The sequence below is a fragment of the Nocardioides sp. SRI_004 genome, from assembly GCF_057586415.1.
This window is the reverse complement of sequence record NZ_JBYCZV010000004.1, coordinates 331,446-377,041: the sequence shown is the minus strand read 5'-3', so window position 1 is coordinate 377,041 and position 45,596 is coordinate 331,446. Positions and strand designations below refer to the sequence as shown.

45 protein-coding genes and 1 tRNA gene (1 of these 46 only partly in view) are annotated in these 45,596 nt (G+C 71.1%); 33 read left to right on the top strand and 13 right to left on the bottom strand.

What is annotated here, in order from left to right:
* The first annotated feature begins 183 nt into the window (after positions 1-183).
* On the top strand, positions 184-525 hold the full coding sequence (locus AC2YHB_RS07725; RefSeq protein WP_179652563.1) for a single-stranded DNA-binding protein: 342 nt from the start codon (positions 184-186) through the stop codon (positions 523-525).
* Here the strand turns inward: AC2YHB_RS07725 and AC2YHB_RS07720 are convergent.
* Complete coding sequence (locus tag AC2YHB_RS07720) at positions 485-1,636, bottom strand: DUF1015 family protein (protein WP_179651122.1); 1,152 nt, start codon at positions 1,634-1,636, stop codon at positions 485-487. The genes AC2YHB_RS07725 and AC2YHB_RS07720 overlap by 41 nt on opposite strands.
* A gap of 50 nt (positions 1,637-1,686) precedes the next feature.
* Between AC2YHB_RS07720 and AC2YHB_RS07715 the strand changes: the two genes are divergently transcribed.
* The 25 genes from AC2YHB_RS07715 (at position 1,687) to AC2YHB_RS07595 (ending at position 26,048) form a co-directional block, all read left to right on the top strand.
* Entirely contained in the window at positions 1,687-2,709 is a 1,023-nt protein-coding gene (locus AC2YHB_RS07715; protein ID WP_308645665.1) for an HAD-IIA family hydrolase, read from the top strand.
* A gap of 9 nt (positions 2,710-2,718) precedes the next feature.
* Positions 2,719-2,892: a hypothetical protein gene (locus AC2YHB_RS07710; protein WP_179651124.1), complete on the top strand. Its 174-nt coding sequence runs from the start codon at positions 2,719-2,721 to the stop codon at positions 2,890-2,892.
* Positions 2,892-3,725: a TlyA family RNA methyltransferase gene (locus AC2YHB_RS07705; protein ID WP_179651126.1), complete on the top strand. Its 834-nt coding sequence runs from the start codon at positions 2,892-2,894 to the stop codon at positions 3,723-3,725. Before AC2YHB_RS07710 ends, AC2YHB_RS07705 begins: the two co-directional genes overlap by 1 nt.
* The gene (locus AC2YHB_RS07700) at positions 3,722-4,690 is read left to right on the top strand and encodes an NAD kinase (RefSeq protein WP_179651128.1); all 969 of its coding nucleotides are present in this window, start codon (positions 3,722-3,724) and stop codon (positions 4,688-4,690) included. The genes AC2YHB_RS07705 and AC2YHB_RS07700 overlap by 4 nt, the downstream gene beginning before the upstream one ends.
* Positions 4,687-6,435, top strand: coding sequence for a DNA repair protein RecN (gene recN, locus AC2YHB_RS07695; RefSeq protein ID WP_179651130.1), 1,749 nt, complete (start codon positions 4,687-4,689; stop codon positions 6,433-6,435). The genes AC2YHB_RS07700 and recN overlap by 4 nt, the downstream gene beginning before the upstream one ends.
* Before the next feature lie 34 nt (positions 6,436-6,469).
* On the top strand, positions 6,470-8,182 hold the full coding sequence (pyrG, locus tag AC2YHB_RS07690; protein WP_036546109.1) for a CTP synthase: 1,713 nt from the start codon (positions 6,470-6,472) through the stop codon (positions 8,180-8,182).
* Positions 8,183-8,186: 4 nt separating this feature from the next.
* A complete protein-coding gene (locus AC2YHB_RS07685; RefSeq protein WP_036545478.1) occupies positions 8,187-8,777 on the top strand; it encodes an NUDIX hydrolase in 591 nt (196 codons plus the stop codon).
* Positions 8,774-9,262, top strand: a complete 489-nt coding sequence (locus AC2YHB_RS07680) for an Lrp/AsnC family transcriptional regulator (protein WP_179651134.1) — start codon at positions 8,774-8,776, stop codon at positions 9,260-9,262. Before AC2YHB_RS07685 ends, AC2YHB_RS07680 begins: the two co-directional genes overlap by 4 nt.
* Before the next feature lie 140 nt (positions 9,263-9,402).
* Positions 9,403-10,527, top strand: coding sequence for an alanine dehydrogenase (ald, locus tag AC2YHB_RS07675; RefSeq protein ID WP_487353716.1), 1,125 nt, complete (start codon positions 9,403-9,405; stop codon positions 10,525-10,527).
* A gap of 45 nt (positions 10,528-10,572) precedes the next feature.
* Positions 10,573-11,520 (top strand): site-specific tyrosine recombinase XerD, encoded by a 948-nt coding sequence (locus AC2YHB_RS07670; RefSeq protein WP_036545485.1) that lies wholly within the window; start codon positions 10,573-10,575, stop codon positions 11,518-11,520.
* On the top strand, positions 11,513-14,065 hold the full coding sequence (locus AC2YHB_RS07665; protein ID WP_487353715.1) for a DEAD/DEAH box helicase: 2,553 nt from the start codon (positions 11,513-11,515) through the stop codon (positions 14,063-14,065). Before AC2YHB_RS07670 ends, AC2YHB_RS07665 begins: the two co-directional genes overlap by 8 nt.
* 125 nt (positions 14,066-14,190) lie before the next feature.
* Entirely contained in the window at positions 14,191-15,204 is a 1,014-nt protein-coding gene (locus AC2YHB_RS07660) for a ParA family protein (RefSeq protein ID WP_179651140.1), read from the top strand.
* Positions 15,189-15,515 (top strand): hypothetical protein, encoded by a 327-nt coding sequence (locus AC2YHB_RS07655; RefSeq protein WP_036545494.1) that lies wholly within the window; start codon positions 15,189-15,191, stop codon positions 15,513-15,515. The genes AC2YHB_RS07660 and AC2YHB_RS07655 overlap by 16 nt, the downstream gene beginning before the upstream one ends.
* Positions 15,508-16,380 (top strand): segregation and condensation protein A, encoded by an 873-nt coding sequence (locus AC2YHB_RS07650; RefSeq protein ID WP_036545496.1) that lies wholly within the window; start codon positions 15,508-15,510, stop codon positions 16,378-16,380. Before AC2YHB_RS07655 ends, AC2YHB_RS07650 begins: the two co-directional genes overlap by 8 nt.
* Positions 16,373-17,014 carry an SMC-Scp complex subunit ScpB gene (scpB, locus tag AC2YHB_RS07645; RefSeq protein ID WP_179651142.1) on the top strand — a complete coding sequence of 214 codons (642 nt, stop codon included), beginning with the start codon at positions 16,373-16,375 and terminating at the stop codon, positions 17,012-17,014. Before AC2YHB_RS07650 ends, scpB begins: the two co-directional genes overlap by 8 nt.
* The gene (locus tag AC2YHB_RS07640; protein ID WP_036545499.1) at positions 17,004-17,756 is read left to right on the top strand and encodes a pseudouridine synthase; all 753 of its coding nucleotides are present in this window, start codon (positions 17,004-17,006) and stop codon (positions 17,754-17,756) included. Before scpB ends, AC2YHB_RS07640 begins: the two co-directional genes overlap by 11 nt.
* A 25-nt stretch (positions 17,757-17,781) precedes the next feature.
* Positions 17,782-18,501 carry a helix-turn-helix domain-containing protein gene (locus tag AC2YHB_RS07635; RefSeq protein ID WP_487353714.1) on the top strand — a complete coding sequence of 240 codons (720 nt, stop codon included), beginning with the start codon at positions 17,782-17,784 and terminating at the stop codon, positions 18,499-18,501.
* Positions 18,502-18,598: 97 nt separating this feature from the next.
* Positions 18,599-19,009 (top strand): VOC family protein, encoded by a 411-nt coding sequence (locus AC2YHB_RS07630; protein WP_036545501.1) that lies wholly within the window; start codon positions 18,599-18,601, stop codon positions 19,007-19,009.
* A 17-nt stretch (positions 19,010-19,026) separates the two neighbouring features.
* A complete protein-coding gene (locus AC2YHB_RS07625) occupies positions 19,027-20,112 on the top strand; it encodes a prephenate dehydrogenase (RefSeq protein WP_242530646.1) in 1,086 nt (361 codons plus the stop codon).
* 10 nt (positions 20,113-20,122) lie between these two features.
* Positions 20,123-20,788, top strand: a complete 666-nt coding sequence (gene cmk, locus AC2YHB_RS07620; RefSeq protein ID WP_487353713.1) for a (d)CMP kinase — start codon at positions 20,123-20,125, stop codon at positions 20,786-20,788.
* Complete coding sequence (locus tag AC2YHB_RS07615) at positions 20,785-21,504, top strand: lysophospholipid acyltransferase family protein (RefSeq protein ID WP_487353712.1); 720 nt, start codon at positions 20,785-20,787, stop codon at positions 21,502-21,504. Before cmk ends, AC2YHB_RS07615 begins: the two co-directional genes overlap by 4 nt.
* Positions 21,497-22,837: a ribosome biogenesis GTPase Der gene (gene der / locus AC2YHB_RS07610; protein WP_036545507.1), complete on the top strand. Its 1,341-nt coding sequence runs from the start codon at positions 21,497-21,499 to the stop codon at positions 22,835-22,837. Before AC2YHB_RS07615 ends, der begins: the two co-directional genes overlap by 8 nt.
* Before the next feature lie 135 nt (positions 22,838-22,972).
* Positions 22,973-23,674: a hypothetical protein gene (locus tag AC2YHB_RS07605; protein ID WP_487353711.1), complete on the top strand. Its 702-nt coding sequence runs from the start codon at positions 22,973-22,975 to the stop codon at positions 23,672-23,674.
* Between the two features lie 99 nt (positions 23,675-23,773).
* On the top strand, positions 23,774-25,384 hold the full coding sequence (locus AC2YHB_RS07600) for a DNA polymerase Y family protein (protein WP_487353717.1): 1,611 nt from the start codon (positions 23,774-23,776) through the stop codon (positions 25,382-25,384).
* Between the two features lie 94 nt (positions 25,385-25,478).
* Positions 25,479-26,048, top strand: coding sequence for a hypothetical protein (locus AC2YHB_RS07595; RefSeq protein WP_179651150.1), 570 nt, complete (start codon positions 25,479-25,481; stop codon positions 26,046-26,048).
* Positions 26,049-26,104: 56 nt separating this feature from the next.
* Here AC2YHB_RS07595 and AC2YHB_RS07590 read toward each other — a convergent pair whose 3' ends face one another.
* From AC2YHB_RS07590 to serA, 5 genes are all read right to left on the bottom strand, one after another.
* Positions 26,105-26,311: a hypothetical protein gene (locus tag AC2YHB_RS07590; RefSeq protein ID WP_179651151.1), complete on the bottom strand. Its 207-nt coding sequence runs from the start codon at positions 26,309-26,311 to the stop codon at positions 26,105-26,107.
* An 81-nt stretch (positions 26,312-26,392) separates the two neighbouring features.
* Positions 26,393-27,202 (bottom strand): 2-phosphosulfolactate phosphatase, encoded by an 810-nt coding sequence (locus tag AC2YHB_RS07585; protein ID WP_308645668.1) that lies wholly within the window; start codon positions 27,200-27,202, stop codon positions 26,393-26,395.
* 10 nt (positions 27,203-27,212) lie between these two features.
* Positions 27,213-28,505 carry an AAA family ATPase gene (locus AC2YHB_RS07580; protein ID WP_179651152.1) on the bottom strand — a complete coding sequence of 431 codons (1,293 nt, stop codon included), beginning with the start codon at positions 28,503-28,505 and terminating at the stop codon, positions 27,213-27,215.
* A 130-nt stretch (positions 28,506-28,635) separates the two neighbouring features.
* Positions 28,636-28,821, bottom strand: coding sequence for a hypothetical protein (locus tag AC2YHB_RS07575; protein ID WP_179651153.1), 186 nt, complete (start codon positions 28,819-28,821; stop codon positions 28,636-28,638).
* Between the two features lie 80 nt (positions 28,822-28,901).
* Positions 28,902-30,095 carry a phosphoglycerate dehydrogenase gene (gene serA / locus AC2YHB_RS07570; protein WP_179651154.1) on the bottom strand — a complete coding sequence of 398 codons (1,194 nt, stop codon included), beginning with the start codon at positions 30,093-30,095 and terminating at the stop codon, positions 28,902-28,904.
* Positions 30,096-30,231: 136 nt separating this feature from the next.
* Here serA and AC2YHB_RS07565 point away from each other — a divergent pair, with 136 nt between their 5' ends.
* The 3 genes from AC2YHB_RS07565 (at position 30,232) to AC2YHB_RS07555 (ending at position 34,308) form a co-directional block, all read left to right on the top strand.
* A complete protein-coding gene (locus AC2YHB_RS07565; protein WP_179651155.1) occupies positions 30,232-30,798 on the top strand; it encodes a VOC family protein in 567 nt (188 codons plus the stop codon).
* 36 nt (positions 30,799-30,834) lie between these two features.
* Positions 30,835-34,140, top strand: a complete 3,306-nt coding sequence (locus tag AC2YHB_RS07560; protein WP_179651157.1) for an error-prone DNA polymerase — start codon at positions 30,835-30,837, stop codon at positions 34,138-34,140.
* A gap of 94 nt (positions 34,141-34,234) precedes the next feature.
* Positions 34,235-34,308 (top strand) — tRNA-Pro (locus AC2YHB_RS07555).
* Positions 34,309-34,602: 294 nt separating this feature from the next.
* On the opposite strand, the gene AC2YHB_RS07550 is transcribed toward AC2YHB_RS07555, so the two are convergent.
* From AC2YHB_RS07550 to AC2YHB_RS07535, 4 genes are all read right to left on the bottom strand, one after another.
* A complete protein-coding gene (locus tag AC2YHB_RS07550; RefSeq protein WP_487353710.1) occupies positions 34,603-34,956 on the bottom strand; it encodes a hypothetical protein in 354 nt (117 codons plus the stop codon).
* Between the two features lie 216 nt (positions 34,957-35,172).
* Positions 35,173-35,730 (bottom strand): recombinase family protein, encoded by a 558-nt coding sequence (locus tag AC2YHB_RS07545; RefSeq protein WP_487353709.1) that lies wholly within the window; start codon positions 35,728-35,730, stop codon positions 35,173-35,175.
* 2,007 nt (positions 35,731-37,737) lie between these two features.
* Positions 37,738-38,829 (bottom strand): tyrosine-type recombinase/integrase, encoded by a 1,092-nt coding sequence (locus AC2YHB_RS07540; protein WP_487353708.1) that lies wholly within the window; start codon positions 38,827-38,829, stop codon positions 37,738-37,740.
* Positions 38,830-39,122: 293 nt separating this feature from the next.
* Positions 39,123-39,566 (bottom strand): Lrp/AsnC family transcriptional regulator, encoded by a 444-nt coding sequence (locus tag AC2YHB_RS07535; protein ID WP_036545574.1) that lies wholly within the window; start codon positions 39,564-39,566, stop codon positions 39,123-39,125.
* A gap of 132 nt (positions 39,567-39,698) precedes the next feature.
* Between AC2YHB_RS07535 and ddaH the strand changes: the two genes are divergently transcribed.
* Genes ddaH through ctlX form a run of 3 tightly spaced genes read left to right on the top strand, consistent with a single transcriptional unit; the run spans position 39,699 to position 42,525 of the window.
* The gene (gene ddaH, locus AC2YHB_RS07530) at positions 39,699-40,514 is read left to right on the top strand and encodes a dimethylargininase (RefSeq protein WP_179651159.1); all 816 of its coding nucleotides are present in this window, start codon (positions 39,699-39,701) and stop codon (positions 40,512-40,514) included.
* Complete coding sequence (locus tag AC2YHB_RS07525; protein ID WP_179651161.1) at positions 40,511-41,545, top strand: ornithine cyclodeaminase; 1,035 nt, start codon at positions 40,511-40,513, stop codon at positions 41,543-41,545. Before ddaH ends, AC2YHB_RS07525 begins: the two co-directional genes overlap by 4 nt.
* The gene (ctlX, locus tag AC2YHB_RS07520) at positions 41,542-42,525 is read left to right on the top strand and encodes a citrulline utilization hydrolase CtlX (RefSeq protein WP_487353707.1); all 984 of its coding nucleotides are present in this window, start codon (positions 41,542-41,544) and stop codon (positions 42,523-42,525) included. The genes AC2YHB_RS07525 and ctlX overlap by 4 nt, the downstream gene beginning before the upstream one ends.
* Here ctlX and AC2YHB_RS07515 read toward each other — a convergent pair.
* Genes AC2YHB_RS07515 through tdh form a run of 3 tightly spaced genes read right to left on the bottom strand, consistent with a single transcriptional unit; the run spans position 42,513 to position 45,348 of the window.
* Positions 42,513-43,061 (bottom strand): HutD/Ves family protein, encoded by a 549-nt coding sequence (locus AC2YHB_RS07515; protein WP_179651165.1) that lies wholly within the window; start codon positions 43,059-43,061, stop codon positions 42,513-42,515. The genes ctlX and AC2YHB_RS07515 overlap by 13 nt on opposite strands.
* Before the next feature lie 44 nt (positions 43,062-43,105).
* On the bottom strand, positions 43,106-44,314 hold the full coding sequence (locus AC2YHB_RS07510) for a glycine C-acetyltransferase (protein WP_179651167.1): 1,209 nt from the start codon (positions 44,312-44,314) through the stop codon (positions 43,106-43,108).
* Positions 44,314-45,348 carry an L-threonine 3-dehydrogenase gene (gene tdh / locus AC2YHB_RS07505; protein WP_179651169.1) on the bottom strand — a complete coding sequence of 345 codons (1,035 nt, stop codon included), beginning with the start codon at positions 45,346-45,348 and terminating at the stop codon, positions 44,314-44,316. The genes AC2YHB_RS07510 and tdh overlap by 1 nt, the downstream gene beginning before the upstream one ends.
* A 157-nt stretch (positions 45,349-45,505) precedes the next feature.
* Between tdh and AC2YHB_RS07500 the strand changes: the two genes are divergently transcribed.
* On the top strand, positions 45,506-45,596 hold the beginning of the coding sequence (locus AC2YHB_RS07500; protein ID WP_179651171.1) for a serine hydrolase domain-containing protein. 1,286 nt of this gene lie beyond the right edge of the window; 91 of the gene's 1,377 nt are visible here — the first part of the coding sequence; it begins with the start codon at positions 45,506-45,508; its stop codon lies off the right edge, out of view.

Genomic DNA, 45,596 nt, shown 5'->3' with positions numbered 1-45,596 from the left:
TTCTTTCGCCGAAGGGCCAGCAGAAATGCTGGCCCTTCGGTGTTTTTGCGTCCCTTTCCGGTCCGCTTTCCCTCCACAAGCGGCCGGTGGCGAGGCGTTCTCCACAGCCGCGCTCACGGCGGTCGTGCTGCGTCGGTGCGACGGCGCACGCTGGTCGCACCCAGTGATCAGGAGGAACGCAGGATGGAACACAACATCGTGAGGCTGGCCGGCCGACTGGCCGGCGAGCCGGAGCTGCGCACACTACCCAGCGGCGACGAGCTGTGCGTGTGCCGGATATCGGTCGCACGGGACAAGGTGCGGGTGCTTCCCTCGGGACGGCGATCGTCGTCGGTGGACGTCGTCGACCTGGCGGCATGGTCTGCGCGGTCGCGACGAGCGATGGCAGGCTGGCGCACCGGGGACGAGGTGGAGGTCGAGGGAGCGCTGCGGCGTCGGTTCTACCGTGCGGGTGAGCGGACGCTCTCCCGGGTGGAGGTCGAGGTCAGCACGTGCCGGATGGTTCGTCGCGCAGCGACCGGATGAGTACCCCGAGACTCGGCTTGGGCTGGAAGGACGTCGCCTTCTCGGGGAGCAGGCGATCGGCGGCCGCGATCTCGAGCACGAGGTCGACCGAGGGCGCGGGCATGAGGACGGCGACGCTGTCCGGTCGGGCCGCGCCGAGCGCGTCGTCGACGCTGTGGTGGTAGGCGACGGACGACGGGCCATGGGGAAGCGCGGGCACGATCCGACGGTGCAGGGTCTCGACGGCAGCCTCACGGACGGACGCATCGAGGTCGATGACGGCCCAGCGCTCGCCGTCGGTGGCGGCGAGGCGCGTCGCGGAGAGAGCAGCGACGGCCTCGGACTGGGAGTGCTCGGCGTAGCCGAGGCCGACGCTCTGGGTGGCGTCGCGCAGGTCGTCGAGGGAGGTCCCGTGGAGGGTGCGGTGGATCGGGCCGAGGAAGAGGGGCGTGGTGCCCTGGTCGACCAGCATGGCGAGGCCGAAGTCGGTCGCCGCAGGCTCGTCCGTGGAGGTGGCCTGACGACGCTGCAGGCGCAGGTAGGCGGCGTACCGGTGATGGCCGTCGGCGATGAGGGCCCGGCTGTCGGCGAGCTCGGCGGCGATCGCGGCCAGCGTGGCCTCGTCGCGGATGGCCCAGATCCGGTGCTGCTGCTCACCACGGTCGGTGAAGGTGTGCTGCGGCTCCCCGCGGATGACCTCGGCGAGCACGGAGCGGAGCTGGTCCGTGCCACGGTGGACCAGGAGGATGGGCGCGGGGTTGAGCTCCATCTCCGCCATCCGGTCGGCCAGATCGTCGGCCTGGGCGGGGTGGATGCCCTCGTGGGGCAGCACCGCCCGGTCCTCGGCGCGCGTGGCCCGCCGGGAGACGTCGAGGGCGCCCACCAGACCGCGCACCGTCATCCCCGCCGAGGTGTACTCGTGCAGGTAGAGCGCCGGTACGGCGTCCTGGCGGACGTAGCCGCGGGCCTGCCAGCGCAGGAGGCGCGCCGAGACGTCCTTGTAGGGGCGGGCGAAGGCGCGACCCGTGGTGGGGTTGCCGACGCGTGCGGGGCTGAGCATCAGCCCGCGGAACGGGACGAGGCGCAACGGACCCGCGACGTACGGGGGAGTCACCAGTGCTGCTGCGTCCACCCGGGAATCCTACGGAGCCGGGTGAGGAACCGGCTGGCATGGTGGTACCCGTGTTGCTCACATCCCCCGCGCCGCTGACCGCCGCCTACGACCTGGCGATGCTCGACCTCGACGGCGTCGTCTACATCGGCGCCGAGGCGGTGCCGGGCGCAGCGCAGGCGATCGGTGAGGCGCGCGGCGCGGGCATGCGGGTCGCGTTCATCACCAACAACGCATCGCGGCCACCCGCAGTGGTGGCCGAGCACCTCGTGGAGCTGGGCGTCGAGGCCGCTGTGGACGACGTGGTCACCAGCGCCCAGGCGGCCGCGCGGCTGGCCAGGGATTCCTGGGGTGAGGGCGCCCGGGTCGTGTGCCTCGGTGCTGCCGGGCTGGAGACGGCGCTCCTCGAGGCCGGGGTGGTCCCGGTCCGTGCCAACGAGGACGCGGCGGGCGTGGTCACCGGCTACGGCCCCGACGTGCCGTGGCGGTCGATCATGCGGGTCGCGGTGCGGGTGCGGGACGGCCTGCCTTGGATCGCGAGCAACACCGACCTGACCATTCCGACGGCGTTCGGCACCGCGCCCGGCCACGGGGTGCTGGTGGAGATGCTGTCGCGGTTCAGCGGCGTCACGCCCGTGGTGGCCGGCAAGCCCGCCCGGCCGCTGCTCGACGAGACGGTACGACGCGTCGGCGGCGAGCGGCCGTTGATGGTCGGCGACCGGCTCGACACCGACATCGAGGGTGCCCGGAACGCGGGCCTGGACTCGCTGCTCGTGCTCACCGGCGTGACCGGGCTCCCGGAGCTGCTGGCCGCGCCGCCGCAGCTGCGGCCGTCGTACCTCTCCGGCGACCTGGCCGGATTGGCGCGGCGCCACGAGGCGCCGACGCGCGACGGGGAGCACTGGGTCCTGGGCGAGTGGCGGGCGCGGGTGGCGGCGGGTCTCCTGGAGGTCTCGTCGTCCGGCGCGGCCGCTGCCCCCGACGACGCCTGGCGGGTCGCGGCGGCTGCGGCGTGGGCGCACCTGGACGCCTCGGGGACGGTGGCCGACATCACCGCGGCAGGGCTCCCCGCTCCGGGGCGCGCGGCGCGGTAGCCTCGCGCCATGACCGAGGTACCCGTTCCGGCGCCCATGCCGACCGGCATCGATGCCGTCGACCGTGTGCTCGACCTGGTCGCGGGGCTGGACAGCCGGCCCCTCGAGGAGCACGCAGCGGTCTTCGAGGAAGCGCACGCCGGCCTCCGGCACACGCTCGACAACCCTCCGACGTCCCAGTAGTGCCTCCTCGCAGACTGCGCCTGGACGCCGAGCTGGTGCGGCGCGGCCTCGCGCCGTCCCGTGAGCGCGCCGCCCAGCTGATCGCCGACGGCCGGGTCAAGGTGTCCGGTGCGCTCGCGTCGAAGGCGGCCACCGGCGTGACGACGGACGTCGCGATCGTCGTGCTGGAGGGCGAGAACGGCCCCGACTACGTCTCGCGGGGCGCGCACAAGCTGGCCGGTGCCCTCGCTGCCTTCGAGCCGCTGGGCCTGTCCGTCGAGGGACGGCGCTGCCTGGACGCGGGAGCGTCGACGGGCGGCTTCACGGACGTCCTCCTCCGGGCGGGCGCGGCCGAGGTGGTCGCCGTCGACGTGGGCTACGGACAGCTGCACTGGTCGCTGCAGCAGGACGAGCGGGTGCAGGTCCACGACCGGACCAACGTGCGCACGCTCGAGGCCGCCGCGATCGGCGGCCCGGTCGACGTCGTGGTCGGCGACCTGTCGTTCATCTCGCTGACCCTCGTGCTCGACGCGCTGCTCGGCGTCACCCGCGAGGACGGCGACCTGGCGCTCATGGTCAAGCCGCAGTTCGAGGTCGGCAAGGACCGGCTCGGCAAGGGTGGGGTCGTCCGCGACCCCGAGCTCTGGGTCGAGACGGTGCTCGGCGTGGCCCATGCGGCGGGGGAGCGCGGATGGGGCGCGCAGGCGGTGACGGTGAGCCCGCTGCCCGGGCCGTCCGGGAACGTCGAGTTCTTCCTGTGGCTGCGCCACGGCCCGCAGGCGGTGGACGACGAGTCCATCGCGGCGATCGTGCGGCGCGGGACGTCGGGCCCGGATGAGAGGGTGGCCCCATGACGATCCCCGCGACCACGGACACGCCGCGCCGGGTCCTCGTGCTCGCCCACACGCGGCGCCCCGAGGCCCGCGACGTCGCGCGCTCGTTCGTCAAGGAGCTCACCGGCCACGGGATCGTCGTACGTCTCCTGCTGGACGAGGCCGAGGACCTCGGGCTCGACCCGGACGGCTACGACCCGGCCGTGGAGCTGACCGACTCCGAGACCGACGCCAGCCGCGGGTGCGAGCTGACCGTCGTCATCGGCGGCGACGGCAGCATCCTGCGCGCCGCCGAGGTGACGCACTCCCGACTCACGCCGGTGCTCGGCGTCAACCTCGGCCACGTCGGGTTCCTCGCCGAGGCCGAGCACGAGGACGTCGCGGCGACGATCGACGCGATCGTGCACCAGCGGTACACGACCGAGGACCGCCTGACCCTCGACGTCCGGGCCTTCGTCGGTGGCGAGCTGGTCTACGCGACCTTCGCGGTCAACGAGGCCAGCGTCGAGAAGGCCGCGCGCGAGCGGATGCTCGAGGTGGTCGTCGAGATCGACAACCGGCCGCTGTCGCGATGGGGCTGCGACGGCGTCGTCTGCGCGACGCCGACCGGCTCGACGGCGTACAACTTCAGCGCCGGTGGCCCGGTCGTGTGGCCGCAGGTCGAGGCGCTGTGCATCGTCCCGCTGAGTGCCCACGCGCTGTTCGCCCGGCCGATGGTGGTCGCGCCGTCGTCCGTCATCGCGATCGAGGTGCTCGAGGGCAACGAGAGCTCGGGCGTCCTGTGGTGCGACGGCCGGCGCAGCGTCGACCTGCCGCCCGGCGCCCGGATCGAGGTCAGCCGCGGGCTGCGGCCGGTGCGTCTGGTCCGGCTGCACGAGGCGCCGTTCACCGACCGGCTGGTCGCCAAGTTCGGGCTGTCCGTCGAGGGGTGGCGGGGTGCCGCCGAGCTGCGCCGCCAGGCGCGCGCCCAGGAGGAGACGTCGTGATCGAGGAGCTGCGCATCACCTCGCTCGGTGTGATCGACTCGTCCGTGCTCGAGCTCGGACCGGGACTGACGGTGATCACGGGTGAGACCGGCGCCGGCAAGACCATGGTCGTGACCGCGCTGGGGCTGCTGCTCGGCGGGCGGGCCGACAGCGGAGCCGTCCGGGCCGGGGCGCGACAGGCGCGGGTCGAGGGACTCATCGCCGCCGACGCCCTGCCCGCGCTCGCGGCGGCCGTCGAGGACGCCGGGGGCGAGGTCGAGGACGACGGGATCGTGCTCGCGCGCAACGTGAGCGCCGAGGGGCGCTCGCGGGCGTTCGCCGGAGGCGCCGCCGTCCCGGTGTCGACGCTGGCAGCCATTGCCGAGCCGCTCGTCGCCGTCCACGGACAGTCCGACCAGCACCGGCTGTTGAAGCCGCAGACCCAGCGCCAGGCCCTGGACCGCTTCGGCGCGCTCGACTCCCTGCAGGCGTCCTACGCCGCGGTCCACGACGACCTGGTGGCGACCGAGCGGGAGCTCGCCGAGGTCACGGCCTCCGCCCGCGAGCGGGCGCGGGAGGCCGACGTGCTGCGCTTCGGCGTCGACGAGGTCGCCGCCGTCGCGCCGCAGCCGGGCGAGGACGCCGAGCTGGCTGCCGAGGAGGCCCGCCTCGGGCACGCCGACACCCTCCGCGGCGCCGCCGAGCAGGCCCGTGAGGCATTGTCGAGCGAGCACGGCTCCCCGGACGCACTGGGTGCCGTCGCGGCCGCCCGCGGCCTGCTGGAGGGCGTCCGTGACCACGACGCGGAGGCGGGTGCGCTCGCCGACCGGGTGGCGGAGGTGAGCTATCTCCTCTCCGACGTCGCGGCCGACGTGGCGTCGTACGCCTCGGGGGTGGACACCGATCCCGCTCGACTGGCGGCGGTGTCCGAGCGGCGGGCCGCGCTGATCGGACTGACCCGCAAGTACGGCGAGAGCGTCGACGAGGTGCTCGCCTGGGCCGAGACCGCGTCGAAGCGCCTGCTCGACCTGGACTCGACCGACGAGCGGATCCAGGAGCTCACCGCCCGTGCGGGCCGGCTGCGCGAGGAGCTCGCGACGGCGGGCGCCGCGCTGAGCCAGGCTCGCGTCGCCGCCGCGGCGAAGCTGTCCACCGCGGTCAGCGACGAGCTCACTCTGCTCGCGATGCCGCACGCCCGGGTGACGATCCGGGTCGCGCCGCGCACCGTCGACGCCCCCGCCGACCCGGAGCACCCGCCGGCGGACGTGGTCCGGGTGGGGGAGCGCTGGGTGCGCTTCGGCCGCAGCGGCCTGGACGAGGTGGAGTTCCTGCTGGCCGCCAACTCCGGCTCCGAGCCGCGCCCGCTGCACAAGGGCGCCTCCGGCGGTGAGCTGTCGCGGGTCATGCTGGCCGTCGAGGTCTGCCTGGCCGGCACCAGCCCGGTGCCCACGTTCGTCTTCGACGAGGTCGACTCCGGCGTCGGCGGTGCCGCCGCCGTCGAGATCGGCCGCCGCCTCGCGACCCTGGCCGACGACGCCCAGGTGCTGGTCGTGACCCACCTCCCGCAGGTCGCGGCCTTCGCGGACCGCCACGTGCTGGTGGAGAAGTCCAGCGACGGCACCATCACCAGCTCAGGCCTGGTCACCCTCGACGACGAGGGTCGCGAGCGCGAGCTCTCCCGCATGCTCGCGGGCCTCGCGGAGTCCGACACCGCGCTCGCGCACGCGCGCGAACTGCTCGACCTGGCGCGCCGACGTACGGCTTGAGCACGATCTCGTAGTAGGATGGAATCCCGTGAACATGGCTTCCGGTAGCGGCACGAATCGACAGGCAAAGCACCTCTTCGTGACCGGAGGCGTCGCCTCCTCGCTCGGCAAGGGCCTCACGGCGTCCAGCCTGGGCCGACTGCTCCGTTCGCGGGGCCTCCGGGTGACCATGCAGAAGCTGGACCCCTACCTCAACGTCGACCCCGGGACGATGAACCCGTTCCAGCACGGTGAGGTCTTCGTCACCAACGACGGCGCCGAGACCGACCTCGACATCGGGCACTACGAGCGCTTCCTCGACACCGACCTCAACCAGATCGCCAACGTGACGACCGGGCAGGTCTACTCCTCGGTGATCGCCAAGGAGCGCAAGGGCGAGTACCTCGGCGACACGGTCCAGGTGATCCCGCACATCACCAACGAGATCAAGGACCGGATCCTCGCGATGGGTCGCGGCTCGGAGCCGGTCGACGTGGTGATCACCGAGATCGGCGGCACCGTCGGCGACATCGAGTCGCTGCCCTTCCTCGAGGCGGCGCGGCAGGTCCGCCACGACATCGGCCGTGACAACGTCTTCTTCCTGCACGTCTCGCTGGTGCCGTACATCGGTCCGTCGGGCGAGCTGAAGACCAAGCCGACCCAGCACTCCGTCGCCGCGCTGCGCCAGGTCGGCATCCAGCCCGACGCCGTGGTGTGCCGCGCCGACCGCGAGCTGCCGGAGAGCATCAAGCGGAAGATCTCGCTGATGTGCGACGTCGACAGCGACGCCGTCGTCACCGCTGCGGACGCCCCGTCGATCTACGACATCCCCAAGGTCCTGCACCGGCAGGGCCTCGACGCCTACGTCGTACGACGCCTCAACCTGCCCTTCCGCGACGTCGACTGGACGCTGTGGGACGACCTGCTCCGCCGGGTGCACCACCCGAAGGAGGAGGTGACCGTCGCGCTCGTCGGCAAGTACATCGACCTGCACGACGCCTACCTGTCGGTGACCGAGGCGCTGCGCGCCGGCGGCTTCGCCCACGAGGCCAAGGTCAACATCCGCTGGGTCGTCTCCGACGAGTGCGAGACCCCGGCGGGCGCCACCCGGCACCTCTCCGACGTCGACGCGATCTGCGTGCCCGGCGGCTTCGGCATCCGCGGCCTCGAGGGCAAGCTCGGCGCGCTGACCTATGCCCGCGCCCACGGCATCCCGACCCTCGGCCTGTGCCTGGGCCTGCAGTCGATGGTGATCGAGTACGCCCGGACCGAGCTCGGCCTGACCAAGGCCGGCTCGACCGAGTTCGACCCGGACACCCCGGAGCCGGTCATCGCCACGATGGAGGAGCAGAAGTCCATCGTCGAGGGCGCCGGAGACCTGGGCGGCACGATGCGCCTCGGGCTCTACCCCGCGACCCTCACGCCGGGATCGATCGCGGCCGAGGTCTACGGCGCGGAGTCGATCGAGGAGCGCCACCGCCACCGCTACGAGGTCAACAACGCCTACCGGGCGCAGCTCGAGGAGGCCGGCCTGGTCTTCTCCGGCATCAACCCGGACCTCGACCTCGTGGAGTTCGTCGAGCTCCCGCGCGACGTGCACCCCTACTACATCGGCACGCAGGCGCACCCCGAGCTGCGCTCGCGCCCGACCCGCCCGCACCCGCTGTTCGCCGGCCTGGTCGGCGCGGCGATCGCCCGCCAGCGCGAGACCCGCCTCGAGATCGACGAGTCCGGGCTGCACCCCGAGCCCGTCGACGACGACGAGTGACGCGGTGAGCGACGTCAGGGACGTCCCGGAGTCCTGGCCGGTCGAGAGCTCGGCGGACCTGCACCGCGACGCGTGGGTGCTCGCCCTCCGCTCCGACCGTGTACGACGCCCGGGGGACCACGACGAGGCCGCGTTCCGGCGCCTCGTGGTCGAGCATCCCGGCGCTGCCGTCGTCCTCGCCGTCGACGAGCAGGACCGCGTGCTGTGCATCCGCCAGTACCGCCATCCCGCCCAGGCGCGGCTGGTCGAGCTGCCGGCCGGTGTGATCGACCACCCGGGTGAGGACCCGGAGCAGGTCGCGCGCCGCGAGCTGCGCGAGGAGGCCGCGCTGCAGGCCGAGCGCTGGACCCACCTGCTCTCGACCTGGAGCTCGCCCGGCTACTCCGCGGAGAAGATCCACTACTACCTCGCCGAGGGGCTGGCGACGGCCGACCGGGGCGACTTCGTGCTGCAGCACGAGGAGGCCGACCTCGAGGAGGTCTGGGTGCCGTTCGAGGAGCTCGTCGACGCCGTACTCGCGGGGGCCGTGGCCGACGGTCCGGTGGTGCAGGCGGTGCTGGCCCTCCAGGTCCGCCGGGACCGGGCCGGCCGATGACCGAGCTCGACGCGATCGACGCCGCCATCGTCCGCGAGCTGCAGGACGATGCGCGGCTGGCGAACAACGTGCTGGCCGCGCGGGTCGGCATCGCCCCGTCGACCTGCCACGGCCGGGTCCGCTCGCTCTTCGAGCGGGGCGTGATCCGCGGCGCGCACGCCGAGATCGACCAGGCCGCGATCGGCCGGCCGCTGCAGGCGATGATCTCGGTCCGGCTCCGCCCGCACGCCCGGGGCGAGCTGGCGGCCTTCGCCCAGGCCATGGCGCAGCTGCCCGAGGTGCTCAACGTCTACTTCCTCGCCGGCGCCGACGACTTCCTGGTGCACGTGGCGACCGCCGGCTCGGAGGAGCTGCGCGAGTTCGTGGTCAACCACCTCAGCGGCACCAAGGACGTCGCGATGACGGAGACCAGCCTGATCTTCGAGCACCTGCGCGGCCGGCCGGCGGCCGAACCACGTTCGGTGCGACCTGCGCCACACGCCTGATCGCCGACGATCCGATCCGGATTCGCGCGGCGGCAGCGAATAATCGCTGCGGCCACTAGCGGTGCGCTCGACTGATCTTCACAATTTCTGCTCACCGGGGAATCCGCATCGGAACGCCCGTGACCAGGAGGATGCAGTCCATGCGCGTCGGTGTGCCGAAGGAAGTCAAGAACCACGAGTACCGCGTCGCGATCACCCCGATCGGCGTGCACGAGCTGGTCGCGCACGGCCACGAGGTCGTCGTCCAGGCCGGCGCGGGTGTCGGGTCGTCCATCGAGGACGCCGACTACGTCGCCGCGGGCGCCACGATCGTCGCCACCGCCGAGGAGGCGTGGGGCACCGACGGCGGGGTCGACCTGGTCCTGAAGGTCAAGGAGCCGGTCGCGGAGGAGTACCACCGCATCCGCGAGGGCCAGACACTCTTCACCTACCTGCACCTGGCCGCGGACAAGCCGCTCACCGAGGAGCTGCTGGCCCGCAAGGTCACCGGCATCGCCTACGAGACCGTGCAGCTGCCGAGCGGCGCGCTGCCGCTGCTGTACCCGATGTCCGAGGTCGCCGGCTGCCTCGCGCCCCAGGTCGGCGCCCACGCGCTGATGAAGGCCCAGGGCGGCCGGGGCGTCCTGATGGGCGGCGTCGGTGGCGTCGCGAACGCCAAGGTGGTCATCATCGGTGCCGGTGTCTCGGGCCAGAACGCCGCCAACATCGCGCTCGGCATGGGCGCCGACGTCACCCTGCTCGACACCGACCTCGACAAGCTGCGGATGTCCTTCTGGCGCTACAACAACCGCGTCCACGGGCTCGCCTCGTCGAAGCTGACCCTCGAGCAGCAGGTCATGGAGGCCGACCTGGTCATCGGCGCCGTGCTGATCCCCGGTGCCGCCGCGCCGAAGCTGGTCTCCAACGAGCTGGTGTCGCGGATGAAGCCCGGCTCGGTGCTCGTCGACATCGCCGTCGACCAGGGTGGCTGCTTCGAGGACACCCGGCCCACGACGCACGCCGACCCGACGTACCAGGTCCACGGCTCGACGTTCTACTGCGTGGCCAACATGCCCGGCGCCGTCCCGAACACGTCGACCTACGCGCTGACCAACGCCACGCTGCCGTACGTCGTCGCGCTGGCCGACAAGGGCTGGCAGGCCGCGTGCCGCGACGACCACAGCCTCGCGCTCGGGCTCAACACCCACGCCGGGCAGCTCACCAACGCGCCCGTCGGCGAGGCCGTGGGCATCGCGTCGATGCCGCTCGCGGAGGCGCTGGCCTGACCGGCCATCCGCCGGGGACCGACAGGCATGCCCTAGCCTGACCGGGTGAGTGGCGCAGGGGCGGTGGACCGGGCGGTCCGGACCTACCTGGACCACCTGACGGTCGAGAAGGGGCTCGCCGCCAACACGCTGAGCTCCTACCGTCGCGACCTGCGCCGCTACCGCGAGCACCTGGCGGCCGCCGGCATCGACCACCTCGACGGGGTGAGCGAGGCGACGGTCACCGAGTTCCTGATGCGGCTGCGCGAGGGCGACGCCGACCACCCGCCGCTGAGCGCGTCCTCAGCGGCGCGGACGGTGGTGGCCGTCCGCGGCTTCCACAAGTTCGCCGTCGCCGACGGGCTGGCGCAGCTGGACCCGGCCGCGGCGGTCAAGCCGCCGTCGCCGGCCAAGCGGCTGCCGAAGGCGCTGCCGCTCTCGGACGTGGAGGCGATCCTCGAGGCCGCGGGCGCTCCCGGGACGCCGCTCGCGCTGCGCGACCGGGCGTTGCTGGAGGTGCTCTACGGGACGGGCGCCCGGATCTCCGAGGCCGTCGGGCTCGACGTCGACGACGTGTCCGCTCTCGACCTGCGCGACGACGACGACAACACGATCCTGCTGAGCGGCAAGGGCGGCAAGGAGCGGCTGGTGCCGGTCGGCTCGTTCGCCCGGGCGGCGCTGTCGGCCTACCTGGTGCGGGGGCGTCCGGCGTTGGTCGCCAAGGCCACGCCGGCTCTCTTCCTCAACTCACGAGGAGGCCGGCTCTCCCGCCAGTCCGCCTGGGCGGTGCTGGTCAAGGCGGCCGAGCGGGCCGGCGTCACCCGCGACGTCTCGCCGCACACGCTGCGCCACTCGTTCGCGACCCACCTGCTCGACGGCGGCGCCGACGTGCGGGTCGTGCAGGAGCTGCTCGGCCACGCGTCGGTGACGACGACGCAGGTCTACACGCTGGTGACGGTCGACAACCTGCGCGAGGTCTTCGCGACCGCACACCCGAGGGCCCGCGATGCCTGAGCCCGTGTCGTCCGGTGCGCAGGACGCGGCGTACGACCGCATCATCGAGTACGCCGACGGGCGCGGCCTCGCGCTCTACCCGCACCAGGAGGAGGCGATTCTCTCCCTGCTGGCGGGCGACAACGTCGTGCTGGCCACGCCGACCGGGTCCGGGAAGTCGCTGGTCGCGATGGCCGCCGCGATGGCCGCGCTCGCCGACGACCGGGTGACCTTCTACACCGCGCCGATCAAGGCGCTGGTGAGTGAGAAGTTCTTCGACCTCGTCGAGGTCTTCGGCGCCGCCGACGTGGGCATGCTGACCGGTGACGTGGCCGTTAACGCCGACGCCCCGGTGATCTGCTGCACGGCCGAGGTGCTCGCCAACATCGCGCTGCGGGAGGGCTCCGCCGCCGATGTCGGCATGGTGGTGATGGACGAGTTCCACTTCTACGGCGAGCCCGGGCGCGGCTGGGCCTGGCAGGTGCCGCTCATCGAGCTGCCGCAGGCGCAGTTCCTGCTGATGTCGGCGACCCTCGGCGACACGACCGAGCTGGCCGCGGACCTGACCCGGCGCAACGGTCGCGACACCACGACCGTCGACCAGGCCGAGCGCCCGGTCCCGCTGGACTTCTCGTGGTCGCTGGAGCCGATGGGCGACAAGCTCGCCGAGCTGGTCAGCACCGGCCAGGGGCCGGTCTACGTCGTGCACTTCACCCAAGCGGCCGCCGTCGAGCACGCCGTGTCGCTGCTGAGCGGTCCCGGCCGGCTCGACACGGTGCTGCCGAAGGAGCGCAAGGAGCAGATCGCCGAGCGGCTGGCGCCGGTGCGCTTCGCGGCCGGGTTCGGCAAGACCCTGAGCAAGCTGCTGCGCCAGGGGATCGGCGTCCACCACGCGGGGATGCTCCCTCGCTACCGCCGCCTCGTCGAGCAGCTCGCCCAGGCCGGCCTGCTGACCGTCATCTGCGGCACCGACACCCTCGGTGTCGGCATCAACGTGCCGATCCGCACGGTGCTCTTCACCGGCCTCGCCAAGTACGACGGGTCGCGGCAGCGGGTGCTGCGCACGCGTGAGTTCCTGCAGATCGCCGGCCGCGCGGGGCGTGCGGGCTTCGACACGGCGGGCTATGTCGTCGTCCAGGCGCCGGAGCACGTGATCGAGAACGAGAAGGCCAAGGCGAAGGCCGCCGCGAAGAACGCCGCCATGAGCGCGGAGAAGCAGGCCAAGCGGGGGTCGAAGGCGCAGCTGAAGAAGCCGCCGGCCGGCACCGTGGTGTGGACCGAGCAGACCTTCGACAAGCTCGTCGAGGGCCGGCCCGAGCCGCTGAAGTCGCAGATGAAGGTCGACAACGCGATGCTGGTCAACGTCCTCTCCCGCGAGGAGGACGCGTTCCCGGTGATGCGCCGGCTGCTGATGGACAACCACGAGGACCGGCGCAGCCAGCTGCGGCTCGCCAAGCGGGCGGTCCGGCTGGCGCGGAGCCTGGTGACCTCCGAGGTGCTGACCCGGCTCGACGAGCCCGACGGGTTCGGCCGCCGCTACGTCCTCACCGAGGCGCTGCCGGAGGACTTCGCGCTCAACCAGCCGCTGTCGCACTTCGCACTGGCCGTCCTCGACGTGCTCGACCCGGACAGCCCCGACTTCGTACTCGGCGTCGTCTCCGTGGTCGAGGCCACCCTGGAGGCCCCGCGGCCGCTCCTGCTCGCCCAGCGCCATGCCGCCCGCGGCGAGGCGATCGCCGCGCTCAAGGCCGACGGCGTCGAGTACGACGAGCGGATGGCCCTGATCGAGGACGTCACCTGGCCCGAGCCGCTCAGCGACCTGCTCGAGCCCCTGTTCGAGACCTACCGCGAGCGGCACCCGTGGCTGGCGCCCGACGCGCTGGCGCCCAAGTCGGTCGTGCGCGAGATGTGGGAGCAGGGGATGGGCTTCACCGACCTGGTCGCCCGCTATCAGGTGGCCCGCTCCGAGGGGCTGGTGCTGCGCTACCTCACCGACGCCTACCGCGCGCTGCGGCAGACCGTCCCGGCGTCGTACCGGACCGGGGAGCTGGAGCTGCTGGTCGAGTGGCTGGGCGAGACCGTCCGCCAGGTCGACTCCTCGCTGCTCGACGAGTGGGAGGCGCTGGCCGACCCGGAGCACGCGAGCACGCAGGTGAGCCACCACGAGCCGCCGCCTCCGCCGCGGCCGCTCAGCCAGCAGGGCCGGGTCTTCGACGTGATGGTCCGCAACGCGATGTGGCGCCGGGTCGAGCTCGTCGCCCGCGACGACGTGCCCGCGCTCGCCTCCCTGGAGCCGGACGGCTCCGACTGGGGGGAGGGCGACTGGGACCGGGCGATCGAGGACTACTACGCCGAGCACGACCGGCTGCTGACCGACGCCGATGCCCGCGGCCCGGCGCTGCTGTCCGTCGAGAAGGCGCCGGACCGGTGGGTGGCCACGCAGACCCTGCACGACCCGGACGGCAACCACGACTGGGTGGTCCGCGCGGAGGTCGACCTCGCGGCCAGCGACGAGGCCGGCGAGGCCGTCGTCCGCACGCTGGCGATGGAGAGCCTCACCGGCTGACGCGCTGCTGACGTCGTAGCGCGCGGCGCGCCTCCCGAATGTCGTCGTGTCGACATTGTTGGATGGAGAGGTCCCGGGCTCTGGGGAAGGAGCCCGCAACCACTCCACGACAAAAGGTGAGGGCGATGGTCGGTACCTACGGAGGATCCAGTGCACCCGACATGCCGCCGCGGATGCCGATCCCGGCTCCCGCGCGCGAGACGGGCAGCGAGGTCCCGCTCGGCACGGAGGACGCGATGACGCTGCAGTTCCCGACCCCGGAGACCCCCACGGTGCGGGTCCCGATCGAGCCGTCGGGCGACATCGGTCCGACCGGACGGCCGATGCCGTTCCTGCCGGACCCGCGACCGGTCACGGCCCACGGCCAGGCGCGGGTCATCGCGATGTGCAACCAGAAGGGCGGCGTCGGCAAGACCACGACGACCATCAACCTGGGCGCCGCGCTGGCCGAGTACGGCCGCAAGGTGCTGCTGGTCGACTTCGACCCGCAGGGCTCGCTCTCCGTCGGGCTCGGGCTCAACCCGCACGACATGGAGACGACGGTCTACAACCTGCTGATGGACCCGGAGACGACGCTCGACGAGGTCGTCGTGCCCTCCGGCGTGCCCGGCATGGACCTGCTGCCGTCCAACATCGACCTGTCGGCCGCCGAGGTCCAGCTCGTGCACGAGGTCGCCCGCGAGCAGACCCTGCAGCGCGTCCTGGCGCCGGCGATCGCCGAGTACGACGTCATCCTCATCGACTGCCAGCCCTCGCTCGGCCTGCTGACCGTCAACGCGCTCACCGCCTCGCACGGCGTGATCGTGCCGCTGGAGTGCGAGTACTTCGCGCTGCGCGGCGTCGCGCTCCTCAAGGCCACCATCGACAAGGTGAAGCAGCGCCTCAACCCCGGCCTGGAGGTCGACGGCGTCCTCGGCACCATGTACGACGGCCGCACGCTCCACGGCCGCGAGGTGCTCGAGCGCCTCGTGCAGGCCTGGGGCGACAAGGTCTTCCACACGGTCATCCGGCGCACGGTGAAGTTCTCCGACTCGACCGTGGCGGGCGAGCCGATCACGTCGTACGCCTCGGGCTCCAGTGGCGCCGAGGCCTACCGGCAGCTGGCGAAGGAGGTGGCGGTTCGGTGTCTCGACGTGTGAGCCTGCCGGCCGCCGACGACCTCTTCCGTCCCACCTCCGAGCCCGCCGTCCGGGCCGTCCCGGACCCGCCGGCCGAGCAGCCGGAGCAGCAGAAGGGGCCCAGCGGGCGGATCCGGCACGACGAGAAGATCACGGTCTACATCACCTCGCAGGAGCTGATGGACCTCGAGCGTGCCCGGCTGACCCTGCGCGGCGAGCACGGCCTCGCCGTCGACCGCGGCCGCCTGGTGCGCGAGGCGCTGCACCTGGTGCTCGCCGACCTCGAGACGGCCGGAGAGGACTCGCCCCTCGTCAGGCGCCTGCGTGAGTGAGGAGGTCGGGGCGGTCGCGGAGCCCGAGTCATCGGAGCCCAAGGGCGGCTTCGCCGTCCGCCTCGACAACTTCGAGGGTCCGTTCGACCTGCTGCTCAGCCTGATCTCGAAGCACAAGCTCGACGTCACCGAGATCGCGCTGTCGAAGGTCACCGACGAGTTCATCGCGCACGTCAAGGCCCTGCCCCAGACGGGCCTGGCGTCCGACGACCTCGAGGAGACGACCAGCTTCCTGCTCGTCGCGGCGACCCTGCTCGACCTCAAGGCGGCGCGGCTGCTGCCCCAGGGCGACGTGGAGGACGAGGAGGACCTCGCCCTGCTCGAGGCGCGCGACCTGCTGTTCGCGCGGCTGCTGCAGTACAAGGCCTACAAGCAGGTCGCAGCAGTCCTCGACACCCGCCTGCAGGCCGAGTCGCGGCGCTTCCCGCGCGCCGTCGGGCTCGAGGAGCGCTTCGCCGGGCTGCTGCCGGAGGTGCTCATCGGCATCGGCCTCGACCAGTTCGCCGCGCTCGCGGCGAAGGCGATGGAACCCAAGCCGGAGCTCGAGCTCACCCTCCACCACATCCACGCCCCGACGGTCAGCGTGCGCGAGCAGGCGATGGTCGTGGTCGACCGGCTGCGCCGGAGTGGGACGATGACCTTCCGGGCCCTGTGCGGTGACTCGCCCGACACGCTGACCACGGTCGCGCGCTTCCTCTCCCTGCTCGAGCTGTTCCGCGAGGGAGCGGTGGCCTTCGACCAGGTCACGCCGCTCGGCGAGCTGACCGTGCGCTGGACCGGCGACGAGGCGGTCGACGTGGACGACCTGATCACCGACGAGTTCGACGGGGGACCCCCGCCGGCTGAGGAGAAGAACGATGACTGAGCCGACCGACGAGGTCGCGACCGAGGAGGCGCTGGCCGTCCCGCTCGCCCCGCTGCGCCCCGCCCTGGAGGCGGTGCTGATGGTTGCCGACCAGCCGCTCGACCAGATCGCCCTCGCCACCGCCGTCGGGTATCCCGCGCAGGAGGTGGCCGAGGCGCTGGCCGCCCTGGCCGCCGAGTACGACGAGCAGGGCCGCGGCTTCGAGCTGCGCAATGTCGCCGGCGGCTGGCGCTTCTACACCCGCGAGGAGTACGCCGCGGTCGTCGAGGGCTTCGTCCTCGAGGGCCAGCAGGCGCGACTCACCCAGGCCGCGCTGGAGACCCTCGCGGTCGTCGCCTACCAGCAGCCGGTCTCCCGGGCCCGGGTCTCCGCCGTGCGCGGCGTCAACGTCGACGGCGTCATGCGCACGCTGCTCAACCGCGGGCTGGTCGAGGAGGCCGGCCAGGACGGCGAGCACGGCGCGACGCTCTACCGCACGACGTCGTACTTCCTGGAGCGGATCGGGATCGTCTCCCTCGACGAGCTGCCGGACCTGGCCCCGCACCTGCCCGACCTCGCCGAGATGGAGGAGGAGCTCGCCGCCTCCTCTCCCGAGCCCGAGCCCGTCGCCGAGGAGTCCTCCGATGGCGCGTGAGATCGCGGTCGACGAGGACGGCCTGATCCGGCTGCAGAAGCTGCTCGCCCAGTCCGGCGTCGCCTCGCGGCGCCGCTGCGAGGAGCTGATGCTCGACGGCGAGGTCGAGGTCGACGGCGAGGTCGTCACCCGCCTCGGCACGAAGGTCGACCCGCGCACGGCCGTCATCAAGGTCTCCGGCAAGCGCCTGCCGCCGGTCTCCGCCCACGTCTACCTCGTCCTCAACAAGCCACGCGGCGTGGTGTCCACCATGTCCGACCCGGAGGGGCGTCGTACCCTCAGCGACTTCGTCGGCGACCGGCCCGAGCGGCTCTTCCACGTCGGCCGGCTCGACACCGACACCTCCGGGCTGCTGCTGCTCACCAACGACGGCGACTTCGCGCACCGGATGGCGCACCCGTCCTTCGAGGTCGAGAAGACCTATGTCGCCGAGGTGGCCGGCCGGCTGACCAAGGCCACCGTCGCCGACCTCCTCGCCGGGGTGACCCTCGAGGACGGTCCGGTCGACGTGCGCCGGGCCCGGATCATCGCGACCGCCAACGAGAAGTCGATCATCGAGCTGGTCATCCACGAGGGCCGCAACCGGATCGTGCGGCGCCTGCTCGACCACGTCGGCCACCCGGTCCGCCAGCTCAGCCGCACCCGCTTCGGCCCGATCGAGCTCGGCACCCTCGGCAGCGGGACACTGCGCGAGCTCAGCGACGACGAGCTCGGCCAGCTGCTGGAGCTCGTCGGCCTGTAGGAGCCATCTGGCCTACCGTGGACGGGTGATCCCGGTCCCGCCGGTCCCCGTCGCGCTGCGCAGGCATGTCGCCGCGCGGATCCCGTACGACGTCGACTTCGGCGCACCCGGCGTCCACCGTGGCCTGCCGTCCACCACGATCACGCTCGTCCTGCCGCTCGACGACCCGCTCCGCGTCTCGTGGGCGGGACGCCCGGCCACCCTGCACGCCGCGTTCTCGTCGCTCTCGGGACTGCATGCCGCGCCGGCGGCGATCCACCACGACGGCACCCAGCGCGGCGTCCAGCTCGCGCTGACCCTCGAGGGTGCGCGGGTGCTGCTGGGGCGACCCGCCGCGGACCTGTCGGGGGAGCTGACCGACCTGGAGGAGGCCGTCGTACCCACGGCGCTGCGGGAGCTGCCCGAGCGGCTGCACGCGCTCGCGACCTGGCCGGCCCGGGTGGCGCTCGTCGACCGCACCCTCGCCGCGCTCGCCGCTCGCGGGGGAGACGCCGCCCCGCGGGCGGAGGTGGCCCGGGCGCTCGCGCTGCTGACGGCCGGGCGGCGCGTGGCCGAGGTGGCCCACGACGTGGGCTACAGCCGCCGGCGGCTCGGGACGCTGGTCCGCGCCGAGTGCGGGCTGGCGCCGAAGGATCTCCAGCGGATCGCGCGCCTCGAGGTCGCCCGCCGCCTGCTCGGGCGCCGGCCGCTGGCCGAGGTCGCCGCGGTCTGTGGGTACGCCGACCAGGCGCACCTGGCGCGGTAGTGGCGGGCGCTCGCGGGCTGCACGCCCACGGCCTGGCTGCGCGAGGAGTTCCCGTTCGTCCAAGACCACGGGGCGGACGGGGGAGCAGGCTCGGGGCATGAGCACTGACGAGTTGGCCGCCACCGTGCGGCTCTGGCCCGCCCTGCAGTTCCGTGACGTCGACGCGATGACCACCTGGCTGGGGGCCATCGGCTTCGTCGAGCACGCCACCCACCGCGACGGGACCGGGACGGTGGTCCACGCCGAGTGGCTCTGGCCGGGCGGAGGAGGAGTGATGTTCGGCGCCGTCCGCGACGAGAGCCCGCTGCAGCCGGCCGGGTCGGGAGCGGTCTACCTCGTGACGGACGACCCGGACGCGGCGTTCGAGGCGGCCGTGGCAGCCGGCGCCACCGTGGAGCGGGCGATGGTGGACCAGGACTACGGCGGGCGGGGCGGCAGCGTGCGGGATCCGGAGGGCAACCACTGGTCGTTCGGGTCCTACCAGCCCGGCGCTGGGGCGGGGGCGTGATCCCCTAACCTTGCGGGGTGCCTGAGACCAGCGAAGCCGGCATCCTCACCGGGCCCGTCGAGATCGTCGGCACCGGCCTGATCGGCACGTCGATCGCGCTGGCCTGCCGCCGCGCCGGCCTCGAGGTGCTGCTCACCGACACCGCGCCCGACCACCTCCGGACCGCGACCGGGCTGGGCGCCGGACGGGCACGCACGCCGGCCGACGTCCCGCAGCTGGTCGTGGTCGCCGTACCTCCGGACGCGCTGGGACCCGCCATCGTGGCCGCGCTCGACGCCGCCGGCCCGGACACGGTCGTGACCGACGTGGGCAGCGTGAAGGCACCGCCGCTGGATGCCGTCGGGGCGCACCCGTCCCGCAGCCGGTACGTCGGCAGCCACCCGATGGCCGGCACCGAGTACAGCGGTCCGCTGACCGCCAGCGCCTCGCTCTTCGACGGCCGCCCGTGGGCGGTCACGCCGGGACCCGACGCCACGCCGGCCGCCACCCGCACGGTCGAGGCCCTGGTCCGGCTCTGCGGCGCCGTGACCGTCCGGCTGAGCCCGGTCGAGCACGACCGCGCCGTGGCCCGGACCTCCCACGTGCCGCACCTGATGGCCTCCCTCGTGGCCGGCACCCTCGCGGCGGCACCGCCCGAGCACCTCGCACTCTCCGGCACCGGCGTGCGCGACGTCACCCGCGTCGCCGGCGGCGACCCGCGGCTCTACAGCCAGATCATCGCGGGCAACGCCGCCGAGGTGGCCGCGCTGCTCACCGAGGTGCGGGCGCGGCTGGACCTCGTCCTGGAGGCGGTCGCCGACGACGACCGGGTCGGGCTCGAGTCGCTGCTCGGCTACGGCCAGGCCGGGACCCGCGCCATCCCGGGCAAGCACGGAACGGCTCCGCAGGCGATGGAGGCGGTCCGGGTCGCCGTACCCGACCACCCGGGGGAGCTGGCGCGCCTGTTCGCCGACGCCGGCGACAGCGGGGTCAACATCGAGGACGTCCGGATCGACCACGACCCCGGTCGCCCGGTCGGCCTCGTCGAGCTCGACGTGGTGGCCGAGCGCGCCGAGGACCTGCGGGTGGCGCTGGAGTCGAAGGGCTGGACGACTCACCGGTAGTCTGCGGGCCGTGAATGCACCGCTGAACGTCGTTGTGGCCGTGGACGGAACGTCCGGTTCGGGCAAGTCGAGCACCTGTCGCGCTGTCGCCGACCGGCTCGGCCTGCGCTACCTCGACACGGGCGCTCAGTACCGCGCGATGACGTGGTGGATGCTGAGCAACGGCATCGACGTGCACGACCCGGCGGCCGTCGCCGCGCGGGCGCAGGACCCGCAGATCGTGTCCGGCACCGACCCGCTCGCGCCGACGATCACTATCGACGGCACCGACGTGTCGGTCGAGATCCGCAGCGACGAGGTCAACGGCGCGGTCTCGCCCGTCAGCGCCGTGCCCGAGGTGCGCGCCCGGCTGGTCGACCTGCAGCGTTCGATCGTGGGCGACGGGGGAATCGTCGTCGAGGGCCGCGACATCGCCTCCGTCGTGTGCCCCGACGCCGACGTGAAGGTCTACCTGACCGCCGACCCGGCCGCCCGCGCCGCCCGCCGCGCCCTCGAGAACGGTGGCGCCGACGTCGCCGCCACCGAGGCGTCGCTGCTCGCTCGCGACAAGATCGACTCGGGGCGTGCCGTGGCCCCGCTGACCCAGGTCGACGGTGCCGTCCACATCGACTCGACCGACCGGACCCTCGACGAGGTCATCGAGCTGGTGGTGGGCCTGGTGACGGAGCGCGTGTGAACGCAGCCCACCAGGAGGCTCCCCGCTCCGACGGGATCGCTGCGCCCGCACGTCGACTGCTCGTGCGCGGCCGGCCGGCCTCGCGCTGGCTGATCCGGCGCCGGTACGACGTCCGGGTGCACCACCCCGAGCGCTTCCCCGCGCACGGGCCGGCCGTCGTGGCCGGCAACCACGTGGGCTTCGTCGACGGGCCGCTGATGGCGATCTTCGCCCCCCGGCCGGTGCACGCGCTGACCAAGGAGGAGATGTTCAGCGGGCCGCTCGGGTGGTTCCTGCGCCGGGCCGGGCAGGTGCCCCTGGACCGCTTCCACACCGACCCGAGGGCGGTCCGCACGGCGCTGCGGGTGCTGCGCGACGGGCACGCGGTCGGGGTGTTCCCGGAGGGCACGCGGGGCCCGGGCGACCTGACCACGTTCCACACGGGCGCGGCGTACCTGGCGCTGGTGACCGGCGCGCCCGTCGTACCCATGACCTTCCTGGGGACCCGCCTGCCGGGCGGGCGGAGCAGTTCGCTGCCCCCCAAGCGGGCGCAGATCGACATCGTGGTCGGCGAGCCGATGGCCGTCGATGCGGTGTCCTGGCCCCGGACGAGGGATCATGTACGTCTGACGTCGGCCGCCCTGCGCGCGCACATGCGCAGCGGGCTCGCCGACGCGCTCGAGGAGACGGGGCGGAGCCTGCCGGGTCCGCTCCCGCAAGGAGATCGTGATGAGTGAAGCTGCCCCCGCCGGGGTGGTCCCGGTGCTGGCCGTCGTCGGCCGGCCCAACGTCGGCAAGTCGACCCTGGTCAACCGCATCCTGGGCCGCCGCGAGGCGGTCGTCGAGGACATCCCCGGGGTGACCCGCGACCGCGTCTCGTACGACGCCGAGTGGAACGGCCGGGCGTTCACGGTGGTCGACACCGGTGGCTGGGACCCGGACGCCCGCGGCATGGCCGCGATGATCAAGGCGCAGGCCGAGATCGCCGTCGGCCTCGCCGACGCGGTGCTCTTCGTCGTCGACTCGACGGTCGGCATCACCGACGCCGACGAGGCGGTCGTGCGGGTGCTGCGCAAGTCCGGCAAGCCCGTCGTACTGGCCGCCAACAAGGTCGACGACGAGCGAGCCGAGGCCGAGGCCTACGGCCTGTGGAACCTCGGCCTGGGCGAGCCGTTCAGCGTCTCCGCGCTGCACGGGCGCGGCTCCGGCGACCTGCTCGACGCCGTGCTGTCGGTCCTGCCCGAGGCGCCCGAGCACGGCTACGAGGAGCTCGGCGGCCCCCGCCGGATCGCCATCGTCGGCCGTCCCAACGTCGGCAAGTCCTCGCTGCTCAACAAGCTGGCCGGCGAGGAGCGGGTCGTCGTCGACAACGTCGCCGGCACCACCGTCGACCCGGTCGACGAGCTGGTCGAGCTCGGCGGCGAGACCTGGCGCTTCATCGACACCGCGGGCATCCGCAAGCGGGTCAAGGAGGCCTCGGGCCACGAGTACTACGCCTGGCTGCGGACCTCCACCGCCATCGAGCGGGCCGAGGTGTGCGTGCTGGTCCTCGCCGGCGACGAGTCGATCGCCGAGCAGGACATGCGGATCCTGCAGGAGGTGCGCGAGGCCGGCAAGGCGCTCGTCATCGCCTTCAACAAGTGGGACCTCGTCGACGCCGAGCGCCGCTACTACCTCGACCGCGAGATCGAGCGCGACCTGGTGCAGGTGCAGTGGGCGCCGCGGATCAACATCACCGCCAAGACCGGCTGGCACATCGACCGGCTCGTGCCAGCGCTGACCCGCGCGATCGAGGGCTGGGAGACGCGGGTCTCGACCGGCGCCCTCAACTCGTTCCTCGGCCGGATCGTCGCCGAGCACCCGCACCCGGTGCGCGGTGGCAAGCAGCCGCGGATCCTCTTCGGCAGCCAGGTCTCGACCGCGCCGCCGGTGTTCAAGCTGTTCACCACCGGCAAGCTCGACCAGGGCTACGAGCGGTTCATCGAGCGCCGCCTGCGCGAGGAGTTCGGGTTCGTCGGCACGCCGATCGAGATCAAGGTGCAGCCGCGGGAGAAGCGCGGGCGGAAGTAGGTTCGCGGGTCGGCGTGAGTGTTGCGGTTTGGTCCCAAACCGCAACAATTCAGGCCCCCCGGGATGCAGTTCGTGCCCGATCGACGAGGGTGATCAGCACTTGCGTCGTTCGAACAAATGTTCGAACATGGACGGGTGAGCATCCGCGCCGTCGTGACCCCTGAGCTGGTCGACCCACGCGCGGTCGTCGACCAGCTCCGCGGCCGGATCCAGGCCCTCCAGGGTGGCCCGACCCGGCTGAGCGTGCCGACCCTGCCCGTCTTCGACGGTCTGGTGCAGCTGCGCACCGGGGGTGTGTACGGCGTCGACTCGGCCAGCCTCGGCATGGCGCTCGCCGCGGGGGCGTCGCAGGCCGGGGAGTGGGTCGGCTTCGCCGGCTGGGACGACTTCGGCGTCGAGGCGGCCCACCAGTGGGGGATCGACCTCTCCCGCACCGTGCTCGTCCCGTCGCCGGGGGAGCACTGGCTCGAGGTCACCGCGGCGCTGGTCGACGTGCTCAAGGTGGTGGTGCTGCGCCCGCCCGGTCAGGTCGACGCGAAGTCGGCGAGCATCATCGACGCCCGGCTCCGGGCGCGCTCGGGTGTGCTGGTCGTGCAGGGCGACTGGCCGCGCTGCGAGGTGCGGCTGGCGGCCGAGCGGAGCGCCTGGCTGGGCATCGGCGCCGGGCGCGGGCGACTGCGCGAGCGCCGGGTGGAGCTGGTCGCCCGCGGTGGTGGGCGGATGCCGACGCGGTCCGAGGTGGCGCTCGCTGGAGGCGCGGCCCAAGGCCATGCCTCCCCATCCCTGGCGGCGCCCGCGCCGCCCATCACGCACGCTGGCCGCGTTGCCGATGCTTGAAAGACGCCCAGTCTGCCCGCGCATCGGCGCCTTGCCAGCGCACGTGCTGGACGACGTGGGCATCCACCGAGGATGGGGAGGCGCGGCCTAGTGCGCACCATGGTCGTCTGGTGCTCCGACTGGTCGGTGACGGCGGGGCTGCTCGAGCTCGCCGACGGCAGGGGCGAGGACGATCCCGTGCTCGACGTCGGCGCGCCGGCCGTCGTACTCGCGAACAACCGGGTGGTCGTCTGCAATGCCACCGCCCGGGCGGAGGGGGTGCGTCGCGGCCAGCGCCGGCGTGACGCCCAGGCGCGCTGTCCCGAGGTGGTGCTGCTGAGCGCCAACCCCGACCGGGACGCGCGCTGGTTCGAGCCGGTGCTCACGACCGTGGAGGAGGTCCGGCCCGGGGTCGCCCCGCTGCGGCCGGGCCTGCTCGCGCTGCCGGCTCCCGGACGCTACTTCGCGCGGGGCGGTGAGGGTGGCATCGGTGGCGAGGAGGCAGCGGCGGCGCTGCTGGCCGAGCACCTCGTCGGTGCCGGGGTGTGGGACTGCCGGTTCGGTGCGGCCGACGACCTGTACGCCGCCGAGCGGGCCGCTCGCCAGGCCACGCCCCAGGGCTGCCTGGTCGTGCCCGCCGGTGGGTCGGCGGAGTTCCTGCGCAGCCTGCCGGTGACCGCGCTCGCCGACGACGGGCCGGAGGGGGCGGAGCTCGCCGACCTGCTGCGCCGGCTCGGGCTGGTGCTGCTCGGTGACTTCGCCGCGCTCTCGGGGGCCTCGGTGAGCAACCGGTTCGGTGCCTACGGCGTCGAGGTGTGGCGCCGGGTGCAGGGCGAGGAGGTCGTCCGGCTGGCCTCGCGCACACCCCCGCCCGAGCTGGCCTGCGAGATCTCCTTCGAGCCGCCGCTCGACTCCGCCGAGGCGGTCACCTTCAGCGTGCGCACCACGGCCGAGAGGTTCGTCGCCGGGCTCTCCGAGCGACAGCTCGTCGCGACCGGGGTGCGGATCGAGGCGGAGTTCGAGGACGGCGTCTCGGCCCGGACCTGGCTGCACCCGCGCTGCTTCACCTCCCGCGACCTCGTCGACCGGGTGCACTGGCAGCTGCAGGCCGGCATGGCCGGCTCGGGACTGCGCAGCCGCAAGTCGACGGGGGAGTCGATCACCTCCCCGGTCACCCTCGTCCGCTTCCTCCCCGACACCGTCGAGCCCGCCGGCGCCCACGTCGACGGGCTCTGGGGTGGCGGTGCTGACGACCAGGTCGTGCGGGGCGTGGCGCGGGTCCAGGCCATGGTCGGGTACGACGCCGTCCGGGTCCCGGTCCGCCAGGGCGGCCGGAGCGCGGCCGACCGCCAGGCGCTGGTCCCGTGGGGGGAGCGGCCGGTCGGCCTGCGTCCCGTCGACCGGCCGTGGCCGGGCCGGATCCCCGGGCCGGCGCCGAGCAGGGTGTTCGCCGAGGCGCTGGAGGCCGAGGTCGTCGACGAGGCGGGTGTCGACGTCGCCGTCACCAGCCGGGGGCAGGTGACCGGACCGCCGTGGCGGTTCCGGATCGGCCGGCGCTGGCACCCGGTCGCCTCGTGGGCCGGGCCGTGGCCGGTCGACGAGTCCTGGTGGCTGGGGGCGGGCAGCGGCGGCCGCGCCGCCCGCTTCCAGGTGGTCGGTGTCGACGGGCGGGCCTGGCTGCTGTGCTGGCGCAGCCCCGGCTCCTGGGAGGTGGAGGCGGCGTACGACTAGGTGCGACGAGGTGCGACGAGGTCGTGCCCGCCAGGGGATGGGAGACGCGACCCGGGAGGTCTACGCTGCAAGGGATGACACGTGGAGGCTCCCCATGGCACGCAACGGCAGCCCGGCGGACGTGATCCCCCGGAACCTCAGGGCGCTGCACGGCGCCCTCGAGCACAGCGTCACCATCCAGGCGACCAAGCTGCAGGAGCTGATGGACGACCTCGTCGTCCGAGGCTCGCTGACCCGCGCCGAGGCCGACAACCTCCTCGGCCAGCTGGTGAGCGCCAGCAAGGCCTACTCCCAGGCGCTGCTGCAGGTCCTCGACACCGTCACCGAGACCGCGACGGCGCCGGTGCGCGCGACGGCAGGACGCCTCGCCGGGACGGCCGGCGCGATGGCCGGGACCGTGGCGCAGTCGGTCAGGCAGGCGCCGCGCCTCGTGCCCGGACGGGGCAGGTCCACCACGAAGACGGCCTCGCGGTCGGCGAGCGCCGGGCCCGCCCCGGCGCCGGTGGTGGCCGTGCTGCCCGACCTGTCGACGCTGACCGTCCCGCAGGCGAAGTCCCGCCTCGCCGGACTGGACGCGTCCGCGCTGCGTCGGCTGCGCGAGCAGGAGGTCGCGGGCAAGAACCGCAAGGGCGTGCTGGACGAGATCGCCCGCCAGCTGGGCTGAGCAGACGTCCGCATCGCCACGGTCGTGACCCTCGCCCCGGGACTCGTCGCCGAGGGTCAGGGACTGCGCCGCCACTGACGGACGATCCACACCATGCAGACCAGCCAGGCGAGGACCACGGCCACGTCGTCGACGTGCACGCCGTGGGTCGGGCTGAACGTGATGATGACCGGACCGGAGAGCCGGGAGCTTCCCGCCAGCGCCTCGACGGTGATCCCGCTGACGAGGACGGCGCCGGCGGCCAGCTGGAGACGGGGCGACATGATCGCGTCATCGTAGTGGGGCGGATCGGCCCGTCGGACGTGACGTCCGAGCGCGCGCTTCGCGCGGCACCGGCCGGGCCCCTACTGCGGGGCAGGGCCGGACGGGTCCCCGCGGACGAACCCGTCGCTCGTGAGCACCGGGACCACGTCGTCCACGTCGACCTCTGCTGCCGTCGCGACGTCCGCGCCGAACCCGGCGTCGACCAGCTCGCGGCCGCTCGCACAGGCGCGCAGCTCGTCGCCGATCCGGTCGGCGACGGCCCGCCAGGCAGCCAGCGCGACCTGCGCCTCGGCGCTGGTCGGCACCTCGACGTGGGCCCGCAGCGCGTCGAGGACCGCGCCCGCGCCCCACAGGTCCTCCACGGCCGGGCGCAGGGTGTCGTCGGGCCAGCGCTCGCCGGACGCGACGAGCGCCACCGTCGCGCCCGCGGCCACCCGGGGGAGGAGCCACCGGGCCACTGCCGTCCGGTTGCGCAGGGACGCGGCGACCACGGTCGCTCCCGAGCCCGCGTCGCGGACGGCCGCGCAGATGGTGGAGCCGTTGGGCGAGGGCAGGACCAGCCGGTCGACGTACCTGCAGGTGAGGAGCTGGGCAGGGGACAGGCTCGGGGGCGGGTCGTCGAGCTGCCGCGCCTCGAACCGGCCGACGGCCAGCGTGGCGCCCGCCGCCTCGGCGTAGGCCGCGGCCCGGTCGTCCTTCCACGGGAACGGCAGCACGCGCATGCCGCGGAGAGTGGCGATGGAGAGGGTCGTCGTGAACGACAGGACGTCGACCACGACCACGACGTCGGCGTCGGAGGTCAGGGCGGCTGCTCCGGTCGGTCCCCACTCGAGCCGGAGCCTGCTGCCGGGCTGCGTGTGCGCGAGGTCCGGCTCCATGGGATGCGACACCGGGCGTGTCCTAGAGGTACTGGCCCGCGGCCGGCTTGGGCTCCCGCCAGCCGCCGGCGCGGGCCTGGGCCAGCAGCGCGGCGGTGGTCACCGCGTCGGAGGTCTCCAGGACGGTGGCCCGCACGAGCTCCTTGAGGTCCGCCCCGGTGGCGCCGTCGGTGGCGCGGGCGACGGCCGGCAGGTCGAGGTCGGCGTCGCTCCAGGCGAGATAGCGCTGAAGGATCGCCAGGCGGCCCTCGACGCCGGGGGCCTCCATCTTGATGACGGTGTCGAACCGCGACGAGCGCCGCGCGGCCTTGTCGATCTTGCGGTGGTCGTTGGTCGACGCGATCACGACGACACCGCTGCGGTCGGCGAGGCCTCCGTCCATCACGTTGAGGAACTCGCGCAGCCGGTGGGGGTTGGTCTCGCCCCGCTCGCCCACGATCAGGTCGAGGTCGTCCATCAGGACCAGGCTCGGCGACAGGTCGGACGCCAGCTCGAACAGGTCGGTGAGCGAGTGCTCGGTCACCGTGGTGTCCGGCACGAGCACGGTGGCCCGGCCGGCCAGCTCGTGGGCGACGACGGTGCCCAGCTGGGTCTTGCCCGTCCCCGGAGGTCCGACCAGGAGCAGGCCGGTGCTGGTCCCGAGGCCGCGCGCGGCGAGGTCGTCGGCGAGGTCGATCACGCGGTGCACCCGGCGATCGACCGTGTGCCAGACCGAGGGGTCGAGCTTGAGGTGGTCACGGGTCGCGGCCCGGCCGGTCCACCGCTGGAGCAGCAGGCCGGCATCGCTGACCACGACGCGGTAGGCGCCGCGGCGGTAGGGCGACTCCGCGCGGCAGGTGCGCAGGAAGGACTCGAACAGCTCCGGGAGGACGGCGTTGTCGGCGGCGCGACCGATGAGCTGGACGTCCGGCCCGAAGCGGTGCGGCGCGATGCGGGCAACGACGGGGACGGCGCCCAGCGTGCCCGCCGGCAGCAGGACGCTGACGGCGGCGTAGCCCCGGACGTCGCCAGCGGCGCCCGGGATCGACTGGGTCATGGCGGGCCCCGCGGGCACCGAGCCGACGGGGTCGAGGCCCCAGCGCGCCTGCGCCTCGTGGAGCCAGTGCCCGACGGCGTGGGTGACGGCGAGCTCCGGGCACTCCTCCAGCACGACCAGGTCGGTGGGGTCGACGCCCAGCTGCGCGGCGGCGTACTCGAACGGGGTGCTGTCGGCCGGCTGGCGACGCACGAACTCGCGGTCGATGGCCTCGGCCAGCAGCCGGAGGGCAGGCAGCGGCGCCTCCACGAGGAGGTCCGTCACGTCGATGTCGGTCATGTTCACCACCTTCTGGGTACGTCGGGCCGGTCGGGCACAGCTGGACAGTGTGCGCCGACCGGTCCGGCCGGCGCCAATGGTTATCCAGGGGTCCGGCACAACTCCGGCGTCGGTGGTGACGGGCGACCGGTCAGTCCGGGCCCGGCGTCTGGCTGCTCTCGCGGCGGGTCCCCTCGGGGTCGTCGACCCGCTCGTCGGAGTCGTCGAGGATGGCCTCGGCCTGTGCCCGGGGATCCTCGCTGCCGGCCTCGACCTCCTCGGGAAGGAGCTCGGCCCGTTCGGAGATCCGCTCGTCGTCGGCTGGTTCGCGTCCCATGTCGCAGCGCTACCCGTTGGCGGTGCGGGCATGCGACGCCGGACGGCGCCGCTCGCCGGCAGCGCTCAGCGGGAGTGCTCCTAGAAGGTGCGCACCCAGACGCAGTGCTCGGAACCGCGCAGGGTCTCCACGGCCTCGGCCGAGAGCGGCTCGGAGGCGTCCACGACGACGTACCCGAGGCTGTTGCGGGTCGACAGGTGCTGGCCGACCACGTTGTCGCCGGCGTCGGAGAAGGCCGCGTTGAGGCCGGTCAGCACGCCGGGGACGTTGTGGTGGAGGAAGCCGATCCGGTGGCCGGGGGTGAACTCGCCCGGCAGGACGTCGGGCAGGTTGACCGACAGCGCGGTGCTGCCCTCCAGGGCGAAGCGGGCGAGCTTCTCGGCGACGAAGCCACCGATCTCCTCCTGCGCCTCCTGCGTCGAGCCGCCGATGTGGGGCGTGAGGATGACGTTGTCGAGGCCGCGCAGCACGGAGGTGAACGGGTCGCCCTGCGCCTTGGGCTCGGCCGGGAAGACGTCCACGGCGGCGCCGGCGATGTGGCCCGACAGCAGGTTCTCGCGCAGGGCGTCGTAGTCGACGACCATGCCGCGCGAGGCGTTGATGAACATCGCACGACGCTTCATCTGCGCGAACTCGCCGGCGCCGAAGAAGCCGGCGTTGCCGGGACGGCCGTCGACGTGGAGGCTGACGACGTCGGACACGGCGAGCAGCTCGGGCAGCGTGCGGACGCGGCGGGCGTTGCCGTGGGCCGGACGGTCGGCGGTGTCGTAGAAGACGACGCTCATGCCGAGGGCCTCGGCGACGGTCGAGAGCTGCGTGCCGATGTTGCCGTAGCCGACGATGCCGAGGGTGCGGCCACGGACCTCGTGGCTGCCCTTGGCCGACTTGTCCCAGATCCCGTCGTGCATCCGCTGGGTCTTCTCCGGCAGGCGGCGGGCGAGGCTGATGATCTCGGCGATGACGAGCTCGACGACGCTGCGCGTGTTGGAGTACGGCGCGTTGAACACCCCGATGCCGCGCTCGGCGGCGGCGGCCAGGTCGACCTGGTTGGTGCCGATGCAGAAGCAGCCGACGGCGAGCAGCCCGGGGGCGGCGTCGAGGACGCGGGCGGTGACATTGGTGTTGGAGCGGATGCCGAGCAGGTCGACCCCGTCGAGGGAGGCGATCAGCTCGTCCTCGGACAACGACCCCGCGCGGAGCTCCACGTCGTACCCGCGGCCCTCCAGGTACTCGACGGCGGCGGGGTGGATGTTCTCGAGCAGCAGAGCCTTCACGGGACAACGGTAGGGGAGCGCGGGCGCAGGTCCGAACAGCGGCCCCCGCCGTGATACCGCTCGTGCAGCGCCCGGGCTCCTCGTGCACCGGAGATCGGCTCGACACCCGGTCGGTGCACCCGCCTAGGGTGGGCGCGTGTTCCTCGAGAATGTCGTCTTCGACGCCACCGATCCACGCTCCCTGGGCCGCTCCTGGGAGTCCCGGCTCGGCACCACGACCCTGACCGACGTGCCCGAGGGCTTCGAGACGCGGCTCGAGCTCCCGGGCTGGCCCTATCTCGACCTGTGCTTCCAGCGGGTGCCCGAGCCACCCACCGGCCCGGAGCGGCTGCGCCTCGACGTCGACGGCGACACCGGCGCCCTCGCGGCGCTGGTCCTCGAGTCGGCGGACCCGGAGCGGGACCGTGCGTTCTGGGCCTGGCTGACCGGCTGGGTGCCGGTGGAGGGGAGGGGGGCGGTGCTGCGGCACCCGTCCTCGAACGGGCCGGTGCTCGAGCTGGCGCCCGAGCGGGCGCCGAAGGTCGACGGGAAGAACCGGATCCACCTCGACATCCGGCTCGAGGAGGAGGACCCGGACGAGGTGGCCCGGGCGATCGCCGACCACGGCGGACGGGAGCTCGACCTCGGCTACGGCGAGCTGCCGTGGCGCCACTACGCCGACCCCTCGGGCAACGAGCTCTGCGTGCTGGTGGCCCACCACTGACTTCCTGTCGAACACATGTTTGACTAGAGTCGGTCCATGGGATGGAACAACCCACCCGTCCCGTGGCGGGAGCTCGAGCGACGCCTCTCCGGGCGTGCGCCGTCGATGGAGGCGCCCGTCTCCCGGCGCAAGCGCCCGCGCGCCGAGCCGGAGGAGATCGTCCGCCCGGTCGGTACGACGCCCTACGCGGAGCTGCACTGCCACAGCCACTTCAGCTTCCTCGACGGGGCGAGCAGCCCCGGTGACCTGGTCCGTGAGGCCACCCGGCTCGGCCTCGACGCGCTCGCGCTGACCGACCACGACGGGTTCGCCGGGGCGCCGCTGTTCGCCGAGGCCGGCAAGGACTACGCCCTGCCGACCGTCTACGGCGCCGAGCTCTCCCTCGGGCTGACCCGGACCCAGAACGGCATCCCCGACCCCGAGGGCAGCCACCTGCTCGTCCTGGCCCGCGGCGTGGAGGGCTACCACCGGTTGTCCGGGGCGATCACCGAGGCCGGGCTCCGGGCGCCCGAGAAGGGCAGCCCCGTCCACGACCTCGACGAGCTCGCCGAGCGCGGCCACGGCCACTGGGTCGTCCTCACCGGCTGCAGGAAGGGCCTCGTGCGGCAGGCGCTCGCCACGCACGGTCCCCGCGCCGCGGCGGAGGCGCTCGACCTGCTCGTCGACCGGTTCGGCCGGGAGCACGTCGTCGCCGAGCTGATCGCGAGCGACCAGCCGGGCGCCGACGAGACCAACGAGCTGCTCGCCCGGATCGCCGACGACCGCCGGGTCCCGGTCGTGGCGACCGGCAACGTGCACCATGCCGCCCCCGAGGGGCGCCGGCTGGCGGCGGCGATGGCGGCGGTGCGCGCCCGGCGCAGCATCGCCGAGCTGGAGGGGTGGCTGGACCTGTCCGGTGGTGCGCACCTGCGCAGCGGCGAGGAGATGATGCAGCGCTTCGGGCACCGCCCGGACGTGGTGGGGCGGACCGTCGTACTCGCGAAGGAGCTGGCGTTCGACCTCCGCAAGGCATCGCCGAGGCTGCCGAAGCAGGGCATCCCCGAAGGCCGGACGGCTGCCGAGCACCTGCGCGTCCTGGTGGAGCAGGGCTTCGCCCGCCGCTACGCCGGCCGCGACCTCGAGGCGAAGGCGCGCGACCGCGTCGAGGCGGAGATGCAGGTGATCCTGCAGAAGGACTTCGCCGGCTACTTCATCATCGTCCACGACATCGTCGCCTTCGCCCGCAGCAAGCAGATCCTCTGCCAGGGGCGGGGATCCGCGGCCAGCTCGGCGGTCTGCTTCGCCCTCGGGATCACCGCGATCGACTCGGTCTACTTCGACCTGCCCTTCGAGCGGTTCATCTCCCAGCACCGCGAGGAGGAGCCCGACATCGACGTCGACTTCGACTCCGACCGCCGCGAGGAGGTCATCCAGTGGGTCTACGACACCTACGGCCGCCGCAACGCCGCCCAGGTGTGCAACGTGGTCAGCTATCGCCCGCGGATGGCGGTGCGCGACGCCGCCAAGGCGCTGGGCTTCTCGACCGGCCAGCAGGACGCGTGGTCGAAGTCGATCGACGGCTGGGGGAGCTCGGTCGAGGAGGACCAGGGCATCCCTCCCCAGGTCGTCGGACTCGCCGAGGAGCTGATGGGTGCCCCGCGCCACCTCGGCATCCACTCCGGCGGCATGGTGCTCACCGAGCGTCCGATCGGCGAGGTCTGCCCGATCGAGAAGGCCCGGATGCCCAACCGCACCGTCCTGCAGTGGGACAAGGACGGCTGCGAGTCGATGGGGCTGGTGAAGTTCGACCTGCTCGGCCTCGGGATGCTCGGCGCTCTCGACCACATGATGCGGCTGGTCGAGGAGCACACCGGGAAGCGCTGGACGCTCGAGAGCCTGCCGAAGGAGGAGCCCGAGGTCTACGACATGCTCTGCCGGGCCGACTCGATCGGGGTCTTCCAGGTGGAGTCCCGTGCCCAGATCGGGACCCTGCCGCGGCTCAAGCCGCGCTGCTTCTACGACCTGGCCATCGAGATCGCGCTGATCCGCCCGGGGCCGATCCAGGGCGGTGCCGTCCACCCCTACATCCGGCGGGCGATGGGCCGCGAGCCCGTGGTCTACGACCACCCGCTGCTCGAGCCGATCCTCGGGCGGACCCTCGGCGTCCCCCTCTTCCAGGAGCAGCTCATGGCGATGGCCGTGGCGCTGGGCAACTGCACCGCCGACGACGCCGACCTGCTGCGCCGCGCGATGGGCTCCAAGCGCGGCGTCGAGCGGATCGAGAAGGTCAAGGGCAAGCTCTACGAGGGGATGGCCCAGAAGGGCATCACCGGCGACCGGGCCGACGCGATCTACGTCAAGATCCTCTCCTTCGCCGGCTTCGGCTTCGCCGAGTCGCACGCGCTCAGTTTCGCGCTGCTCGTCTACGCGTCGTCCTGGTTCAAGCTGCGCTACCCGGCGGCCTTCCTGGCCGGCCTGCTGCGCAACCAGCCGATGGGCTTCTACTCACCGCAGTCGCTCGTCGCCGACGCCCGCCGCCACGGCGTCGCCGTGCTGCCGCCCGACCTCGCGCGCTCCGGTGCGCAGGCCGGTCTCGAGCCGTGCCCGCCGTACGGCCGGGACCGGCACCGGTACGACGACGGGCTGGCCGTCCGGCTCGGGCTCGACGAGGTCAAGGGGATCGGCAAGGAGGTCGCCGAGCGGATCGTGGCCGAGCGTGCGGTGGCGCCGTACCAGGACCTGCCGGACCTCTCCCGCCGCGCCGGGCTCACCACCGCCCAGCTCGAGGCGCTCGCGACGGCCGGCGCCTTCGCCTCGCTCGGCCTGGACCGGCGCCAGGCGATCTGGATGGCCGGCTACGCCGAGCACGACGGCCAGCTGCCCGGCAGCACGCCCGCCCCGGCGCCCCCGACGCTGCCCGGGATGAGCCCGATGGAGGTGACCCTGGCCGACCTGTGGGCGACCCGGATCTCCACCGACGTACACCCCGTCGAGCACTTCCGCGACCAGCTGGTCGCCGCCGGCATCCGCGCGGTGGGGGACCTGCGCACCGCCGAGCCGGGCCGCCGGGTCCACGTGGCCGGCCTGATCACCCACCGCCAGCGCCCCGGGACGGCCAGCGGGATCACCTTCCTCAACCTCGAGGACGAGACCGGGATGCTCAACGTCGTCTGCTCGCCGGGCGTGATGAAGGCCCACCGGCAGGCGGCGCGCAACAAGGTGGCGGTGGTGATCCGGGGGATCGTGGAGCGCCAGGACGGCGTCACCAACCTGGTCGCCGACCGGGTCGAGACCCTCGACACCGTCCTCCCCGGCACCGGCGAGGCGCTCCAGGTGCGCCAGTCGTCGCGTGACTTCCGGTGATCGCGGGAGGCGGGCCGGGAGGCCGATTCGGGCGAGGCGAACCTGCTGCGGTAGTGTTCCGTTCGCTTCGAACGGCGATCCCGGACGAAGTGTTCGGGCTGTAGCGCAGCTTGGTAGCGCACCTGACTGGGGGTCAGGGGGTCGCAGGTTCAAATCCTGTCAGCCCGACCGAAGTTTATGCAGGTCAGAGCCACTTTGAGAGCCATTCTCAGAGTGGCTCTGGTCGTTTGTGGGCCAGAAATGACACACACATGACACAGGGCACAGGCAGGATTCAGGCGTTATCGCCAACTCGGCCGCTCATGACACCCGCTCAGCGGCTCTCAGAGGCTCTGGCACTGCCTGCGGCACACGGGGCCGCCGATGCCCTGACAGGCGTTCTCAGGGCTCTACGCTGAACGTCAGAGACCCCCGGACACTATGACTGTCCGGGGGTCTCGCTGCTGTTCTCGACTGTGCTGGCTACTGCGCCTTGCGCTCGGGGTCGTAGGACACGTACACGTCCACGAATCGCGTTTCCTTGTCCTTGCCCTCCCGGGTCTTGCCCTTCACGATGTGCGGCTCACCGTTCTTGTTGCGATGAACGGAGGTTCGGACCCTCCATGGACCATCGTTCTGCTTGTCGTTCTCGTCAGTCCCATTCGTTCGCTTGGCCCAACTGGCGTACTTCTGCGGCTTGTCCGTGTCCTCTGCGACAAGTGCCCACAGTGCTGGGTGGTCCTGCAACTCCTTAATCTCGGCATCGGTGAACGTGGGCTTGCCTGCTCCGGGGCCTCGGGTGACCTCAGGGGTTTTCTCAACAAACTTGAACGCCATTTTTCTTCTCCTAATTAGTGAGGTTCAGTACATGAATCCTACTATCTATGTCAACACGACACCCAAAAACCTCCAAAGATTCAAAATGTATAAATTTGTGTCAGGTGTATGAACCGCGTAAAAAACGCACCATCCCGTTTGGGATAGTGCGCACGTGTTTCTAACGCTGGTTGCTGCTGCGGGTGCTTTCCTCCGTTCCCTGTCTGCCGTTCCTGCCTACGCGCTGAGAGCCGTGTAGAGCGTCTGTCGGCTCACTCCCAGGTCTCGGGCCACCTTGGCCTTGGGAATGCCCTGAGAGACCTGCTGACGGGCCTGTGCGACCTGCTCAGCGTTGAGCGACGGCTTGCGACCCTTGTAAACCCCGTTGGCCTTGGCAATGGCGATGCCCTCAGCCTGCCGCTCACGAATCAGGGAGCGCTCAAACTCGGCAACTGCACCGAGCATCGAGAGCAGCAACGTGCTCATTGCTCCATCCTCGCCCGTGAACGTGAGCCCTTCCTTGATGAAGTGCACCCGCACACCCTTGTCAGTGAGACCCCGGACAATGGAGCGCAAGTCATCGAGATTCCTCGCAAGCCTGTCCATGCTGGGGATGGTGAGCGTGTCTCCCTCCCGGACGTAGCCGAGCGCGGCAATCAGCTCGGGCCTATCAGCGTTCTTGCCACTGGCCTTGTCGATGAACACGCGGTCACACTCGCTCAGGGCCTCAACCTGTCGGGCCTCGTTCTGCGACGTGCTCGACACTCGCCCGTAGCCAACAACCTGTCCACTCATCCCTAGACCTTCTAACACTTGTGTCCAACAAGTTCTGATTGAACTCTAGTTAGACATTAATCGTTGCTTCCATCCATGTCTAGATGATGTGTAATCCAGATTGACGTTTCTCCATTGGCTTCCCCAAGCCGAGCAGGTTGCTTTGATTGCTTCCGTACCCGGCTCGGGGGAGTGGCCCCAATCATTACGAGGCGGCATCTGATTTGCGGGGATTTGCGATGCTCCCATTTACGATTGGCGGTCTAGGTCGCTGGAATATTTCTAGAGCCCTACCTGCCTCACATGGTCGCTCAGAGCAGCATTCTCGGCTCTCTTTAAACCAAACGTTGCCACGACAGAATCTTTCGTTGCTCGGAAATTAGCCACATAGCCTGTCAATTGGATTCCCGACATGACGGCATCCGGCTTGCCAACGAATGGAATCAGGTTCAATTCAACAGTGAGGAACGTGACTTCATTCTTGTCATTCTTTGTTCCGTATACCTCAGCGCTCTCGACCTGCTGGCATAGACACTCATATTCGTTCCTGATACACGAGTGACCAAGCAGGATTCTCGGGCATACCGTTTGTGTTCCTGCATGCGGGTCGAATGCCAAACCCGTGCTGCTCACTACCCCGGTGAACTCAGTCACGTGCACCACGGCCTACCTGATTCTCAACACCCGGCAGGTATCGCATTACCTTAGCGGCATCCATTGGGTCCGTAATATCCAATCCCATTGCCTGCGCTAGTAGCAGTGCATTCGTGACTCTGATTGCAGCGGCCAATTCTTCAACTTCATTATTGTTACTCATAGTTTCTCCTTGATTATTTAGTTCCACAGCGCATCCACCCATTCCTGAGCGGCCTTTGTGGTGTTCCTATCTACCGGCCCGGTGTGCTGTACCTCTACAGGTGCTACGGCGGGCTCTTTGGTGACTCCTGTTAGGTCTACTCGATAAGACCCGGCAAGTTCCCCATTAGAACAGGATGAGACATCCTTGATTGTATAGGTGAACTCTTCGTCTAATTCAATCTTGCACAATGTGACGTCGGAAGCGCTAGCGGACGACGGCACATCTGTTGTTGTCTTACTTGTAAGATTAGTTGGAGTATTGTTTGTAGTATTACTAGCACCTGTGGTGCTATGGCTTCCCCCATATGTGCTATGGCTCTTCCCAGAGGTGCTACGGCTCTCCCCCAGAGGTGCTACGGCTCCATCCCAATCAAGACATAAGGTGTATTCATAGTTCTTGTTTGTGGCCCTAGCCGTGTGATAGTCCAACTCTGCCGACAGTGCTCCACAGTTGACGAGTGCGCGGCGGTACTCGGTGAAGTGACCAGACGAAGTAAACCCTCCATCGGCCAGAATATCGTCAGTCATTGGGTGTGACGTGACCTTTGTTCCGTACATCCTCTTAAAGATGCAGTACGCAAACGTCTTTGTTGCATGGGACAGATTGCTAGCCATGATGTTGTCTAGCCACTCTTGCTTCTGTCTGTAGGTTTCTTCTTTCATTGCTTCTCCTTAGGTAGTAAATGCAAAGAGACCCCGTGCTGTCAGACACGGGGCCTCTTCGTTTGTATTCATCTACTACCAATAGAGAAAACTAAGATGGAACCTTCCTTGCTGACAGTCTCGGAACTATTCGCTTCATCAAGTATACCACACATTCCACGTGAGATAAACTATGCACACCAAAATTCTATCGGTCCCAATGAGTTGTACGTCTTAAACTCATTGGGACCATGAAGATGGTTTGAGGATAAGCGCTAACTTGTTTCCATCTTCTCTTCAATTATATCACGTATTGTTTCCCCGGACGCCAAGTTGGAAGAAACGTCCGGGGAAGAGCGGTGCGGAACTAGTCCAGCATCATTGACCGTTTCTCACTCGTTCAATCTCGCTCAGTTCCATTATACCTTTGTTCCGATTCTAAGGTTACGGCTGATTATTCTTATCAGATTATTACCTTTGAGAACTCTAGATTAAGAACTGTATAGATTAGCCCTCACTCTGTATAGATTATTGAGATGTTTCCTTGTTCTTCGAAAGTTCAAGGGCAGTGTCAATGTTCTTGTTCAACATTTCCATGATGCCTGTGTCGTCAGTGGGGAAAAACTTTGCATACGTGTTGAGCGTGAATGCTGCATCGGTGTGGCCTGCCCACGCCTTAACCCGTGGAAGGTCTACGCCCTGACGAATCCACAGGCTGATTGCCGTGTGCCGGAGGTCGTGCACTCTGCATGACAACTTGGCCTTGGTTAGACCCGTAGCGAAGGCGCGCCTGTTGAACGTTCGGGGATTGACCTGCGTCCCGTTGGAGGTCGTGAAAACCCATTGCCCGCCAAAGCGGCTCTGGTGCTCTTTCAAGGCGTCGATGACGTGCCGGGGGAGCGGTACGGTCCTGAGCGCTGCACGGGTCTTGGGACGCTCTAGGACTAGTCCCTTGCCGACAACCTCCGTGACGGTGTTGTGGACCGTTGCAGTGCCCTTGACCAAGTCCACGTCGCTCCACCTGAGCGCAGAGGCTTCACCGATGCGGAACCCGGAGTAGGCCAAGAACAGCACCAGTGCCTTGAACCTCGGATTGATTGCCTCTGCCAACTGGTGAATCTCGGCATGGTCGAGAACCACCATCGGGTCACGGTCCACGGTCGGGAGGTTGATGCCTACGCATGGCGTCTCTCTGATGTACCGGCCCGCCACGGCGGTTTTCATGGCCGCAGAGAACTCCTTGTAGCAAGCCCTGATGGTGGATGCGCTCACCCTGGCCTCTAGCACCATGGAAGCAATCCAGTCCTGTACCGCTGCCTGTGTGATGCGCTCTAGCGGCCAGTCGTCCCAACGGTTGACGTGATTGTCGTAGAGCGTCTTGGACGTGGTCAGGGTGACTTGCTTGACGTTCACGCGGCTCTTGACGTGCAGCGGGTAGAACGCCTTAAAGGTGGTCCGAGCTGACACAGGGTCGATGCCTCTGCCCGTGGCCGCTTCGTTCTCCACCTGAGCCTTGAACGTCAATGCATCCTGATGCCGAGTGAACGTCTTGCGCCTGCTCTTGCCGTCCACGCGGTAGCGAACGTCGTACCTGTCGCCACGCTTGTCGATGCTCGCCATGTGTCACGTCTCCAAGTCAAGGGGTCTGAGAGGCCACATCATGACACATCTATGACACGGAACGCGGGCATTCCTCGTGTCGGCAGAACTAGCAGGCTGACCTGCTGAGACTCGGGTTGTTATCAGAAACTGACCTCTGACCTGCAAAAACGCTGTAGCACCGCCAAAATCTATGACCCCTTAGAACGGCTCTGGAACCGCGTTCGCACATCTGGGGGTCAGGGGGTCGCAGGTTCAAATCCTGTCAGCCCGACCGAACCGAACGGCTCCGACCTGCGCGTCGGGGCCGTTCGTCATTTCCCGTGCAGTGGCCGCTCGAAGAGCCGCGACATCACCACGACCGTCCGTGACCGGTCGACCTGCTCGACGGCGCGGATGCCCTCGATGACCCGCTCGAGGTCGGCCATCGAGGCGGCCACGACGTGGACCAGCGCGTCGGCGTCGCCGGTGATGGTCCACGCCCCGATGACCTCCGGGAAGGCCTCGAGGTCGCGCTTGAGCCGGTCGGCGGAGACATTGCCCTGGTAGGACAGCTCGACGTAGGCCGAGGTGTCCCAGCCGAGGGCGGCGGGGTCGATCAGGGCGGTGAACCCGGCGATCTCGCCCCGTTCGCGCATCCGGTCGACCCGGCGCTTGGTGGCCGGCGCCGACAGGCCGACCGCCTTCCCGATCTCCTGGAAGGTGGCCCGGCCGTCGCGCAGCAGGTGGTCGACGATCTGGCGGTCCAGCGCGTCCATCGCGGTCTCCTTCGGATCTTGCGTGAACGGCTGATCCACGCAACGAACTGGGGTCTGACGCGCAACGGATGGCGATTGATTGCGCCCGCTGCCGACTCTAGCGTTGCCACGCCCACCGATGAGAGGACCCTGATGCTCACTGCCGCGCCGCCACGACACCTCGACATCCTGATGTGCCCGCCGACCCACTTCGCGGTCGAGTACGCCATCAACCCGTGGATGGACACCGCCGTGCCCGTGGACGTGGCCAGGGCCGAGCAGCAGTGGGAGGAGCTCCGGGCGACGTACCAGCGTCTGGGCCACGACGTGCGCGTCGTCGAGCCCGTGCCCGGCCTGCCCGACATGGTCTTCGCCGCCAACGCCGGTGTCGTGTACGACGGCCGGGTGCTCGTGTCGCGGTTCACCCACGCCGAGCGCCAGGGCGAGTCGGCGGCCTACGCCGCCTGGTTCGAGGCCGCCGGCTACCGGGAGGTCCGCACCGCCACCGTCCGCAACGAGGGCGAGGGCGACGTGCTGACCGTCGGCCGCGTCATGCTGGCGGCCGCAGGGACCCGCACCACCCGCGAGGCGCACGCCGAGCTGGCCGCGTTCTTCGGCGTCCCGGTCATCGGGCTCGAGCTGGTGGACCCGCGCTTCTACCACCTCGACACCGCGCTGATGGTGCTCGACGAGCAGACCGTCGCCTACTACCCGGGCGCCTTCTCGGCCGCGAGCAGGGCGGCCATCGAGCAGCTCTTCCCCGGCGCGATCCACGCCACCGAGGAGGACGCCTGCGGCTTCGGCCTCAACGCGATGAGCGACGGCGTCCACGTGGTGATGTCCGACCGCGCCCCGCGACTGGCGGAGCGGCTGCGGGAGCGTGGCTACGAGCCGATCGGCGTCGACATGAGCGAGCTGGTCAAGGCCGGCGGCAGCGCGAAGTGCTGCACCCTGGAGCTGCGCGCATGACCATCAGCCTCCTCGACGTGCCCGGCATGGTCCGGTGGGTCTCCGAGCGCGGTGTCGAGACCATCCTGCGCGAGCTCACCGAGGTCATCGACGCCGACTTCGCCCGCTGGCAGGAGTTCGACAAGACCCCGCGGGTGGCCAGCCACTCGACGGAGGGCGTCGTCGAGCTGATGCCCACCAGCGACGGCGTCACCTACGGGTTCAAGTACGTCAACGGCCACCCGAAGAACCCCGAGCGCGGCTTCCAGACCGTCACCGCCTTCGGCGTGCTCGCGGACGTGGGCAACGGCTACCCGTTGTTCCTCAGCGAGATGACGATCCTGACGGCGCTGCGCACCGCGGCGACCTCGGCGATGGCCGCCCGTCGCCTGGCGCGGCCGGACTCGACCACGATGGCGATGATCGGCTGCGGGGCCCAGGCGGAGTTCCAGGCGCTCGCCTTCCGCACCGTGCTCGGCATCGACCGGCTGCGGATCTGGGACACCGACCCGGCCGCGATGGACAAGCTCGAGCGCAACGCGACCCGCGCGGGCTTCGACGTCCACCGCGCCACCGACGCCCGTGACGCGTGCCTCGGCGCCGACATCGTCACCACCTGCACGGCCGACAAGGCCAACGCGATCGTGCTGCCGCACGACGCCGTGGTGCCGGGCATGCACCTCAACGGCATCGGCGGCGACTGCCCCGGCAAGACCGAGCTGGACCCGCGGACCGTCGCGGCGGCGCGGGTGTTCGTGGAGTACACCCCGCAGACCCGCATCGAGGGTGAGATCCAGCGCCAGGCGGCCGACTTCCCGGTCACCGAGCTGTGGGAGGTCGTCCAGGGCCGTCGTACCGGACGGGAGAGCGCGACCGACGTGACGCTCTTCGACTCCGTGGGCTTCGCGATCGAGGACTTCAGCGCGCTGCGCTACGTGTACGACGCCATCCGGGCCGCCGGGGAGTCGCCGACGGTCGACCTGGTCGCCGAGCCCGCCGACCCGAAGGACCTGTTCGCTTACGCGACCGCGGCCATCCCCGTCGGCGTATGAGCGCCTTCGCCAGCGCCCAGGCGCCGCGGGACGTGGTGATGGTCCGCCCGCACCGCTTCGCGCCCAACCCGGAGACGATCGCCGACAACCTCTTCCAGCCGCGCACGCCGGTGACGCCGACGGCCGCGCTGGCGGAGGCGGCGTACCGGGAGGTGACCGCGATGGTCGACACCCTCACCGGGGCGGGGATCCGCGTGCACCTCTTCGAGGACGAGGAGGCCGGCCGGCCGGACAGCGTGTTCCCGAACAACTGGTTCACCACGCACCCCGACGGCCGGGTCGCGCTCTACCCGATGTACTCGCCCAACCGGCGCACCGAGCGCCGCCGGGACGTGATCGACGCGCTCCGCAGCACCTTCCGGATCACCGGCGCGCACGACTACTCCGTGCTCGAGGACGAGGAGCTCTACCTCGAGGGCACGGGGTCGATGGTCCTCGACCACGACCACCGGGTGGCGTACGTCGCCCGCTCGTTCCGCTCCCACGACCGGGCCGTCGCGATGGTCTGCCAGGACCTCGGCTACCGCCCGGTCGTCTTCACGACCGTCGACGGGCGCGGCGCACCGATCTACCACACCAACGTGATGATGGCGGTCGGGCCGAAGGTCGCCCTGGTGGCGCTCGACTCCATCCCGGACGCGGGGGAGCGGCACGCCGTCGCCGCCAGCCTCGCCACCACGGGCCACACCGTCGTCGAGCTCGCCAGCGGCCAGCTCGACGAGTTCGCGGGCAACACCATCGAGCTCACCGGTGCCGACGGTCCGGTGCTGGTGCTGTCGTCGCGTGCGCTCGCCAGCCTGACCGAGCAGCAGGTCGAGGTGATCACCGCCCACACGCGGCTGCTGCCCATCGACGTACCGACGATCGAGCTGGCCGGGGGCTCGGTCCGCTGCATGATCGCGGGCATCCACCTGGCGCCGCGGCAGGCCCCGCCCGGGGCCCCGCGGCAGGCAGCGCGACCGGTTCCTCAGCCCGCCTGAGCGATCCGGACCAGCGCCACCCGGCCGGCACCGTCGAGCCTGGTGGCGTCCGCGCCGGTCACGACCGCGACGTCGCCGGTCCCCAGGCGCTCGCCGCCGACGGAGCAGGAGCCGTCGAGCACCACGACGACCACGCTCTCCGTCCCCGGTACGACGTCCGCCGTTCCGTCGAGGTGGAGCACCTCGATCGTTCCGGTCGTCGTACCGCGGCGGGTCATCAGGTTGAGGTCGCGCGTGGGCCGCTCGACCGTGCACGACACCACCAGCCCTCCGTCGAACGCGAAGGGCACGTCGCGCTCCAGCGGGTGGACGCCGTCGGGCAGGTGGAGCGCCATGCCCTCGCCCTCGACCAGCACGATCGTCCGGTCGACGCCTGGGAATAGCGAGAAGGCGCCGCTCTGCGTCACGTCGGCGAGGCTCACCCGCCACGCGAAGTCGTCGGACGAGCCGCTCATGGCGAGCTCGGTGGTCAGTCCCTGGCCGTTGCGCCAGGGGATGCGGGGCAGGTCCGCGGCGCGGGTGATCGTGGTGGTCATCGTCGTCCAGTCCACCGGATGCGAGCCAGGTGCGGAAGGCTGCCTCAGCTGTCGGTATCCCGGATCCCAGACTCGGCCCGGGCCGCCACGAACGCCGCGACGCAGCGCCGGACGTCGTCCTGGTCGTGGGCGGCGGAGAGCTGGACACGGATCCGGGCCTTCCCGAGGGGGACCACCGGGTAGGAGAACGCGACGACGTGGACACCGTGGTCCACCATCCGCTCGGCGACCTCGCCGGCGAGGCGGGCGTCCCCGAACATGACCGGGACGATCGGGTGCTCGCCGGGCAGCAGGTCGAAGCCTGCCTCGGTCATCAGCTCGCGGAACAGCGCACTGCTCCGGCGCAGGCGATCCCGTGCCCCGGCCCCGGCGGCGACCAGGTCGAGTGCGGCGAGCGAGCCGGCCACGACCGGCGGGGCGACCGCGTTCGAGAACAGGTAGGGACGTGAGCGCTGGCGCAGGAGGTCGATGATCTCGCGATGGGCGGCGACGTAACCGCCCGAGGCGCCGCCGAGGGCCTTCCCGAGGGTGCCGGTGACGATGTCGACGCGGTGCTGGACGCCCATCAGCTCGGGCGTCCCGCCACCGGTCGCGCCGATGAAGCCCACGGCGTGCGAGTCGTCGACGACCACCAGTGCGTCGTGGCGCTCGGCCAGCTCGCAGATCTCCGGCAGCGGCGCGAGGTAGCCGTCCATGGAGAAGACGCCGTCGGTGACGACCAGCCGGCGACGCGCGTCCGCGGTCGAGACCAGGCAGCGCTCGAGGTCGGCGAGGTCACGGTTGCGGTACCGGAGGCGGCGGGCCTTGGTGAGCCGGATCCCGTCGATGATCGAGGCGTGGTTGAGCTCGTCGGAGATGATCGCGTCGCGCTCGTCGACGAGCACCTCGAACAGGCCGCCGTTGGCGTCGAAGCACGAGGAGTAGAGGATCGCGGCCTCCGCGCCGAGGAGGCCGGCGATGCGGTCCTCCAGCTCGACGTGCTGCTCCTGGGTGCCGCAGATGAAGCGGACGCTCGACATGCCGAAGCCCCAGCGGTCGAGCGCCTCGCGAGCAGCGGCCACGACCGCCGGGTGGTCGGCGAGGCCGAGGTAGTTGTTGGAGCAGAAGTTCAGGACCTCGTCGCCGCCGATCTCGACCGTCGCGTGCTGCGGACCCGCGATCGCGCGCTCGACCTTGAGCAGTCCCGCGTCCCGGATCCCGTGCAGCTCCTCGCGGAGCTCGGCCCGTACCGCCTGGCGGTGGCTCGTGCCCATCACGCGACCGCCGTCCAGTCCATGACCACCTTGCCGCCGTGCCCGGTCGCGGCGGCGGCGAAGGCGGCCTCCCAGTCCGCGGCCGGGAAACGGTCGGTGATGACGGGCGTGATGTCCAGGCCGGAGCTCAGCAGCGAGCTCATCGCGTACCAGGTCTCGTACATCTCGCGACCGTAGATGCCGCGGATCGTGATCATGTGGCTGACCACGCGGGCCCAGTCGACCTGGACCGGCGCGCTCGGCAGCCCGAGCACCGCGATCCGTCCGCCGTGGTTGAGGTTGGCGATGATCTCGGGCAGGGCGCTCGGGGCGCCCGACATCTCGAGCGCCACGTCGAAGCCCTCGCTCATCCCCAGCAGTGCCTGGGCGTCCGCGACCGATCCGGTCGTCACGTCGACCGTGAGGTCGGCGCCGAGCGCACGGGCGAGCTCCAGCCGGTCCGGGCTGACGTCGGTGACCACGACGTGGCGCGCGCCGACCCTGCGGGCGACGGCCGCGGCCATCAGGCCGATCGGACCGGCGCCGGTGATCAGCACGTCCTCGCCGACGAGGGGGAAGGCCAGCGCCGTGTGGACGGCGTTCCCGAGCGGGTCGAAGACTGCGGCGACGTCCGGGTCCGCCTCGTCTCGGTGCACCCACACGTTCGCGGCGGGGAGGACGACGTACTCGGCGAAGGCGCCGTCGCGGTCGACGCCCAGGCTGGAGGTGCGGATGCAGAGGTGCCGGCGTCCCGCGCGACAGCTGCGGCACGAGCCGCACACGAGGTGACCCTCGCCGGAGACCAGGTCGTCCACACGCACGTCGGCGACGCCGGGGCCGACGTCGACGACGGTGCCGCAGAACTCGTGGCCGGGGATCAGCGGCGGCGCGATCGCGCCCCGCGCCCAGCCGTCCCACCGGTAGATGTGGAGGTCGGTGCCGCAGATGCCGGTCCGCAGCACCCGGATCTTGACCTCCCCGGGTCCGGCGACGGGCTCCGGGCGCTCGACCAGCTGGAAGCCGGGGCCGGTGCGGGACTTGAACAGGGCTCGCATGGGCCCAAGGCTCCAGCGACGGGGGCTCGGCCGGCTTGGCCGACTCCACGAAACCGGCGCGACGCAGTGGTGGAGATCGACGAAGGGACGACGGTCCGAGCGCACCTATGCTCGTCCGCACCCCGGCCGGCCGGCCGGGGCCGAAGGGGAGGTGGGCGTGGCGTCACTCAACGCGATCGACGGCTGGCTGCGGGAGGAGCTGCCCGGCCTGCTGACCCGGTACGGCGTCGTGGGTGCCTCCGTCGCCG

Excerpts from the sequence above, each read along its gene's own strand:
- AC2YHB_RS07710 (WP_179651124.1), top strand. The coding sequence starts at position 2,719 with ATGACCGAGGTACCCGTTCCGGCGCCCATGCCGACCGGCATCGATGCC.
- AC2YHB_RS07590 (WP_179651151.1), bottom strand. The coding sequence starts at position 26,311 with ATGTCGCCCCGTCTCCAGCTGGCCGCCGGCGCCGTCCTCGTCAGCGGG.
- AC2YHB_RS07545 (WP_487353709.1), bottom strand. The coding sequence starts at position 35,730 with ATGAGTGGACAGGTTGTTGGCTACGGGCGAGTGTCGAGCACGTCGCAG.
- pyrG (WP_036546109.1), top strand. The coding sequence starts at position 6,470 with ATGGCTTCCGGTAGCGGCACGAATCGACAGGCAAAGCACCTCTTCGTG.
- der (WP_036545507.1), top strand. The coding sequence starts at position 21,497 with ATGAGTGAAGCTGCCCCCGCCGGGGTGGTCCCGGTGCTGGCCGTCGTC.
- AC2YHB_RS07580 (WP_179651152.1), bottom strand. The coding sequence starts at position 28,505 with ATGACCGACATCGACGTGACGGACCTCCTCGTGGAGGCGCCGCTGCCT.
- AC2YHB_RS07515 (WP_179651165.1), bottom strand. The coding sequence starts at position 43,061 with ATGACCACCACGATCACCCGCGCCGCGGACCTGCCCCGCATCCCCTGG.
- ald (WP_487353716.1), top strand. The coding sequence starts at position 9,403 with ATGCGCGTCGGTGTGCCGAAGGAAGTCAAGAACCACGAGTACCGCGTC.
- AC2YHB_RS07510 (WP_179651167.1), bottom strand. The coding sequence starts at position 44,314 with ATGGGCACGAGCCACCGCCAGGCGGTACGGGCCGAGCTCCGCGAGGAG.
- AC2YHB_RS07725 (WP_179652563.1), top strand. The coding sequence starts at position 184 with ATGGAACACAACATCGTGAGGCTGGCCGGCCGACTGGCCGGCGAGCCG.
- tdh (WP_179651169.1), bottom strand. The coding sequence starts at position 45,348 with ATGCGAGCCCTGTTCAAGTCCCGCACCGGCCCCGGCTTCCAGCTGGTC.
- AC2YHB_RS07640 (WP_036545499.1), top strand. The coding sequence starts at position 17,004 with ATGGCGCGTGAGATCGCGGTCGACGAGGACGGCCTGATCCGGCTGCAG.
- AC2YHB_RS07550 (WP_487353710.1), bottom strand. The coding sequence starts at position 34,956 with ATGGCGTTCAAGTTTGTTGAGAAAACCCCTGAGGTCACCCGAGGCCCC.
- AC2YHB_RS07600 (WP_487353717.1), top strand. The coding sequence starts at position 23,774 with ATGGTCGTCTGGTGCTCCGACTGGTCGGTGACGGCGGGGCTGCTCGAG.
- AC2YHB_RS07575 (WP_179651153.1), bottom strand. The coding sequence starts at position 28,821 with ATGGGACGCGAACCAGCCGACGACGAGCGGATCTCCGAACGGGCCGAG.
- ctlX (WP_487353707.1), top strand. The coding sequence starts at position 41,542 with ATGAGCGCCTTCGCCAGCGCCCAGGCGCCGCGGGACGTGGTGATGGTC.
- AC2YHB_RS07535 (WP_036545574.1), bottom strand. The coding sequence starts at position 39,566 with ATGGACGCGCTGGACCGCCAGATCGTCGACCACCTGCTGCGCGACGGC.
- AC2YHB_RS07665 (WP_487353715.1), top strand. The coding sequence starts at position 11,513 with ATGCCTGAGCCCGTGTCGTCCGGTGCGCAGGACGCGGCGTACGACCGC.
- AC2YHB_RS07700 (WP_179651128.1), top strand. The coding sequence starts at position 3,722 with ATGACGATCCCCGCGACCACGGACACGCCGCGCCGGGTCCTCGTGCTC.
- AC2YHB_RS07560 (WP_179651157.1), top strand. The coding sequence starts at position 30,835 with ATGGGATGGAACAACCCACCCGTCCCGTGGCGGGAGCTCGAGCGACGC.
- AC2YHB_RS07660 (WP_179651140.1), top strand. The coding sequence starts at position 14,191 with ATGGTCGGTACCTACGGAGGATCCAGTGCACCCGACATGCCGCCGCGG.
- AC2YHB_RS07595 (WP_179651150.1), top strand. The coding sequence starts at position 25,479 with ATGGCACGCAACGGCAGCCCGGCGGACGTGATCCCCCGGAACCTCAGG.
- scpB (WP_179651142.1), top strand. The coding sequence starts at position 16,373 with ATGACTGAGCCGACCGACGAGGTCGCGACCGAGGAGGCGCTGGCCGTC.
- AC2YHB_RS07540 (WP_487353708.1), bottom strand. The coding sequence starts at position 38,829 with ATGGCGAGCATCGACAAGCGTGGCGACAGGTACGACGTTCGCTACCGC.
- ddaH (WP_179651159.1), top strand. The coding sequence starts at position 39,699 with ATGCTCACTGCCGCGCCGCCACGACACCTCGACATCCTGATGTGCCCG.
- AC2YHB_RS07680 (WP_179651134.1), top strand. The coding sequence starts at position 8,774 with ATGACCGAGCTCGACGCGATCGACGCCGCCATCGTCCGCGAGCTGCAG.
- AC2YHB_RS07525 (WP_179651161.1), top strand. The coding sequence starts at position 40,511 with ATGACCATCAGCCTCCTCGACGTGCCCGGCATGGTCCGGTGGGTCTCC.
- AC2YHB_RS07630 (WP_036545501.1), top strand. The coding sequence starts at position 18,599 with ATGAGCACTGACGAGTTGGCCGCCACCGTGCGGCTCTGGCCCGCCCTG.